Genomic DNA, 57,671 nt, shown 5'->3' on the forward strand with positions numbered 1-57,671 from the left:
TTATTATAAATATATTATTAAGTGATATGAAATCGGAAAACTATTTAAGAGAACAAAATGCTATATTTTTGAAAGCATTAAGAGCAGAAATTAAGGATCATTTTTTGTTCCAAATATTAATTGATAGCGAAATTTTTATTAGTGATATTGATGATAATTTCGTTAATTTTTTTATACCTAATGATGATGCAAAAATTATTATTGAAAATTACTTAAAAGAAAAAATTGAAGAAATTGTAAAAGCTAACTGAAGAGGTAAAAAAGTTGCTTTTATAAACAAGGTTAATGATATTGTCCCTGAAAAAAATATAGAAGAAAAAATTGAAGCAGCCCCTGAAAGTAATTATCCAAAAGAAACAGTCATAAAAGAAGTAGAAGGAAGGGAAAAAACTTTAATTCCTTTTTTTACATTCGATAATTTGTGTGAAGTTGAATATAACAAAGTTGCAATTTCTGCTTGTTGAGAAATTTTAAATAATGAAAAAGTATTTTACTCTCCTTTATTTATCCATGCTCCTTCAGGAATGGGAAAAACACATTTAATCAATGCGGTTGGTCATGAATTTGAAAACAGAAATAAAAAAGTTAGATACATAGACTCTAATTCTTTCACAAAAACTATATCATCAAAACTTATGAACAAGGAAACTAAAGAAATAAATGAACTCGTTGATGATATCGGGGATTATGATGTTTTAATTTTTGATGATATTCAAAATTATGGTAATAAACCCGCAACTTTGACAATACTTTTCAACATTATAAACAATCACATCATAAATAAAAAACAAATCATTATTGCAGCTGATAAAAATGTTGAACAACTTGGTGGATTTGAAGAAAAATTCATCACAAGATTTTCCGGTGGTTTAACAATTGAATTTGGAAAACCTAACTACAATGATTTAATTCAAATTTGAAAGTTTAAATTAACTAAAGAAGGTATAAATACAGAAAATTGAGATGATGAATCCCTAAAATTTATATATAGAAATTACCATGGTTCAATTAGTGCTTTAGAAGGTGCTTTGAGAATGATTAAATTTTATTCAAAAGAACATCCTGATATTAAATATACATATGCAACTGTAAAAAATATTTTTCAACATGAAAGACATAATATTACACCTGAAAAAATTATCAAAATTGTCGCGCAATATTATAAGTTAAAACCAAATGAAATTTTAGGGGTATCTAGAAAAAAAGAAATCCACATTGCTCGCTCTATTGCAATTTGAATTATTAGAAAACAGCTTGAACTAACTTATAAAGAAATTGGAAGTATATTTGGCGGAAAAGATCACACTACTATTATGAATTCCGTTACAAAAATCGACAAACGTCAAAAAGAAGATCAACAAATAAAATATGCTTTAACAAAAATTGAAAAAAATATAGGTAAAGTTGAATAAACTAACAAACAATTTAAAACGTTTATCTAAAAGGTTTATAATAGAATATCCACATAAATAACATTACTTATTATTATTAAAAAGGAAAGATAATGAAATTTAAAATAAAGAAAGAAATGATTGAAAAAGCTCTTGAAAATGTTGGAATCGCTATAGATTATGGAAATCTAAATATTTCTATGCGTGGTATTCTTTTTGAAGTAAATGCAGATAATATTGTTTTAATAGGATCTGATGGTGAATTTTCAATAAAAAAACAAATAATGACGAGCGAAAATTTAATTATAGAAAAAGTGGGAAAAGTTTTGGTTATCACTAGTTTATTGAAAAACATTATCAAAAGAGCCGAAGGTTTTATTTCATTCGAACAAAATAACACCAGCTTGAAAATTAATAATAATTTAGATGAATTCACCATCAATCTTTTAGATGAACAAGACTATCCAACTATAGAATTCAATGATTTTGGAATAAGTTTTGAAATTGATATGAATGCTTTTAGAAATTTAATTAAAAACACATCTTTTGCAGCTTCTACAAATGAAAGCGTCTCTAGAGTTTTACAATATGTTAATTTAATTAATCAACACGGAACTCTTAGAATTAATGCAACTGATTCATTTAGATTCGCTACCGAAAGCTATGATATTAATTGTGAGGAAGAATTTGATATCTCCCTACCTGTAAAAAGTTTAAAAAGGTTAATGTCATCAAATCTAAATGGAATAATTAAATTCATTGTAGAAGAAAAGAAAATTAGTATTCAAAAAAATGATGAGATTTATCAAATCAAAGCTTTTGATGGAATATATAAAGATTTATCTAATGTATTTCCTAAACAAGAAACGATAAAATATGTTTTAGAAATTAATAAAAAAGAATTAAATGATCTTTTGAGTAAAGCAGCTTTTTCTGCGGGCGATAAATATAATCGAATTAAAATGCATTTTTCAAAAGACAGTTTCTTAATTACTTCAGTTTATGAAGAATTAGGAACTTCAAAAGTTTATGCAAAAAATTTTAAGTGAAAAGGTGAAGAATTAGTAGTTAGTTTAAATTATCGTTATTTAAAAGAAGCAATTAATGTTTTTGAAGATGAAATTGCCATTTTTTTAAATGAAAAGGTTGATAGAATTCTTATATTATCAAAATCAAATCCTAAAAATAAACAATTAATTGCGCCACACAAAGGATAGGAGAAAGTATGGATGTAATAATTACGGGCGAATTTATTAAACTAGCTCAATTATTAAAAAAAATGAAAATCATCGATTCAGGCGGACAAGCTAAATTTTTTATTGAAAATAATGAAATTACAGTTAATTCCGAAATTCCTACAGGTAAAGGTATGAAAGTCACTGTTGGCTCAACGGTTTGAATTAATGATGATGTTTACTATATAAAAAATTAAAGGAAAATCCTTTAAGAAGTCGAGCCCATTTATGAATGATAATAAAGATTTTATAACAGTTAAAGGTGCTAAAGAAAATAACTTAAAAAATATTGATGTAAAAATTCCTAAAAATAAATTAGTAGTTCTTACAGGCGTTTCAGGAAGTGGTAAATCTTCTTTAGCTTTCAATACGATTTATGAAGAAGGAAGAAGACGTTATGTCGATTCTTTGAGTTCATATGCGAGACAATTTTTAGGTGGTACCAAAAAACCCTTAGTGGAATCAATTGAAGGATTATCACCAGCAATTTCCATTGAGCAAAAAACAACACATAATAACCCTCGATCAACAGTTGGAACAGTTACAGAAATATATGATTATTTAAGATTGTTTTACTCAAGGGTAGGTAAAGCTTTTTGTCCTAAACACAAAACTGAAATAACAGCACAAAAAACAAAAGATATTCTAAATTCTATTTTCCAACTACCAGAAAATTCTAAATTATTGATTGTTTCACCTATTGTTATAGGTGAAAAAGGTACTCATCAAAATGTTTTAGAAAAACTTAAAAGAGAAGGTTTTTTAAGAGTAAAAATTGGTGAGGATATTTTTAATCTAGATGATGAAATTAATTTAGAAAAAAACAAAAAACACAACATAAGTATTGTTGTGGACAGAATTGTTTTAACAAAAGAAAACAAAAATAGAATTTTTGAAGCTGTTGAAGTTGCTTTAAATTACTCAAAAGGTTTAGTGGATGTTGATGTCGTAGGTGGAAAGACATTAAAATTTTCACAAGCTAATGCTTGTGAAAAAGGTGATTTTGATATGCCTAAAATTGAAACTAAAATGTTTTCGTTTAATTCACCTTACGGAATGTGTGAAGTTTGTAAAGGAATCGGATTATCTTTAAGAGGTAGTTTTGATTTAATGGTTCCTGATAAAAATCTTTCAATCAATGAAGGCGCTTTAAAAATTTTTGGTGATTCTGTAAATGGAAAATCAATTGAGTGGCAAGAATTTGACTTTATGTTAAATTATTATGAAATTGATAAAAACAAATCAATTGAAGAAATGACTAAACGTGAATTAGATATCATTAAATATGGTTCGCATGAAGAATTAACTTTTACTTTAGAATCTCAAAATGGGAATAAATACACACGTACAAGAGTTATTGAAGGAATCATTAATAAAATTGAACGGAAATATTTAGAAACATCAAGTGAAGATGTTCGTAACTGATATACAAGATTTATGTCAACTTTTCCTTGTGATGAGTGTAATGGCGCTCGTTTAAATCAATATGCTTTAGCTGTAAAAATTGGCAAATATAATATTTTTGAAATTTGTAATTTACCTATTGATCAAACCTTAGATTATATTGAAAAAATAGAACTAAATAAGATGGAATTGGAAATTGCCAGTGTAATTTTAAACGAAATAAAGCAAAGACTTTCTTTTTTGGTAAATGTTGGTCTGGATTATATTTCTTTGAATAGAAAAGCAGAAACACTTTCTGGTGGTGAAGCACAAAGGATTCGTTTAGCTACACAAATTGGTTCTAATTTAACAGGTGTACTTTATGTTTTAGATGAGCCTTCAATTGGATTACATCAAAAAGACAATCAAAAATTAATCCAAAGTTTAAAACACATGGTAGAAATCGGTAACACATTACTAGTAGTAGAACACGATGAAGAAACAATTTGAGAAGCAGAACATATTATTGATATTGGTCCAAAAGCAGGAGATGAAGGTGGTCAATTAATTGCACAAGGAACAGTGGAAGATATTATGAAAAATCCACAATCTTTAACAGGGAAATATTTATCCAGAGAAATTAAAATTGAAATTCCCAAATCAAGAAGAAGTGGCAATGGTCAAAATATTATTATTAAAGGTGCAGAAGAAAATAATTTAAAAAATGTTGATGTAAATTTTCCACTAGGAAAATTTATTGCTGTTACAGGCGTTTCAGGAAGTGGTAAATCAACATTAGTAAACGAAATTTTAACTAAAGGAATTTCTAAGAAATTATCAGACGCTTCTATAATTCCTGGAAAGCATAGAGAAATTTCTGGTCTTTATAATATTGATAAATTAATTCAAATTTCTCAATCTCCAATCGGTAGAACTCCCCGTTCCAATCCAGCAACTTATACAACAGTTTTTGATGATATTCGAGATGTTTTTGCAAACACAGAAGAAGCTAGAGCTAGAGGTTATCTAAAAGGTAGATTTTCATTTAATGTCAATGGTGGTCGTTGTGATAAATGTCAAGGTGATGGATTAATTAAAATTGAAATGCATTTTTTACCTGATGTTTATGTAGTTTGCGATCACTGTGAGGGTACAAGATACAAAAAAGAAACTCTTGATATTAAATACCGTGGTAAATCAATTGCAGATATTTTAGATATGCGAGTTTCTGAAGCTTATGATTTTTTTTCACAAAGAGCAAAAATTAAAGATAAGTTAAAAACAATTATTGATGTTGGTTTAGGTTATATAAAATTAGGTCAATCAGCAACAACACTTTCCGGTGGTGAAGCACAGAGAATTAAATTAGCAACATATTTACAAAAAAAACCAACAGGGAAAACAATGTATGTTTTAGATGAACCAACAACAGGTTTACACGCTTATGATGTTCATAATTTATTAAATGTTTTAAAAAGAATAGTTGATAATAAAGATACAATTGTTGTTATTGAACACAATTTGGATGTAATTAAATGCGCAGACTATATAATTGATTTAGGACAAGGGGGCGGAGTTAATGGTGGAAACATCATCGCTACAGGTACACCTGAACAAGTAGCACAAAACCCTAACTCTTTTACAGGTCAATTTTTAAAAGGAATTCTAAATGACAGCAAATAAAAATGGTATTTCAGCAGAAAAAATTATTTCTAAATATAAACTTCATTTATTAAATAGAGATAAGATAACACATTTTAGAAATATTTATAAACCATCAATTTATCGCTTGGGTTTAGAATTAACTCAATCGATTCAAATTACTAATTTTATTCAAAATATCATTGGTTGAGGTACAACTGAAGCAGTGTGATTTAAATCTCTACCTACAGAAAAATTAACAGAAATTTTAATTAGTATTTTTAAATGAAAACCACCTTTAATAATCCTTTCTGTTGGTTTCCAAAAAAAAATGTATGAATTTGTTTCTGATTTAGCTTCTAAATATGATATTCCTGTAGTGAAAAGCAATGATCACTTATCTCATTTAATTTCAATCATTGGTACTTATTTATCTGAAAATTTTTCAGAAACAATTGCAGTTCATGGTTCTGCAATTATCGTTAATGGTGTTGGAGTTTTAATCATCGGAAAATCAGGAGTCGGAAAATCAGAAGCAACCTTAGAACTTGTTCAAAAAAGACATATTTTTGTTTCTGATGATACTGTGAATATCACCAGATTAGGAAATCACTTTATAGGTAGACCTAATTACATTACAAAAGACATCCTTGAATTAAGAGGAATAGGTCTATTAGATATAAAACACATTTATGGTACTGCATTAACAAAAAATAAATTATATATTGAACTAGTAATAGAATTAATTAGCCCTAATTCAGATACAACTTTTGATCGCCTAGGAAATGCTGAATTAGAATACAATATTTTAGATGGTACAATTAAAAAAATCCAAATACCTGTAGAACGTGGTAGAAATACTTCTTCATTAATTGAAGCAGCAGTAAATTGATTTATTTCTAAAAAAGATAATGTTGATGCTATCGATCTAATAACTGAAAGAATGAAAAACAGTTAAAAATTTAAAAAAGTGTATTTTAGAGTAAAATAATTAGTGATATTGCATTTTTTTAAAAAATCAGTATCCAGGAAAGGTGATTAAATGATTCCATATAGAGAAGGGGATATTACTTGAATTATCCCAAATTGATTTAGTTTATATGGTTTCCTAATTTTTTTAGGAATGGTAGCTTCTATTCTAACAATAGTTTATTTTTGAAAGAGGAAAAAATACTCTGTAGATATTTTATTTACATTAATCTTTATAACAATTCCTTCTTCAATTCTTGGTGCAAGACTTTGATTTATTTTTGAACAATTAGGAGTTCCTAATTCGAATATTTCAAGCACTTGATGAAAAATTAATGAAGGTGGATTATCAATCCAAGGTGGAGTAATTTTACCCACCATTTTGGATTTATTATATCTATACAAAAAAAGAAAAGAAGTAGATTATAGAGAAGCCTTTTCTTTTATCTTACCAGCAGTTTTAATCGGGCAAGCTATAGGTAGATGAGGAAATTTTGCAAACCACGAAGTTTTTGGACAGATAGACATTGATGGTTCACATTCAAAGTGACTAGGATGATGAATTTCAGACAATATGTATATCACCAAAAATGGCCAAGATGCTTATAGAATTCCTTTATTCTTCTATGAATTTTTAGCTTCAACTTTTGGGTATATTGTTTTAGTCTGAATTTTCAATTTTTTCGGTTGATTTAAACCAGGAATTACAGGTGCGATGTATTTAATTTATTATGGAATTGTTCGAGCATCAATGGAATTTACAAGAGAAGAAGCATATATGATGTATTTTGTATTCGCAATTTTATATATTGTTGTAGGTTCAGGATTACTAATATATTTCCATTTTTTAAGTGATTTTATTTATGTAATAGAAAAGAACGAAAACAAAACATTATCTTTAAAAATTGATAAAAAACAAAGATACACAAAAGAAAAATACAAATTAGGTAAATTTACAATTACTAATTATCAACGAATAATTTATGAAAATAATTAAGAAAGAAGTATTATGGAAAACAAAGTTTATGATGTATTAATTATTGGTGCGGGTCCCGCTGCCCTTACTGCAGCAATTTATGCTTCAAGAGGGGATTTAACTGTAGCTTTCATTGAAAAAGGAGCACCTGGAGGTAAATTAGTTTATCAATCAAAAATTGAAAATTGACCAGGTGATAAAATGATTGAAGGACACAAATTAGCTTTAAAAATGTTTGAACATTCAAAGCAATTTGGTGCAGAATATTTATACGGTGATGTTGTTGAAATCAAATCACATTCAGAATTTGATAAAGAAGTCATTTTAGCTAATGGTGAATCATTAAAATCAAAAAGCATTGTAATTGCTTCAGGAATGAAAGAAAGAGTTCCAGAAACAATTAAAGGAATTTATGAATTTGAACACAGAGGTGTTTCATACTGTGCAATTTGTGATGGTCCTTTATATGGTAAAAATCCTACAGGTGTTATTGGTGGAGGTAACTCAGCGGTTGAAGAAGCTGCATTTTTAGCTTCTGTTGCTTCAGAAGTTCATGTATTTGTTAAGGATTCAGCATTTATTGCAGAAAAAAGATTAGTTCGTGAATTAGAAGAAAAATCAAATGTAAAAATTTATTTTAATTCAGAAGTGCTTGAACTAAAGGGTGAATCAGGTTTAGAAAGTGCAATTGTTAATGTGAATGGTGAACGAAAAGAAATTAAAATTAAATCTTTATTCCCTTTTATTGGTCAATTGCCTTCAACAAACTTTGCTAAAGATTTAGGAATTTTAGACCCTAGAGGATTTATTAAAGTAGACAATTTCATGGAAACATCAGTTAAAGGAATTTATGCAATTGGTGATGTTATTGTCAAAGATATTCGTCAAATTTCTACAGCTGTTGCAGATGGTTCAATTGTTGGAAAAATTTTAACAAATAGAATTACAAAATAATTGTTATAATTTAAACATATTTATATATAAGAAAAGACAGGGGTGCCACTTCGTGGCTGAGAAATACTCTTATAAACTGATCTAGGTAACACTAGCGTAGTGAGTTCTTTTTATTAAAATTATGAGTGTTAACTAATATATTTTAATAATCTCCTTGTTTTTCAAATAAGGAGATTTTTTATGAAATTGAAAAAGTTTTTATTATTCCCTTTAGCAATAACAGCAATAGGTATGTTTATTGCTTGTGCACCTCAGCAACAAAATGAAGGTCAATGACAAACAAAAGTTACAATGAGTTTAAATCAAGCTTGATGAGATGATAAAGATTCTAATCAAAATAAAATTGATGAATTTATTAAAATTTTTAAAACAGAATTTCAAAAACTAAAAAATCAAAATCCAGAATGGAGTAAATTACCAGATGTTGAATTTAGTATTATCAACAATACAGAAGATAATTTAACATTACAAAATGTTCAGAATAATAAATCCGATTTCGCCATTATCTCTTCTACACACGCATTAAATGCAAACCCCGAAAATAGAACAAGTAAAGCAGTACAATTAAAATTACAAACTTTAACAAAAGCTTTCAATTTTGATGATGGTACTGAAAGTGATCCTTTCAAAATTGCGCAAAATATGCAAGAATTGTTTGATAAAAAACCTTTTGAAGAATGAGAATTAACTACAGAACAATGATCAGGAAGTACTTGAAATTTTTTGTATGATACAAAAAAAACAGTTGATTTCTATAGAGGGCAAATTTCTATTGTTGGTACAGAAGAAATTAGAAAAGAAATTAAAGCAGCATGAAATGCAAAAGATTGAAACAAATTTAGAAACTTCGGAATTCTCCATATTGAAAATTTAAAATTATTTGAAAAAACTTTAAAGGAACATTTTAATAATTCATTTACCTCTTTGGAAGCTGATAAATTGCAAAATCCAGATAAATATTCAAAAGGATACTTAAAAGATATCGGACAAAAATCTGGATTCGCTATTTCTCTTGATAATGAAGCACCTTTTGCATGAGAAAAAAATAAAAATGTTGATGCACAAGAAACAGATAAAAAATTCACTACAAAAACAGGTGAAAAAATCGATTTTTTAACTGTAACAGACAAACATCTTTATGACATTGGAATTTTTAAGAAAAACTTTAATTCTCTACAAGCTGATTTAATTGTTCAAACTTTTATAAATTTAGCAAAAAATCAGCAAGACATTTATGGCCCAAATGTGGGTTATAACGGATACAAAAAATATGTTGATCAATAAATTAGAATATAAAAACATTACGCTAGCTTTTAATAAAAAAGACAGCTGGATATTAAAAAATATTTCATTTAATGCAGACTCTCAAAATCCAATTTGTTTATTAGGAAAATCTGGCGCAGGTAAAACAACAATCTTAAATTCTATTTTTGATTTAAAACTCAAAATAAAAGGTCAGATTTTTTTCAATGATGTAAATATTGAGCAAAAAACTAAAAAAGAATTTAAAGAATATACATCAAAAATAAATATTTTAAATCAAGAAACACAATTAATAGAGCATGAAAATGTTTATACAAACATAAAAAGAAGTATTACAAAACATAAAAACTTAATATATAAATTATTTAATATTTTAAATAATGAACAGAAAGAAAATATTTACAAAACCTTAGAACATTTAAATATTTTGGGCAAAAGTTTTACCATAGTTAGTGAATTATCTGGTGGTCAAAAACAAAGAGTAGAAATTGCTAAAACAATTATCGCAAATTCAGCAATAATTTTAGCTGATGAACCAACAAATTTTTTAGATATTAAAAATGCTGAAGATGTGATTAAAACACTAATAGAAATTTCTCAAAAACAAAATGCAGTTTTAATCATGTCGCTTCATAATGTGGATTTGGCTCAAAAATATTTCAAAAACTTTTTATTATTAAATGACAGAAAAATTGAATTTATTAAAAATAAGCAATTAACAAAAGAACAAATAAAAGAGATTTATCATAATGATTAAAAAAAATATTTTTTTTGAATGATATGAAAGTAAAAATAAAAAAACAGAAAAAAAACTTTTATTAGTTTGAAAAGTACTATTTTTATTGCTGTTTTTATCAATATTTTTGTGGTCACTTGTTACTATCGCACAAAATAGCTTAAACTATTATGGTTTAGAAAATTTTATAGAAAACATAAAAGATTTTTTTAGTTTTTCAAATAACTCAAATTATCCTGGGCAAAATTTATGATTAATAAGTTTGCAACTAATTTGAAAAACTTTTCAATATGTTTTACTAGGTTCTATTTTTGGTTTTTTGCTGGCTTTATTTACAGGATTCTTGGCTTCATCTTTATTAAAAAATAAAATTTATTTTTTATTTAAAATATTAATAATATTTTTAAAAGCCTTACCTATTTGAATTTTTTTATATGCTTTTCAAATTTCTTTAAGTAGAGATCTAGCAGCTACTGCAATTATTTTATGATTTTCTTGATTGTGAAATCACAAATACATAATAGAAATTTTTGATAACAACAAATTTGATAGTTATTATCAAAAAATAAAAAAAGGACAAAATAGATTTGTGGTTTTTATAACAGAAGTTATACCACGAGTGAATAACAAACTTTTAACATTATTTTTTTATTCGTTAGAATCCAACATTTTATGAACAACCATTTTATCTAGCCTTGGTTTACTTGGTATTGGTCAATTAATTGATTCAACTTATGCAAATAATTTAGTAGGAATTAAAGCACTTGCAATTCCTTTATTTTCATTATTTGCATTTCTTTTATTTTTTGAATTATTGATTTTTTATTTTAATAAATATTTATTTAAACAAAAAACAATAAAAAAAATAAAATATCCAGATTGACACTGAAAAAAAATAGTTAAAATATTTTTTTTATTATTAACAATTGCCTTAGTCATTTATTCATTGATAAATTTAGAATGATCTAGTTTTAATGAAGAAGCATTCAGAGCATTTTTTAATAAACTAATACACCCCATTTTTAAAATTACTGATTTTAATTTTGGTAAAGCTATTTTAGAACTTTTTCAAGCTGCAATAGTAATAATTGTATTTTCTGTAATTTTAGGTTTTTTATTTTCCTTACTTTTTAATGAAAATTTAAACAAAAAGAGAGTTTATTGAAATTTTAAGGTTTTGTCAACATTTATGAGGTTATTTCCAACTGTAGCATTAATTTTTATTTTTGCACCTTTATTTAGTTTGCACCATACTTTTTTAATTTGTTTAATCATGATTTTTAATGTTTCGGCAACTTTTGCAAAACAATTTTCTGAAATGATTAACAATATCAATTGAGCAATTTATAGAAATTTAAAAAAGCAAAATTATTCTTACTTTTTTATTGTTAAAAATTTTATTTATCCTTCAATTAAAAAAGAAATGTGGAAAAATATTATTTTTAAATTTGAAAACATTTTAAGAAATTTCATTTTTTTAGGTGCATATGGTGGCTCATTAATAGGTTATAAATTAAATATATTTTTAGAAACAGGACCCACATACAACATACAAGCTTTTGGAGGAATAGTTTTAATTCTTTTTATAATTTTCTTTTTAATAGAATTTTTCAGTACTTGAGAATTTCAAAAATTTATTAAAAATTTATGAAGAGCAATAAAACATAAAAAAATCAACTTAATATATAATTAGTGGCAATATGGGATTTTTTAAAAAATTAAAAGACCGTCTATTTAGCGGTTCAAAAATTACAACAGAAGAAGAATTAGAAAAAAAAGAAAGCCGTGATTTAACTAAAAAGCTTATTAAAGAGAAAAAAATCGATAGTTATGTTGCAGGAATGAAAAAAACAGGTTCTTCATTTTCGCAAAGAATTATTGAATTGCAAAATGCTTATAATGAAATTGATGAAGATTTTTTTGATGAACTAGAAGAAATTTTAATTATGTCAGATGTTTCAGTATCTTTAGTTGATTTAATTATTGATCAAGTAAAAAAAGAAGTAAAAAAAGAAAATATTTCAGATCCAAAATTAATTGGTGAAATATTAACAGATAAAATTTTTGTTATTTATGCAAATAATGACACAGTCGACACAAGACTAAATATCGAAAATGACAGACTGAATATTGTGATGTTAATCGGGGTAAATGGTTCTGGAAAAACAACTTCAATTGCCAAAATTGCACACAAATTAAAGCAAGAAAATAAAAAAATTTTAATTGCTGCAGGTGATACATTTAGAGCTGCAGCAGTTGAACAGTTAAATGTTTGAGCAGAAAGAATTGGTGTTGATATCATTACACCAAACCAAAAAGAAACAGATCCAGCTTCAATTGTCTATCGTTCATTAGATAAAGCACTAGATGAAAATTATGATGTTTTAATCATCGATACTTCAGGAAGATTACAAAATAAAGTAAATTTAATGAAAGAATTAGAAAAAATGAATGCTATTATTGAAAAAAAAGTGCCAGGGGCACCACATGAAGTATTATTAACAATTGATGCAACAACTGGACAAAATGGAGTTATTCAAGCTAAAGGTTTTAAAGAAATAACTAATTTAAGTGGAATTATTTTGACAAAAATGGATGGAACATCTAAAGGTGGAATTGTCCTCTCCATAAAAAACGAAACCGGTGTTAATGTAAAACTAATCGGCTTAGGTGAAAAACTGGATGATTTACATGAATTTGATTTAGATTTATTCATTTATGGATTAACACAAAACTTAATAGAACAAGATAAATAATTTTTTTAAAAATATTATTTAAAAAAAATAATTTTTATATAATATGGAGAATAAAAGCTATTTTATCCAAATGTATTTAAGGAGAACATTTTGAAATTTACCATAAATAGTAATTCAGATATTGGATTAGCAATTATTATTGCTCTTGCAGGAATTGGATTATTCGTTTTTACGATTAAATTGTTAGGTAATTCCCTAAAAGCGCTTGCAGGACCTAAGTTCAGAAAAGTTCTTTTAAAAATTGCAAAGAATCGTTTACTTGCAGTATTTTTTGGGATGGTTTTTACCACCTTGATTCAATCTTCAGACGGAGCAATCGCCATAATTATGGGATTGTTGGCCGCTGGGCTTGTAGATCTTAGAGGTGCCATTGCCTTCTTATTGGGGGCCAATATTGGAACGGCAACAACTTCTTTAATTGTCTTTTTCCAAAGTCAATTAAAATTTACAAATTATTTCTATGTTTTCATCTTTATAGGAGTATTTGGAATTGTTTTTGCTCGTAAAGAAACTTGAAATCAACTATTTTCAGCCATTTTTGCAGCTGGTTTAGTGTTTCTTTCATTAAGTATTTTAGGAATGGGAGTTAGAGCCATTTCTGATCAAGATTGATTTAAAAACATTGTATTAGGAATTTCTTCAAACTACTTCGGAAGTTATTTCTTCTCTATTGCATTTACCGGAATGCTACAGTCCTCATCCGCCACTGTCGCCATTTATCAAAAGGTTTATGAATCACAACCTGACATAGTAGGTCTATGATCAGCTATTGCCTTAGTTTTAGGGGCAAACGTTGGAACAACTTTTACTGGTTTAATTATTTCTTTTGCTTCAAGAGATACAAACTCTAAAAAAATTGCTGTTGTTTGAGGGTTAACAAACTTATCTGTTTCTTTATTAGTAATGGCAGGAATGTGACCTTATGCAAAAATGATTGAAGCAATGAATATATCTGGAGGAACGTTACAATTAAGTGTTGCTCACTTAATGTTCAATGTTTTACTAGTAAGTATATATATTTGACTGGTAGGGCCTCTAGACTCCTTAATGCATTTAATATTTAGAACAAAACCTAAAGATCAAAAAATTAACTTTTTATTATTACCCCCAGAATTAATTCATCAAGAACCACTTTTGGCCTTAGAAGCAGCTAAGAATGCTTTAATGAATTTAATTAATAAAGTTAATGAATCTGTTGCCTATATTACTAATTTCTTAAAAACAAAAGATCAGCAAGAATTATCAAAATACCAAGAAAATTCAGAAATTATTTATATAGCAAAAAGAGAAATTTATGCTTATTTAATGAAATTAAGTCAAAAACAACTTACTAATTTAGCTACAGAAGAACACATGAGTTTACTGTTGTCTACTATAGCAATTGGTAATGTATATGATTTAAGTAAAGAAATTAACAATGAGATTTATAAAGTCTTTTCTAAATCTAAAAAAACATTTTTAATTGAAGAAAAACAACAATCAGAAATTTTAGAATTACTAGAATTAAATACATCAATTTTTGAAAAAATTACTAAACAAATTACTAAATTTAGTAAAAAAAGATCATTGGAAATTAAAAAAATGACAAACCAAACTGATGATTTATCAATTGCTTACTTTAAAAATAATGTTTCAAGAATCAAAGAAAATTCTAATTCAAACATTATAGAACTAGAAAAAGGTTTTGATTATGCAGTTGTGTTAAGAACCTTTGAAAAAATGAGTCACAGACTTTCAAAAATTAAGAGTTACTTTAAACCAAAAAGTACAACAAAATTGAATAAAAAAGAAACTATAAAAGCATCTACTGTTTAATTAAAATAACATCATCGTCAATTAAAATAAAAACAAAACCTTCAGATTTAACTGAAGGTTTTTTTTGTTTGTTATTTTTTACTCGGGATAATATGTATATGAGTATGGAAAACTTCCTGATTAGATTCTTTCCCGTTGTTAACATGCAATTTAAAACCACTAACACCCATTTTTTTAATTTGTTGTAATGCAAGTTCTCTTGCCTTAGAAATTAAGTATATGAAATCTTCTTCTTCAATATCAATTAAGTTTACAGAGTATTTTTTAGGTACTACTAAAAAATGCCCTATGTTAACTGGATTGATATCCAGAAAAGCGATTATCCTATCATCCTCGTAAATTATGTTTGCTGGTATTTCTCTTGAAATAATTTTTTTAAATATTTCTGTCATATTAATTTACTGCCTTATGAAAAAATTTTTGTATTTTTATCTATTACCTTAAATCCTAAGTCCTCAAAGAATTTAAGAGCGGAATTTAAATAAGAATCATTTAAAGTAACTAATGCGAAAGCTAAAAGTGTTTTTTGTTTATCAGTTGATCATGGTGTGTTGTTTAAAGTAAAGTAAGCGTTAATTTTTCTGTTGTCACCTTCACCTGTAATCACCACTTCATCTGCTAAAGGAACAATTTTATTGATATATGACATTTTAATTGCTTTGCCATCACTTGATTGTACAGAAAGTGAAGAAACATAACCATTTACTTTTTGATCTGTTGCAGGTGTATAAACTATTGTTTCATTTCTCCAATCCACATTTATACTGTAAAAGTGTACTCATAGCGTATTTTGTTTAGAAGTCATTTTAATGACAACATTAATAACCTTTTCAACTGAATTTAAATTAAAATCAGGATATAATGCACTAATTTCATAATCAATATCTGCATCCATTGAAGTTGTATTTAAGTTGAAATCTTCTTTTGTAATGTTAAATTTAGTTTTGGTTTTAGATTCTTCTTTTAAAGTAAGACTAACTTCATTTTTACCATTAAAAAAAGTAGCTTTATTTAAATCATTTGTACTATGAATTTTTGAAGTTGTATTATCTAATCATCCCGCTTTGGTTAAATATTGTTTTTTCAATGTATTAATTGAATAATCCATATCCCCTGAACCAGATTTGTCTTTTTGTAAACCTTTATAAGAAAACAGTTTTGAAGTATCGATAGAATCATTTGTATTTAAAGCAATTTTGCTATCTTGTCTTTGATTTACTAAGGATTGTTTTGATTGAGATAAAACATTAAAATCTTCATAGTTACTAATTCTATATCTTGAGTAAGTTGCTATTTCAATCGCATTACTGTCATTATATTCTCAAACATCAGCAATTTGATCTTTTAATAATGAAATGTTTAAAAAGAAATCCTTTTGTTTTGTTAAAACATTGTTATAAATATTGGAAATACTTGTATTAGCTGTTGCATCTTTATATTCTGTAGAGTTTTTAATATCAGCTTCTTTAGCATTAGTCAAATATTCTTTAACAATTAACATTTTTTTAACTTGCTCTTGAATTCCAGTTTTAGTATTAGTTCAAATTAAATCAAATTGTTGTGGTGTTAATTCTTGGCCATAATTTAAAGAAAGTTTTTGGTTTGTTTCTAAATTAGATTCTGCTGTTCCGTCTTGAGACAATGCACCTAAACTAGCTCATTGGCTAATTTTTTGTATAAAGAAAACTGGATCAGATTTTAATGATACTGTTTGATAGTAATCAAATGCTTCCCAAGCATCTTTATAAAATTTACTATTTTTATCTTTAAATGCTTCTGAAACTTTAAAATTTTCATCATCATTTTTGTATTGATATTCTAAAATAGAATCTCATAAAAGGTTGTTTTCTAAACTTTGATAATTATTTAAAATTATTTGTTTTTGTTGCTGAGCTTCTCCACTTAATTCAGGAGCAGAACAAGAAACTAAAGTTATTAAACTGATTACAGGAAGTGAAGCAAAAGTTAAAGATCTTTTTAATAATAATTTATTGGCCATTAACTTTTCCTCTTCCTTTAATTGTATTGTATATTTCAGCTTTTGCAGAAAGTCCTGATGCGCTTCCTTTAATAGCATAATCCATAATTGCTGTATTAAAATTATAATCAGAATTTAATTTATTGTCTATTACAGTATCAATATATGTTTCTACTTTTTTCTGATTTTCAGTAGCTTTATCTACAAAGTAAGAAACTTGAATTTTTGTAGCTGTTTGTAATAATGAATTTAATAATTTTTGTCATTCTGCTTCAGTACTGTTAGGTTTTAATTTTTCACGAACATAATTTTGTACTTCTACATCTTTAATCATAGAAGCAAACACTTGGTTTTCATCATTATAAAAGCTAAAAATTGAAGCTAAATCAGTAGTAGCTTTTTGCTTACTATCAAAAATTTTATTTGCTTCAAGTTGAGCGTCTTTAGCAACCAATTTATTAAATTCATTAACATTTGTAATATTTTGTACTAGCATGTAATGAATTCCCTTTGATGATAAAGCTATCCATTTATCATCAGCAATTTTATATCTTGTTTGTACTCTAAAATCATTTGTGTCAGAAGCAAATAAATTTTTAAATACATCACCTACTAAATTTTTGAAGTTTGTATCATTTAAAGCATTAATTTGCTTTTGTATATTTGTATTTAACTCTTGAATTTCAAAAGGAGTTTTATTTGTTAAAGAACTTGAATTAGGAAGAAATTCATCAGCATTATCTCCGAATAAGGCAGTTCTTAATTTTGTTAATAAATCACCAAAAAAGTTTGTGGTTAAATCTTTAGGTTGGAATAATTCTTTTAAAAATGAGTTAGCATATTGAATATCTTCATCTTTGAAAATATCATAAATATTTCTTAGTGGTTTTCCACCTAAGTAATTTGTGTTATTTGATGAATTAATTGCATTCAATAAATACGTGTCATTTTCGTGTTCTTCTGTAGTAATTCCAAAATTACCTTTAAAATCATTGATTAACTCAATGGTTTGTTTTACTTCAATAGTTTTATTTGTATTGTTAAAGTTTGTAATTTTATATATTAATAAATCAATCACATCTTTTTTGCTAATTTCTCATGCTTCTTTTGTATTTGTTTCATTAGGTTTTGCATTAATAATCAACTCAGAAACATTATAAACAGGACTAATTTTATTTAAATATTCTTCAATTAGTTTTTGAGGATTTCTATATTCATCAATAAATGATTTAGTAATAAAAGTAGTAACTTTAGTTGTATCTAAAACTTCGTGCCCCTCCACTTCTGGTAAAAATCCATTTATTTCCAGTGGATTAGTTGTTGTATTTTTTGTATTTATTATATTTTTAAAAACACGATCACCTTTAGCTAAATATATTTCACCACGTGTTCCATCTTTATTTGTTTTATAAATATCTTCGCTTACAACTCTTTGTTCTACATCATACTTAGTAAAAGCTGTATCCATTACAGGTAATCATCTTGCAAAAGCAGTAGATTTTACAGCACCTAAAGTTAAAAATTCTGCTGCTTGTTCTTCTGTAGCGGATTTTCCATATTTATCAGTCGCTAGTTCTTTTAATCATTCTGCTTCTCAGTTGTTAACACCGAAAGTTGTTTGAAATCTTCTTTTATCATCATTAACGGTTTTTAATTGTTTTTCTTTTACTTCTTCTAATGAGTCAATTTTAAAGCTTCTAGAAGCTTCTCCACTTTTACGTGAGGAATCTCATGCTTTTTGAAAAACTAATGAAGCTTCATATTCTTGTTGGTAAAGATAAAAAATAATTTCTCTTTTTGTATTTGCTAATTCACCATCTGTTTCATTAAAAAAACTTTTTGCAACTTTTTCTACTTCACCTACAGTTAAAGGAACTTTACTCTTATCAGCTTTTTGAACATAAAGCACAGGTTCACCAGCTTCTAAAGAAGGTTGTAATTTAACAAATTTAGGAATTGTTAAACCAATAGCTAAACCAATCGCTAGAGCTGAAACTCCAAAAACTGAAAGTCCTATAATTCAATTTCTCCGTTTTTTATTTTTTTTCTTCTGCTCTGGATCAATATTGTTTTTTTTGCTTTTAGAATTTAGTCTTGCAAAAAATTTAATACTTTTTTTAGTATTGTTTGTTTGGCTCATCATAACTCCCTGATGCATAATTAAAAATAAAAATTATATTTTTTTTAAATCGCTGATCGTATTACAAATTTTTTCATTAAAATTTATAAATTTTAGTATTTTATTTAACAAAACGGTTAGTATATATAAATATTAAAATATAATAAAAAATTTTACCACTTTTAACTTATTTTTAAACCTTTTAAATAAAATAGAATTTTGAAAAAAAGGTTTTTTATTAATATTTTATAAAATATTTTGTAATAATTTAATGCTATGAAGACACAAATAAAAACTGGTCATACAAATATTTCATATCACAAAGATAATTTATTTATTCAAGAAAAAATTAAAAACCCTTTTAATCATAATATTGACTATTCTATTTTAGAAAAATTTGATTTTGTTCCAAAATTAATTTTTAATTCTCCTGCAGAAATTCATTGAGAATGGATTGAAGGAAAACAATTAGAAATTACTAATGACACCATCGTAAAAATGGCGCATTTGATGAAAACGATTCATAATTCTAAATTAGATTTTCCTGCATCCAATCATGCAGCTAGAGTCAAGGCTTATAGAAAAATATTGAATGAAAAAAATATAAATTTAGAAATTTTAAATAAATACTATAAAAAAATTAATTTAATTTTGAAAAACATGGATAAAAATACTCCATTACATAACGATTTATGAGATAGAAATATTTTAGTAGATAAAAATAACAAGATATGAATTGTGGATTGAGAATATGCAACAAAAGGAGATAAACATTTTGATTTAGCTTATTTTATTGAAAGTTGCAGATTAACAGACCAACAGGAAACCTTACTATTAAATGAATATGATGACTATGATTATGAATACATCATCCAGCAAAAAATATTTGTAAATTACTTAATTATTTTATGAATTTGAGCTCAAAAAATAAAACCCTTTGATGATAAAGAATTTCATGAAAAAATCGAATTTTTAGTTTTAGAATTGGAAAGATATAAAAAAAAATGAAATACTAAATAATTTTGAAAGCAGAAGCATTACACAATTGTTTTAGTTTAGATCTATATTAACAATTATTTTTATTTTTTGTTTCCTAAAACTAACTTAATGCTTATAATTTGTTTTGAAGTCGTTTTACATTAGAAATTGAACGCACTAATTATATTTTATTATGATATTTTTATGATGAATTTGTAAGAATTCATTATTTTGTATTTTTATTTTTCTTAGGTTTTTATAAAAATGTTAAAATTAATTTATATTGTTTTTAGGTTAATTTATTATTAACTAGGTGTTGTTACAATATATTGAAAAATATAAAAAAATAAAGAGAAGGAAAATAAAAAATATATGCTAGATAAAATTAAGAATAAAAAATCAAAGTTCCTATTATTTCCAGCCTTGGCTGTAACCTCAGTTGTGGGATTTGTAATTGTAGCTTGTGCGCCAGCCGAACAAGTTAAGGTTACCAATATCAATACATCATCTGAAAAATTTATACTGCCAGAAGATTTAACAGTTGATAAATTGCCAAAAATTGCAGTTATTACTGATAAAGGTCAAATTACAGACAGATCATTTAATCAATCAGTTTATGAAGCGGCTAACGAGATTAAAGCTCAAATTGAAGGATTAAAACCTGAATTTAAAGGCAAAGTAACAGTACAATCTCTTAAACCTGGTGAAGCTGGAGAATACGAAGATTTCCGTAGACAATATGATGTTGCATTAAGAGGAGGATTCAAGTATTGATTCTTACCAGGATTTGCTCATGCTGACTACATTGGTAGATTTTGAGCTGATAACAAACAAAAAATGGAAGAACTTGGTGTAATTATATTCACAATAGATAGTGCACCAGAAACTTCAACAAATGCAGCTACACCTGCTACACCAAAAGGATCAACAGTTTCATTTAACTTTAAAGTTCATGAAGCTGCATTTATTGCAGGATATGCTGCTGCTAAATATGTATCAGAAACATATGAGAAAAAAGAAGACAGAATTCTTGCAACTTTTGGTGGAGCAGATGCTCCTGGTGTAACTAATTTTAATAGAGGATATTTATCAGGTATTGCTGCATGAAATGATACTGTAGATAGTGACAAGAGAGTTAAAATGAATACAGAAAATATTCCTTTAAACTCAGGATTTAGTCCAAATCAAATAACTCCTGTAGCTAAAAACTCAATTATTGGTGGAGTAAAAATGATTCTTCCAGTAGCAGGACCAGGTACAAAAACTACAGCCGATATGATTAGACAAGAAAAACAAGATACACTTGTAATTGGTGTTGATGTCGATCAGTCAAAAGAAACAAAACAAAATACAGGGTTATTCTTTACTTCTATTGAAAAAAATATGGGTCAAGCTCTTTATGATGTATTTAGAGATATTTTTAATGGAAAAATTAAACCAGGAACTGAAAATACAACATTTAATAAAGGGTTAGCCGATAAGTGAGCAGTGCTTTCTGAACCTACTTTATCAGATGCTACTAAACAAGCACGTGCTAAAGCAGCAATTAAAGCTGCAGAAGATTTTTACAATGACGCAAAAAACAAAACAAAAATCGATGAGCTGTTAAAAAATAATGAAGATTTAGGATTCCAATTGCAAACTTATTTAAATAACTTAGCAAAACAAATTAATTCAAAATTTAATTCAACCGCTCCTGCAGAATCTACAACCGCTAAAGCTTAATTAATAAAAAATATGTACTAAACTTAAAATAAATTTTTTTAATCAATAATTTTTAAAAAATAATAAATTAAACAAAAAAATATAAACCCGATAGAAATCAAAATTGACTATTGGGTTTATATTTTTATATTTCTTTAATAAAAATAATTTATAATCTTTATTGTTAAAATTTAATTTATTCAAAGGGGTAATATGACGAATCAAATGGCTGTAGAATTTATTAATGTTACTAAAGAATTTGGAGAAATTAAAGCAAATGAAAAAATTTCTTTCAAAGTAAAAAAAGGCAATATCCATGCAATTATTGGAGAAAATGGAGCAGGCAAATCTACTTTAATGTCCATGCTTTTTGGATTATATGAAAGAGATTATGGTTCGATTTTTATAAATGGCAAAGAGATATATTTTAAAAATCCCTTTGAAGCTAATGAAGCTGGAATTGGAATGGTGCACCAACATTTTAAGCTTGTTGAAGTTTATACCAATTTACAAAATATTGTTTTAGGTTTTGAAACAGAAACTCAATTTAAAACTGTAAATTGAAAATTGGCTGAATTAAAAATTAAAAAACTTCAAGATAAATATAATTTGCATTTTGATTTAAAAGAAAAAACAGGTAATGCAACAGTTGCAACTCAGCAAAAAGTTGAGATCATGAAAATGCTTTACAAAAATGCAGATATTTTAATTTTTGATGAACCCACTGCTGTGTTAAATGATCACGAAATACAAGGTTTATTAAAAACTATGAAATTGTTTAAAAAGAATGGAAAAACAATTTTATTTATTTCTCATAAGTTAAATGAAATCAAACAAGTTTGTGATCAAGCAACAGTAATTAGATTAGGAAAAGTTGTTAAAAACTTCGATGATTTAAAAAATGTAGAAGTCAAAGAATTGGCACGAGCAATGGTTGGTCATGACATTGATATGCCTAAAAACTTTGATGAAGCTAAACGTGATAAATTAGTTTTAGAATTTCAAAATGTATCAGCAAAAGGTAATAAACAAGTAAAAAATATTAGTTTTAAATTACATGCAGGTGAAATTCTGGCAATTGCTGGTGTTGAAGGAAATGGTCAAGAAGAAATTGAATTTCTTGTTAGTGGAATGCTGAAACCTAAATCAGGAAAAATTTTAAGAACTACTTATGAAGATAAAACACCTAAAACTGTAGATATCACAAATTTTTCTGTAAAGCAAAAATGACAAAACAAAATTAATTATGTTCCTGGAGATCGACACAAATACGGATTAGTTTTAGATATGAATGTGATAGATAACTCAATCCTAAGAATGTTGTATCACAAAAAAACTTCTGTTTTTGGATTTATCAAAAATAAATTCAAAAATAATTTAAGTAACCAAATTCTTCAAGATTTTGACGTCAGAGGAGCTAGAGGTGGAATGTCTTTTGCTAGATCTCTTTCAGGAGGTAATCAACAAAAAACTATTGTAGGAAGAGAAATTACTAATGAACATGAAATATTATTAGTTGTGCAACCTACACGTGGCTTAGACGTTGGAGCGATTAACTTAATCCACCAAAAAATCATAGAACAAAGAAACAAAGGAACCGCAATCCTTTTAATTTCTTATGAGTTAGATGAAGTACTTTCACTTGCTGACTCTATTTTAGTAGTTAATAAAGGTGAAATAGTTGATTCAGGAAACAAAAAAGTTATTACTCGTGAATCAATTGGAATGATGATGGCAGGAACATACAAGAAAAAAGAAGTAAAAGGGGAGGAAATGCATGAATAAGCTAAATGTTTATTTTGATAAACTGTCATTTTTTTATAAAACAGACAAAAATGTTTCTTCACGAAGAAAACTTTATAACTCTTTATGAGCCGTGTTATTTTCCCTTATTCTTGCAGGAATTATTTTTCTTTTTGCAGGAGCAAACCCTTTTGCAATTTATGAAAAAATTCTGGAAGGCTCACTAAAATTTAGCTATCATTCATTTTTTATTTATTTTGCCATTTTTATTATTTCAGGTATTGCTGTTGGTATTGGATTTAAAGTAGGATTATTTAATATAGGTGTTTCTGGTCAAATGATGATCGGGGGAATAATCACTATAGCTTACTTACTTAAAAATGGTGCAACAATCACCAATATTATTATTTCTTTAATTTTAAGTGTTTTAGCAGGAAGTGTTTTAGCAATAATTGCAGGATTATTTAAAGCATTTTTAAATGTGCATGAGGTAGTTTCGACCATTTTAATAAACTGAATCATTGTTTATTTAGGTGTATGAGTTTTTAAAGATAAATTTGGAATGCAAAATACCTTAAATAATGGGTCAATTAATTTATCAAATGTTCCTGAATTTTTTACTACTTCTCACTTTTGACCTGTTGCTGTTGCAATTGCAATCACCATAGCACTTGTTTTATGGGTTATTTTATCAAGAACAACCTTAGGTTATAAAATCAAAATGACGGGAATGAATAAAAATGCTTCTAAATATGCAGGTGTTAATGAAAAAACTACAATTATTTGAACAATGGCTTTTTCAGGAGCTTTAGCAGGGCTAGCAGGATGAATTTATTTTGCAATTTTAAATCAATCTTATTTTTCAGGCAATAAAACACCATTAACAGAAGGATTTACAGGAATAGCAATTTCATTACTTGCACACAACTCACCTATTGGAAGTATTTTAAGTGGTTTTCTATTTGCTGTCATTCAGTCAGGTTCATCTTATGCTGTTACTGTATCAAATGGTTTATCAGCTGAAAATTTAACAATCATTTCGGGAATTATTTTATTTTTATCTTCAATTTCAGTTGTATTTTTAAAATGAAATCCTTTAAGTTTTTTGAGAAAATATCTTGTGCTTATTAATAAAAAAGAATTTTGATCAATTATTTCAATATATTTGAATAGCAAAAAGAATCTTTGATTATTTTTCTTTAAAGAAAAGAAAATAACCAAAACAAAACAAAAAGCATATAAAGCAGAATACAAGCGTATTAATAAAGAACTCCAAAATTTAATTGATTTTAAATATTTAAAATCCTTAGATGCAGATCAAAAAATCGAATATTATGAAGAAGCCGAAAGAAGAAAAAAACTCCTTAAAAACGAGTTAGAAGAAAAAGATTTTTATTTAATTAAGCAACTCGCAACCAAAAGAAAAATTGATATAAAAGAAGGACATAATAGATACAGAGAAAAATTAAATCTTATTTATGAAAAAGTTTTTCAAACAAACCAAGATTTTATCTTTGTATTTACACAAATATTTAAAAAGTTGTTTCAAAAAAATAATTCGAAGGAGATAAATTAATATGGAATTTATAACTGGTTTACTAGCTCCACTTGTAACTTTCTCTATTATTTTACTTTTAGCTGCGCTTTCAGGAATGCTAAGTGAAAGAGTTGGAATTATAAATATTGGGATTAATGGAGTAATGATTATAGGAGCTGTTTTTTACGCAGTATTTGCACACATTTTTAGAACTAGTTCTCCTTGAATGAATCTTATTATTTATCCATTATCAGCATTAATGGGAGTATTTTTTTCATGACTGCATGGGTATGCAACAATTAAATTAAAAGCTGATCATACAGTTTCAGGAATTGCAATTAATGTTTTAGCTTTAGCCATTGCTTTATTTTTATTAGGTGTTGTAGATCCACCATCAATTCAAATCGAATATTATCTAACAGAATTAGCTTGAAGCCCTTCAAATTTCAATCCTAGAAATATTATTTCATTAAAATTATTTTTAACAATCGCAATTGTTGCCGTTTTAATTTTTGTTTTAAATAAAACTAAATGAGGTTTAAGATTTAAAGCAATTGGTGAAAATCCACAAGCTGCCGATGTTGCCGGAATTAATGTTAATAAAATGAAATGAATTGGGCTTAGTCTTGCCGGGCTTTTAGCAGGTTTAGCAGGTGCCATTTATTCAGAAAAGATGTCTTCAGGAACATATAAAGGTGAAGTAGAAGGACTAGGTTTTCTTGCGCTTGCCATTATGATCATGGGACAATGAAAGACAGGATATATTATTATTTCAGGTATTGTTTTTGCCATTTTATATACAGTAGCTGTTGAACTAAATGCTTCATTGCTTGCTGCTCTATTACCAATAAAAAATACTGTAGGTGATTTATTACAAACAATACCATATATATTAACATTAATATTTTTATCCGCCTTTTCCAAAAAGAATCAGCCACCAAAAGCCGCGGGTTTGCCTTATGACAAATCATTACGATAATGTTTTTCTTAAAAACTCTTGTTCTATTCAAGAGTTTTTTTATTGTGAAATATATTTAATTAATTTAGTTCAAATTGTTTAATTTAGTTTTTTGGCTTTATTTGTTAAAATTATTTCTTGGAAAAGCAACATTATACAAAAGAGGTAATTATGATCGATCGAAAATTTAGCGAGCAAGAACTGGTAAGAAGAGATAAACTTGCTAAATATAAAGAAATGAATATCAATCCTTTTGCAGAAACTGAAAAAATTTCTGATAACTCAAAAACCATTTTAGAAAAATTCGATATTTTTTCTAAAGAAGAATTAATTCAAAAAAAAGCAGAAATTTCAGTAGCTGGAAGAATTATTACTTCTAGAGGTCCATTTATTATTATTCAAGATTTATATGGAAAATTACAACTATATTTTAATAAAAAAGAATATCCCAAATTGAATGAATTAGTAGAAACTTTTGATTTAGGTGATATTATTTTTGCTCGTGGTTTTGTAATGAAAACTAACACAGGACAAGTTAGTTTACATGTTGATGACATTAAACTTTTAACTAAATCTTTAAAACCCTTACCTGAAAAATATCACGGACTTGTAGATGTTGAAGAAAGATATCGCCGCCGCTATTTAGATTTACTTACTTCAGAAGAAAGTAAAAATATATTTATTAGTAGAACAAAAATAATTTCTTTTATAAGAAAATATTTTGATTCACAAGATTACCTAGAAGTAGATACTCCAGTTTTACAACCCATTTTAGGAGGAGCATCAGCTAAACCTTTTACAACACATCATAATGCATTAGATATGCCTTTTTACTTAAGAATAGCAACAGAACTACCATTGAAAAAATTACTTGTAGGTGGATTAGAAAAAGTTTATGAAATTGGTAGAATTTTTAGAAACGAAGGAGTAGATACAACTCACAACCCGGAATTTACATCTATTGAATTTTATGAAGCATATTCAAATCTTGAAAGTATGGTGCAACAAACAGAAAATTTAATTAAAAGTTTGGCACATTACTTAAACAAAACAGAAATCGAATATGACAACAAAACAATTTATTTGAATAAACCTTTTGCAAGAATTAATATGGTGGAAGCAACCTCAAAAGCTGTAGGTGTAGATTTAAAAGAGATAAGTTTAGTAGATGCTAAAAAAATTGCTCAAAAACATAATATTAAAGTAGAAAAATATTTCACAGTTGGCCACATTATTAATGAATTATTTGAAGAATTAATTGAAAAAACATTAATTCAACCAACATTTGTTTATGGGCATCCTATTGAAATTTCTCCTTTAGCTAAAAATAATTCTTTAGATGCTAGATTTACAGATAGAGCAGAATTGTTTATTAATACTAAAGAATATGCCAACATGTTTACAGAACTAAATGATCCCATTGATCAATTAAAGAGATTTGAAGATCAATTAAAAGAACGTGAATCAGGAAATGATGAAGCTAGTGAAATCGATTTAGATTTTATTGAAGCATTAGAATATGGAATGCCACCTGCAGGTGGATGTGGAATCGGAATTGACCGTCTTGTAATGTTATTTACACAGAAAATGTCAATTCGGGAAGTATTGCTATTTCCTCATTTAAAAAACAAAAAATAAAGGATTTTAATTAATGGCTAAATTATTTACTTTTGACTTAGATGGAACGCTTTTAAACAGTAAAAGTCAAATTCCACAAGCAACTATTAATGCGATATTAGAATTAAAAAAAGAAGGCAATTACTTTGCATTAGCAACAGGTAGAGGTCTAATTTCAATTAAACCTATTTTAGAACAATTTTCTGATTTTGATTTTGCTATTTGCAATAATGGGGTTATTGTTAAAAATTTAAAAACTAATGAAGTAAGTGTTAATTCTCATTTAGACAATGAACTTTTAGACATAATTTGAGAAGAATCACAAAAAACTCAATCATTTTTAACAATTAGTACAGATCAAAATGTTTATACAATTAAACCAGAGTCTGAAATGACTTGATTAATGTCGCAAGAAGAAATGGATTTAAAAATTGGTAGAGAATCTAACATTGAAAAAGTTAAAGAACAATTAAATAAAAAAGAAAAAATAACTCAATTAGCTTTGCGTAATTCTGAAGAAGTTATTACAGAAATTTTTCAAAGAAATAAAAGTACTTTAGGTAAAAAGTATGCAACTTTTCAAACAAACAGAATTTTTTATGACATTAACCCTTTAGGGAGTGATAAAGTAAATGGATTAAAAAAAGTTGCACAAATTTTAAATATCAAACCTGAAAATCTTGTAACTTTTGGTGATTCAGGTAATGATATAGAGATGTTATCATATTCAAAATATGGTATAGCAATGGGAAATTCTACAGAAGAAATTAAAAAAATTGCTTATGAAGTAATTGGTGATCATAATACAAATACACTAGCAGAAACACTTCTTAGATTTAAAAATAGTAAATAGAATGCATGAAAGTGCATTTTATTTTTATTTTTTTAAAAATATAAAAGTTGATGTTTTACAGGGTTTTACTTGCTTTTTTTGGTAATGTGTTATAATTTCATTATTATTTTTGTTCTTAAAACAAAAATTTTGTAGAAAGTAAAACAAATATTGATAAAAAATACAAATATTAATTCATTTAAAAAAAGATTCAAAAAAGTAACACTAAGTTTTATCACTGTTTTATCTTTGCCATTAGTATTTATTTCTTGTTCAACCCCCACACAAGATAAAAAAACTGTAGATGGCAATGATGGTTCTTACATCCCCCCTGAAGATACTAAACCCACTACACAACTTTCAGAAAATCGAATATATGCTTCTGTAGGTCTTGAAGGTATAAATTTATTATTAATGAATTTATTCCACCGTGTTGATCGACAATTTACAGGTGAAAAAAACAAGGACCATTTACAAAATGAAAATTATTTTTTAAATACATTGTTAAAATCAGACTTTAGCGTTAACTTATATAATGAAACTAAAACTGTTGGTGAAACAAATTTAGAGACAGAAAAAGCTATTAAGCAGTTAATAGAAAAGTGAAGTTCCAAAACTACAGAATGGTTTAATATTCTACATAAAGCCGGACAAAAAGTTTGGGGAGAAACATATAGTTTAATTAATAATTACAATCTAATTCACGGATTAATTCATGAACTAGAAAGACATAGTCTAGGAAGTAATGGTTATAAGCAAACTGTAGATTTTTTTAATAGTAGTTTTCAAGACTTATTAAAACTAACTAATGAATTAGATACTATTTTAAAAGAAAATAATTTTTTAACAGATTTTCAAAATTTTATAAAAGAAGTTGAAGATACATATAAAAAAATAGCAAATAAAACATCTAAAACAAATTTAGAACAAAAATTTACAGATTTTTACAATTCATTTGAAAACATTATTTATTCTAGAAATACAGCATCAGCTAAAGGAATAAGTGAAAACATATTTTCAAGATTTTTAGAATATCATAAAGAAATAAAAATGCAAATCACAGAAACAGACGCTATTTTTAAAATAACTAGCAATCACTCAAAATGACATAGCGGATATAGAGAAGACATAGGAGAGAAATAAAGTGAAAAAATCATTATTTAAAAATATATTAAAAGCATCAGCTGTAGTAGGAGTTCCACTAGCAACAGTTGTAGCTTGTGCGCCAGCAACAACAACTCAGCAGCAATCACCTGTAAATTACAAATTGACAAATAATTTAGTAGATTTATATGACAATATTGCAGAAGCTGGGAGATATTTAAATCCAAATTATAATGGAGCAGTTCTTGAAATACAAAAATCAAAAATGGATGAAAATGTCACAGCATCAAATTTTTTAGGAAAATATTTAACTGAACAGACAAAATTACTAAATGAGAGAAAAGCTCTTAATATTGCAGGCGATTCAACAAATACAAACTTTAAAGCTTTCGAAGAAATCATCGGACTTTTAAATGGAATAAAAACACCATTTTTAGAAACATTATCTAAAATCACACCGCTTGTTCTTTCAAAAGATAATAGTGGTATTGAAAATTTCTATAGAAATGTTTTAGAAGATGGATTTCACTCTTTCATGAGAGTAACTTTTGCATTAAGAAATAAACCAGAAGATGCTGATCTGAAAAAACAATTAGAAGATGTTAGAAAAGATTTAAATGGAAAATATAATGAAGCTAAAGCAAAATTAGAACAAATTGCCGCAGCAATAACAAATGATTTTTCAACTGAACTTTCAAACATTAAAACAAAACTTGATGGAATTACAATTCCTGAACATTTAGCAGATGAAGAATTTTATTTATCTTCACTAAGATTTATAAAAGAAGAATTTAATAATGCAATTTTCTTCAATAAAGTTGGACCAAATGCAGGTAAATCTTCTTTAAAAAATATTAAAGCAAGTGCAACTAGTTTAATTGAATTTTTCAAAGATTCAGATCCAGCACAAAAACTTATGAATGAAAATAAACATTCACACAGCTCAAATCCAGAACATGAATCACATGCTTCAATGGACAGAGAATTTTTAAGAATTATTAGAGATATGAGACTTTTAAATCTTGAAAAATCTATTCCTAATTATGAAATTATGATTAATTTACCAACATTTGAGAGAAGCCAAACATTACAAGGTTTATTTAGTCAATTTCAAGATCTAAAAAAAATAGCACAAGAAGAAAAACAAAAAAATACTGACAATGCAGCACACAAAGCTATTGAAGAATTTTTAACTAAAAATGAAAGTTCATTTGAAAAAATAGTAAATGTTTTAGCTGAATTATATTCTATAATTTTTAGTAATCATCCTCCAAGAGGATATAACGTTCCTTGAAATACATTTTTATATAATGCACAATTTATCCACTTCTCTGCAAAATTTGAACTTTCATTAAATAATAAAAAAGATGCTAATGAAAAATACAAAGATATATTTGAAAAAATTGCAAAAGTTAAAAATGGTGCAACTAAGAATTTAACAGAATCATTTGCTGAATTAAAAGTAGAATTACCAAAAGCAATGGCAGTTGTAAATGCACAATTTGAAACAGAATATGAAACATTCAAAAATACATTAAATAAAGTAAATGTAAGTGAAGTTTCAAATGATAAATTATCAATCGCATTTAATAATTTTAAAAAAGATCTATTAACAGATAATTTATTTAAATCTGCTATAAGTGCAAAAGAAGGAATGCAAAAAATGCTAAATTATGTAAATAATGTTACAGTAAATCAAGCATTTGAACAACTTGCAAGTGATCGAAGAGTTCATAGAGATATTGAAAAACTTTGAACAGAGAATGTAAAACTTTTAGATTCAATCATAGACTTCTTTGAAGCTCAAGAACACGACCATCACCACGACCATCACCACGATCATCACCACGATCATCACCACGATCATCACCACGATCACAGTCACGATCACAGTCACGATCACAGTCACGATCACAGTCACGATCACAGTCATGATCACAGTCATGATCACAAAGAAACAACCAAACCCGCTACAGAAAATGGAAACCACGACCATGACCACGACCACAGCCATACAGAAGCTCCTAAAACAGAAACACACGCTCACTAATAATACAAATAAATATTCAAAAATGGTAAAAGCCATTTTTTTTATTATTTTTTATGTAAAAAGTAACTTTTTTTTTATTTTTTTATAGATTATTTTGAACTATTTTAGTATAATTTTTAATTATTTTTACTTTAGAAAATATAAAGTAAAAATTTTGTAGAAAGTATAAGGTATATTAGAAAAAACAAAGGGTCTTACAAAAATAACCTTTTTTATACAACTTTATCTTTAAAATTAATAATTTCCCCCTCAATAATTAATTTTTTTAAAATAGTCTAATAGTTTAATTAAGTTAGGCTTTTATTCAAGTAAATTAAAAACAAACAACACCAAAATTAAAAATATTATATTTCCTTCAAAAGCTTGAATATTTTTTATAAAAATTTTTAAAAAAACAACTTTATAAATTAAATTCCTTTTTTAATTAGTTATATAAAGATAATTTTGTATATTTAACATTACATTGAACTTTAGTACAACAAAGAAAAATTTTATCTTTTAAAAATTATTTCAAAAGATAAAATTTTTGTATTCATAAAAACTTTTTAATTATAAATAACAATATAGAAAAGGAGATTTAAAAATTGAAAAAAAAGATTATTAAAAATATATTAATATCTTCATTTATGATGGGCGCACCATTAGCAATGTTTGTAGCTTGTGCACCATCAACAACCACATCAGAAACAGCAAACGCTTCGCAAAAATCTTCAGAAGTAAGTGCTTTAAGTTATAAATATCCAGAAAATATTTATGATTTTAACGATAACTTAACAGACGCAGCTAGATATTTAAACTACCACGATTATAATGGAATAGCTAAAAGAGTTGCAGCCAAAAAAATAGATGCTAAAACTATAGTTACGTACTTTTTAGGTGAGTATTTAGATGAACAAACAAAATTATCAAGCGAAAGAAAAGAACTAAAAATTGCTGAAGATGCTAAAAATCATCAATTAAATACTTTCCACTCAATTGTAGAAAAATTAAATAATATTAAAAAACCTTTTTTAGAATCACTATCTAAAGTTAATAAACTTATTTTTTCTAATGATGATAGTGGGATTGAAAACTTTTACAAAAAAACTTTAGATAGTCAATTTCACCTTTTAATGAGTCAAAATGCTTTTGCTCAAAACAAAAAGGATGATGCAGCTATTCAAGATCTATTTAAACAAGCTAAAAAAGAAATGAACGATAAGTACAAAATCGCAAAAGATAAAGTACAAGCTTTAAAAGACGCTATAACAAATGATTTTAATAATGAATTAAAAGAAGTAAAAAACCTTGTAAATAGTTTAACCATCCCAAATGAAGCTGAAAGTGAAGAATTTTATATTACAGCTTTAAGATTTATTAGAGATGAATTTAAAACACCAATTTTCTTTGTCAAAGCTGGTGCCAATGCAGGTGAATCAACTTTAAAAAATATCAAAGATAGAGCAGAAGAATTAATTAAATTTTTTCAATCTGAAGATCCAGCACAAAAACTTTTAGATGAGAGAAAACATTCACATAATCCTGACCCAGAACATGAATCACATGCTTCAATGGACAGAGAATTTTTAAGAATTATTAGAGATGCTGAGCAATTGAATTTAGATAAAACTATTGAATATTTTGATATTTTATCAAATTTACCTTCATATAATGAAGAAGAAACTTTAACAGAACTAAGGCCTTTATATAAAGTTATCGAATTTGTTTTTGAAACTGCAAAAGAAAAAGAACTTGCTGGTTATAATAGTGATATTTATAAACAAATTTTAGATTTCTTAGAAAAAAATAAAGAAGATTTAACAGAGTTCTTCAATACTTTAGTTAAGTTAAATGATTTAATTTTTGCTGAAGAATATACATCAACCGGTTATAAAACACACTGATATAAATTCATAAATAATGTTGAATATATTCAATGACTGGATAAGTTTGAAAACAGATTGAATAAATCACCTCAAGCTCAAAACAAACAAACAGTTTTATTAAATTACATTAAGCAAGGTAAAGAACAAGCTAACATTAATTTAAATCAGGAAATGATTCAAATTAAAAATTTATTGCCTGAAGCCATAGATTTAGTTAATGATAATTTCAAAGCTAAATATCAAAAAATAAAAAGTGAATTAGACAAAATTAAAGTAACAGCTGCTTCACCCGATTCATTATTACTAGTATTTAATAAATTTAAAACTAATTTATTAAAAGGTAATTTATATAATTCTGCCTTAGAAGCCAAAGCAGAAATGGAAAAATTACTAGATTATATAAATAAAACTTCAATTAATAGCGTATTCTTTAATGCTGTAATCGATCCTAAAAACCAGAGAATTTTAAATGATTTATTCTATATCAACGAAGCAACTTTATACTTTGTATTAGATAATTTAAAAATTGATATTCCTTATGATGAAAACGCAAAGCATGATCCATTTTATAATCATGATTGAGATACAAACAAAATTGTTCCAAGTAACCAAACTGATAAGAAATCAGAAGAACGTCCTTTTGAAACTGGATCACATCCTCATCATTAAAAAAATAATTAAAAATTTGACCTTATTTCTAGGTCAAATTTTTAATTTTCCATTCGTTCAATTAATTGTTTTGCTTTTGCTAGTTCTACACTAAAAAAAGAAGTAACTCCCCTTTTTTGCATTGTAGCTCCAAATAGATGATCGACACGGGCCATAGTACCATGACGATGAGTAATAACCACAAATTGAGTAGAATTTTTTAATCTTTGTAAAAATTCTGCATAACGCACAACATTAGCTTCATCAAGTGCAGCTTCCACTTCATCTAAAATACATAGAGGAATAGGTTTAGCTTTAATGATAGAAAATAATAAAGAAATAGCGATTAAAGCTTTTTCTCCACCGGAGAAAAGTCTTAAATTTTTAATTGATTTTCCTGGTGGTTGAGCCACAATATCAATACCACTGTCTAAAATATTGGAAGGATCTGTATATTTAATTTGGCCTAAACCACCACCAAACATTTTTTGGAAAACATTTGAAAACTCTTTATTAACTAAAGTGAATGTTTCACTAATTTTTTTAACAATGATTTTATCAATTTCAGCAATAGCACCTAGAATAATATTTTTAGCTTTTTCTAATTCTTCCTGTGAAGCTTTTGTAATATTATATCTTTGTTCAATTTCTTTGAAACTTTCAATTGAATCTAAATTTACATGACCTAAAGCATCAATTTCTGTAATTAATTGTTGGACAATTTCACGAGATTTTTCCAAATCTAAATCTTGGTTTGTATAGTTTTCTTTAGCATATTCTAAAGTCATTTTATAGTGAACTGATAGTCTTTTTTGACTATTATTCAATAAAAACTCTGCTTTAGATTTTTCAGCTAATTTAACACTAAAGGAATTATTTAATTCTCTTTGTGTTTTTTGTAAGTCATTTTTTTCACCTAAAAGTTTTTGGAGTTCTTCATTAATGATTCTAATTTTTTCACGTTTTGAACGAATTTCTGCAGTTAAGAAGTTTTTTTCTAATTCAAGATCTTTTTCATGCATTAAATCATTTTTTAAATTAGTAATATCTAAAATTTCTTTTGTTGCTGCTTCATATCTAGTTTTTAAAGAATAAAAACTATTATTAGCGGTATTTATTTTTTCTCTAGTAATAATTAAGTTAGATTTAAGTTCATTATTTAAAACAATTAAATCATTTTTAGTATTTTCTAGATCTCAAATATTTTCAGCTAATGTTTTTTTCTCAGCTTCCAGTTGTGGAATAGAATTATGAAGCTGTTCAATTTGCTTATCAATGTTATTAAAATTGTCATCTTCTTGTTTTTGACCACCTGATATAATTCCGCCTACACGAATTATATCGCCGTCTAAACTTACTGTCATATAACGAGAGTTCATAAGTTTAAAAATTTCATTAGCATTTTCAACAGAATCACAAACTAAAATATTTCCTAATAAAAATCTTTTTAGAACTAAAAATTCTGGTTTTACATTGATTAAATCACTAGCAACACCTAAAAAACCTTTTTGGTTTTTTAAAATAAAATCATGTTCTTCTCTTATAAATTTAGGTTTAATGCTACTTAGAGGTACAAATGTTGCCTTACCTGCATTATTTCTTTTTAAAAAATTGATTGCATCAATAGCTGTTTCGGGCGTATCTACAACAATATTTTGTACTGTATTACCTAAAATATTATCCATCACTCTTGAATACTTAGTTTCAGGCTGAATAATATCTCAAACTAAACCTTTGTAACCTTTAAATAAATGAGAATTATCAACAATGGCTTTAGAACCTTTGAATAAGTGTGTTTTCTTTTCTTTATTTTCTTTTAAAAAAGAAATACGTGCTTTAATGTTATTAATTTTGTAAACTAAATTATTTTCTTGTAACTTATATGCAGAAATTTCTTTATTATTAAAATTAATTTTTTGGTGATTATTTTCTATTTTTTCTTCAGTTTCTTTTTCTAAATTTTGATACTGATAAATCACTTTACCTAATTCATCAATTTGTTGTTTAATAGCTTTAGTTTTTTCTTCAGAAGACGCTACAATTTCACCACTAATAATCATTTGAAGTCTTTGATTTTCTTTAACCTTAGTAATTTCTACTAATTTAATTTTTTCAGAAATATTTTCTAGTTTTACAGAAAGATCGTTCAATTCTTTTTCAACTTCATTTTTATTTTTAGAACTTTGATTTAATGATAAATCAATTTCATCAATTCTGCTTTCCAAACCGGTGTTAGCTTGTTCTACACCACTTAATTCCAATCTTAGTGATTCTAATTGTTCAGAATATTTAGTAATATCATGGACTAGTAAGTTGACTTCAATATTTTTTAATTTTTCTGTTTTTTCCAGAAATAATAAAGCTTTTTCCGCTTGTTTTTTTAATGGTTGTAATTGTTTGTTTAATTCATTAACAACCAAAGTAATTTTTTCTAAAGATTCATCGGTTTTTTCTAATTTTTTTAAAGTTTCATTTTTTTTCAATTTATATTTAGATGTTCCAGCAGCGTCTTCTAAAATTGCACGGCAATATTCAGAAGAAGCTTCGGCTATAGAAGAAATAGTTCCTTGTGAAATAATAGCTAAAGAGGATTTTGAAATACCAGATTCCACTGCTATTTGTTTAATATCTTTTTGTTTTGCTAATTCACCATTAATATAATATTCGTTGTTTCCTTTATTTCTATAAAGAACTCTGGAAATAGTAAATATTTTGTGAGGTGTTGAAACTAGGTTTTCTGAATTATCAAAAGTTAAAATAACCTCTGCTTTATCTAAAGGTGCAACAGTTTTAGAACCTGCAAAAATAACATCAGACATTGAATCACCACGAAGTGCTTTAGATGATTGTTCTCCTAAAACTCAACGAATAGCATCATTAATATTAGATTTTCCAGAACCATTTGGACCCACAATCCCGACAACTCCACCATCAAAATTCAATGTAACTTTATCTGCAAAAGATTTAAAACCGTGAGCTTCAATTTTTATTAATTTCATGTCATCCTTTTGAATTTAAAATTATTTTTAAATTATATTTTAAAAAAGAAAAAATCCTTATTTTATAAAATGAGATTTTATATCAAATAAATTATTCTTCTTTTTCAAAGATCTTAGAAAGCAAATAAATTGCTGCAGTTTCTGCTCTTAGAATTCTTTTACCTAAAGAAACAACTTGAAATCCTTTTTTTTCTGACTTTGAAATTTCTTCATCAGAAAAACCACCCTCAGGCCCAACTAAAAAAATAGAATCGGTAGGATAATCAATTTTTTGTTGATTTGTAGATATTTTTTCATGAGCAATAAATTTATTTGTAATATTTAAATTTATTACATCATCAAATTTTGTTGGATGATGAATTTGCATTGTTTTATTTCTAAAAGATTGTTCTGCAGCGCCCAAAGCGATTGTTTGTCATCTTTCAAGTTTATTTTCTATTTTACTAATATTTTTTAGTTCACAGTATTGACTAATTACAGGGATAAAATCTGTAACACCCAATTCAGTAGCTTTTTGAATTAATCATTCATATCTTTTAATATTAATAATCGCAGCAGCTAAATAAATTTTATTTTTAAATTCATGATTTGAATCCAATTTATATTTAATTTTAGCTAAATTATTTTCTAAACTACATACATAAAATTCTTGAGAAAAAACACAAATAAAATCTTTATTTTGGATTCTTGCGACTTTGATGTGTTGTAAGATTTTTTGATCTAATAAAAAATAATCTTTTTCTTTTTTATTAACAAAAAAACGCATCATAATTACCTCATTTCTGAATTAGAAAAAATTATATTATATTTATTATTCAATTTATTTTTAATTACATAATTAAGAAACAACAAAAAACAGAATAACAAACATAGTATAGATTTGTGAATAATCGAGCAAAAAATGTTTAAAAAAATAATTTTTAGTACTGAAAAATGCTTTTTTTTTTTTTTTTGATTTTGTGGTTAAAATTTATAAAAATGAATTTTTTTAATTAAGAAAGATACTATGAAAAAATTTAAATTTTCTTTAAAATGACTAGCAGTTTCATCAGTGATTTCTTCATTGGTTTTTATTGCATGTTCACCTATTAGAAATCAAATATATGATCAGCCTGTGATAAATCCTAATAATGATAGTTCAAAAGAAATTTCACCAAATAATAACCAAAATATATCTCAATCAACTAATCCTGCAACTCTGCCTAATTCAAACTCCGAAACAATGGACCATGGAGTAACTTCTCAATCTAACTCAGAATCTAAAAAACCAGAAACTTCTCAAGCATCTCCAGCTCAACCACCAGTTCAACCACCAGTTCAACCACCAGCTCAACCTGAAACTGAAAAATCAGTTTTTGATTCTGGTCAAATATCAAATAGTAATAAATCAGAAGTATCTTCACAACCAAATACAAGCGATGAAACCCCGTCATCAACCCCGTCATCAACCCCGTCATCAACCCCGTCATCAACCCCGTCATCAACCCCGTCATCAACCCCGTCATCTCCACCTAAAAATGAACCACAACCACAACCAGAACCTAGTTTAACAAAAAGCGAATTTGAAAACCCTAAGTATAATGAAGTTGCTAGTTATCATTATGATAATAATGAAGTACTAAGGAAATACACTGATGTTAAACCAAGCATTAGTTATAAAAACAGAACAGAAGCCCAAGTTTTTAATTCTAATTTTGCTTTAGCTAATAAATATCATGGTTTTTGAAACCAAAACTTTACTGTACGTAAAGATGATGATACTGATGGTAAATATTTAAAACAATATAGACTACATTTTTTATTAAGAGATCGAAATTGACAGTTTGATGCTAAAAATCAAACTTTTAGTTTTTTATTAAAAAATGAAGTTATTAACAACATTAAAAATTCTGACAACACCGCTAGTGATATTAAATTATGACTATATTTAGATGTCAGAAGCAAAGAATTAGATAATTTTAGATATAACTCAGTTATTAATTTTGAAGATTTTAGCAAATTCCAAGAAAAATGATTTAGATGAACAGAACATAAAAATCAATATTTAAAAATGATTTATTATGGTGTAGGTTTTGAAATTCCGCTAGCCAAAATTAATAATACACTAACAATCCAAAACGATCGTTATTTTAATTTGGTTATTAATAAAACTAGTCAAGGTTATGAATTTAAAATTGTGAAAAAACCTAATTTTAATAAAACACTGACTAATAATTATGCTGATGCTATAAAAAATGATGCAGTTTTTATTAATACTTTAAACAATTTTTTCAACATTTCTTTTTTATCAGATAACGAGCAAAATCAAACTTTTGGTCAATACATTCTACCAACTAAGTTAAAAGAAAGAAAAACAGATATTGAAAAATTATTTGCTAATTATAGAAGAGATCAAAATGCTAGTAATTATGTAACTGCTTATGATCCTGATAATCCTTATGCAATTAGTACTAATGCTTTTGATACTTCCAATAATGAATATGCTAAAACTAAAGATAATTATCAAAGTCGTACAAAAAGCAATAATTATATTCCCGATTTGGAAATAGTTTATAAATATAACGATTTTGATCTAGCAAATGAAATGCGCATTAGAGCTTTAACAATTTCACCTGGGACTTGAAATATGATTGCTAAAGTTAATCCAGATGATGAAAAAGATCAACTATATTATGTTGTTACTAATAAACACGTTTCAAATACTACCATTAAAGGATCGCAAGATATTTTTAGAAAACTAGGTTCACAACATTATCTAGATTCTTATAAATTAATTTCTTCAAATATACAAAGACCAAGTGGATGAAATAAATATTATGATAATGGTCAAGATTCTATGAGTGCCTCAAAAGGTGAACTACTTGGTATTAAAGAATATTATCGCGGTACTAACAATAATGGAATTAGTTACGATATGAAAAATGATTATTTCTTTCCTGCCAAAAGAATTAGATATTACGATGGAAGCTTGAAAATAATTAATAATAGACACCCTGATATTGTTTTTGCTATATTAGATTTAAGTGTTCTAAAAAAACGAGTTAATGAAGTAATAAGCGAACAAAAGAAAAATATAAGGATGACAGGTAGAAACAAATTAAGTGATAGTGAAAAACAAGAAGCAGAATTAATTGTGGCCAACCATGAATCTGTATTAAAAGATCTTGAACAGTGGCCAAAACTAAAACCTTTGAAAATTTCACATGCTTATAAAAATTTATTTGCATTTGACAATACATATTTAACTGATTTTATTTCAGCCACTTATGCTGGTAATTCTTTTAGTACATTAAAAATTAATAAAATAAAAGTAACTAGTCATTCATCAGATTCAGGTAATTTTAACATAAGTTTTAAAAAATCTGATTTAGAGCCAAAAGAGTTAGTTAGACAATTTGCCGCTAGCGGTTCTAGTGGTTCACTAGTTGTTGATAGTGATCGTAATTTAATAGGGTTAATTCACGAAGGTAATAGTAGTGAAACTAACATAGTACCATTTATTACCAGTCATTATGATTTGCTGGGTAATACTAGTTTTACTTTTGATAATGGTACCAAAAACGACACATCACTTTTACACTATGCAAATATGATGAAAGAAAAAGAACCAAACAAATGATCTCTTAATATTTTTAATTTTGACACCAAAATTAAATAATTATTGACAACTAATAAGTTAACTCATAATTACTAAAAAAATAAATATAATTTTATTTAAAACTTCTACAATGACAGAACATGTTGTAGAAGTTTTTTATGTCTTTTTCAACACAAGAAACAAAGAACTGAATGCTCTAGAATTTAATAAAGTTCAGTGTATTTAGTCTTGTCTGAAAATGTTTTAGGTTGCCTAAAAGATAAAATTTATGAAAAAGAAAAATTTTTGATAATGAAAAAAATATGATTCTATTTTTTGCACAGGAATTTAGAGGTTAACAACCTTATAAACCTAAAACATTTTTTTATTTGAATTTATTAAAAAATATAATAAAATTATTCAAAATGAACTTATTAAATTATGCCGGTTTACAGAAATGAAAAAACTCCTTTAGCTTAATTATATTGAGTTCATTTTTTTATTTTTAAAGATTATATTTTAATTAATGTAGTTTTCATCAGGGGGAAATATGAAAAACAAATTAAATTTAAAGAAATTGATCGGAGTTGCAGGAGCCACTACGCTTGCTTCAGCTTTTATTTTAGCGTCTTGTGCACCTACAGTAAGTAAATTTGATCAATCAGATGATAAGAAAATGAAATTTGCACTAACTATTACTGCACCAGCAGCAAGAAGTGCTTTAAATGATATCATCCAAGCATATAATGAACAATCAAAATCAGATTACAAATGAGAACAAATGGAAATCCAAGGTGGTTACCAAGGTTTAGATAATGTATTAAAAAATAAATTACCTGCAAAAGATAAAGATGGATTATTTAATGTAGCTTTAAATTATCCATCTGCTTTAGCTATTGCCCGTAGATATGACATGGGTCTTGCTTTTGACAAAAGCATTTTAAACTTAGATGAACTTTTCGATGAATCATTTTTACAAGTTAACAAAAACATGGTAAATGTTAAAGAAAACGAACAATGAACAATTCCAATGAATAAATCAGTTGAAATGTTAACAATCAACATGCCAATGTTTAAATATGTTTTAGAAAAAGCCAATGATTCTTCAATTGCTGAAGATTCAAAAGAATTTTTTGACAAAATTAAAGCAGTTGGAGAAACAGATCAAGAATTCATTGGGAAAGTTATGGGAACTTATACTCCAACAGAAGAAGGACTAAAAGGATATGTATTCAAAAAAGAAGTTTTTGAATCTTATTCAGCTCTAATAGATTTAGCTAATAGAATTACTGTAGCTTTTCCTAATGCACAAAAAGCAAAAAGCAATGGAACAGCTAGAGAAATTCTAAAAAATGTATTTGGAATTGATTCTCCAGCGAATGCTATTTATAGTTCAGCATTTTCAAAAGCTGGTGGAGATTATGAAAAATTCCTGTTCCACTTAAACAAGGAAAAAACAGGAGTAGATTTTTCAAGTGTAATTAAGAATCCTGATTCAGAAGAATACAAATTACTAAAATTAGTTTTTGAAGAATTTAAAAAAGGATTTGATAAAAATGCATTATTTATTAAAAGCGTTTCAACATATTCATCAAACTATTTAAAACAACACCAATTAATTTTTGCAATTGGTTCAACAGCAGGATATAGACATAATTTTGCTCCTAATACAGACGAAAAATTAGCAATTATTAAAAAACCAGCTGCTGCTGGAACAACAGCTGCAGAAGAGTCAATCACTTTAGATGGATCTTTAGGAGAAATTTTAGTACCTACAGAAGCAGAAAAAACTAACAACCCAGGACTTATAGCAACTGTTAAAGGTGGAAACTATACAAACAAAATTTATGCTTCAGACACAAGAATAGAGCCTAGAAAGAGATATACACACGATATTTTCTTAACTTCTGCAAAAGAAGATGAAGAAATTAAAAATCTTTTAAAAGATAAAAATCCAGGTGAAGCAGTTGCATTATTAGGTAGAGGTGAACCATATAGTATGTTCCAGCTGATAGGTGCAGTAAATAAACCAACAGCTGGTGAAGATACAAGAACAAAAACTTATTTAATTTCACAAAGTAGCTATTCAATCATTACTCAAGGAGCTAACGAAAAATTAAATGAAAAAGAAATATTAAATTTACCAGCTCCTAAATTATTCCAAACCGGAGATACAGAACAAACATTAGTTCAAGGTCCTTCATTAATTGCTTTACATTCAAATGAAAACGAAAATGCTGAAACACAAAAATTTGTTAAATGAATGTTAACAGAAAGCAGAAAGTGAACTTGAACAACAGGTTCAGGAGAAAGAGTTAGAACTAATGAATTTACAGGAACTGGTGCAGAATACTTTGCATTTAGAGCAGGATATATTATTCCTACAAAAGAAAATCTAAAACAATTAGAAAACAAAACTGATACATTAAATCCTGCAAATAAAATTACTTTCCAGTCATTAAAATCTGCAACAGTTCAACCAGGAGAAACTAAAGCAAAAACAGCATTATTAGAAGATCCTGTTTCTGCAAACTCTTCAACATTTAGAGAAGCAATTCAAAAAGCTATGGAAACAATGAATAGTCGTGCTTCAAATGGGCAATTTAGTGAAATTTCATTTGACAAATTCTTAGAAAGTGTAAAAATTCAATTACCAAACAGTTTACGTTAAATTTATGAAAAAGAATTTTAAAAAATTACTTTTCTTTAGTGTTGCTTCATTAACTTCATTAGCGTTTGTTATTTCTTGTTCTCCTTCAAGTGCACAATCATTTAATTATGAAAAATTTAATAATTTTGCTAATTCTCCACTTTGAGAAAAATTACCTGTAACTGCAGAAGGAACTTTAGTAAGTTGAACCGACGGAGATACAGCCATTATTAACTATCAACTGAAAAATTCGGATGAATTAGTGACAAACAAAAGAATCAGAATTATGTATCTAGATACTCCTGAAACCAAAAAACAACAAAATGGTGAATGAGTATCAACTACAGGTACAGAATTTAAATTTGCAAATGAAGCAAAACTTTATGCAGAAAAAATTATTCCTGCAGGTTCAAAAATTAAATTAATTTTTAAAGGAACAAACGGAATACCTGAAGCTGATACTTATGGAAGATTAATCGGAACTATTTTTTATGGTGAAAATTTTGCTAAAAATTTCTCTGTAGAAATGGTGGGTCAAGGATTTTCGATTCCTTTTACAGAAAATAGATCGTCTTTATTAGAGGATTATTTACCTGATCATTATTTAGTAAGAGCATTAGCGGAAGCATTTAATGAAGCTTATTATTCTAAAAAAGGAATTCACAGCTTAAGAACTGATACAAAAAGTTTCAACTATTTTGATGATATTTTCAAAACCAGAGGAATTGGAAGTAATATTTCACAAGCAAAATATTTCATTGATGCCAATCACCCTGAAACAGACACAGATTCAAGTGTATGAGATAATTTAAAATTAATTGAAAGCAAATAATTAAAATTTACGAAAAGAGTTACTATGTTTAAAAAACTTTTATTTGATTTATTATTGTTAAATAAAAAGAAAAAAGAAGAATACAGTAAAAAACTTGATGTGGTTAAAAGTTTTAGTGATAAAAGATACCAGTTACAGTCAGTAAATCCCGAAATTGAACTACGTAATTTAGTTGTGGATTTTGGAGATACACTTGCAATTGATAACAGCAATATTAAAATTCAAAAAGGTGACTTAGTCACTTTTTTAGGGCCTTCAGGTTGTGGAAAAACCACAACACTTAATGCAATTGCTGGCCTTTTAACACCGACAAGTGGTCAAATTTTATTTCGTGGTGAAGATGTAACTAAAAAAGATCCTAAAAATAGAAATCTAGGATTGGTATTTCAAAACTATGCACTTTATCCCCATTTATCTGTTTATGAAAACATCGCTTTTCCATTAAGAAATGATGTTCAATGAAGAATAGATGTCAAAAATAAAAGTTTAGAATTTAAAAACAAGGTAAACTCATTAATTTTTGAAGCAAACGGTGCATCAGGAGAGGAATTAGAAAAATATAAAAGATATTTTTTTATATTTTTAGATACCGCCAAAGAGATGAAAAGTTATTATAATAACTTAAAATCAGAACTAACTCAAAAAATTAGTGCACTGGAAACAAATAAAAAATTATCTAAAGTACATAAGCAAAGTTATCTTGCAAAAATCAGCAAAGATTTATTAGATTTCAAAAAGAAAAATTTAAATTTAGATAAACTAAAAGATAATTATTTAGAAATTGTTAAAACTTTAAACACTGAAAAATTAGAAGAATTTATGCAAGCTTTTAGTAATGGACAAGAAGCAATCACTTGATATAAAAAAATAGCAAAATTTATTCATGAACATTATAAAAAATTACTAAATAATTTGTCTCAAGAATTAAAATCAGAAAAAGCAAGAGTTAAAAGCACAGAAGATTACAAAAAAATGAAGCAAATTAAAAACGAAATTGTTATTTTGCATCATTTATCCTGAAAACAATATAAATTGTATGAAAAAGAATTGATTAATAAATATTCTTTAAGTAGAAATAATTTATCAGCACAAAATTTAGAAAAAGTAGAACATTTTTCAGAAAACATTTTAAGTATTAATGAGTGAATTCACAAAGAAGTAATGGAAGTTTCTGAAAAAGTAGAAATTACTAAAAATTTACATAAAAAACCTACTAAACTTTCTGGTGGACAGCAACAAAGGGTGGCTATAGCTCGGGGAATTGTTCGTAAACCAAAAATTCTATTAATGGATGAACCACTATCAAACTTGGACGCAAAATTGAGAACACAAACAAGAAAATGAATTCGTAAAATTCAAAGTGAATTAGGAATTACAACGATTTTTGTTACTCACGATCAAGAAGAAGCTATGTCTATTTCTGACACAATTGTTTGTATGTCAGAAGGAAAAATTCAACAAATTGGTTCACCTATGGAATTATATGAAAAACCTACAAATGAATTTGTAGCTCGTTTTTTAGGAACTCCAGAAATGACAATTATTGAAGCACAAAACAAAGCGGGAAAAGTTTATATTAAAGATGCTTTTCTATTTGAAAATAAAGATTTAAAACATAAAACCTTAAAAGTAGGACTAAGAAGTGAACACTTAATAGAAGATACTAAAGGAACTATTAGTGCAGTTATTGAAACAGTAGAATATTTAGGTAAAGATGTTTTAGCAAGTGTAAATTTTCAAGATGTTAAAATCAATGTTTTTTTAAAGAATAAAAAAACATATGAAGTAGGTGAAGAAGTTAAAATGTCAGTTCCAGAAAAGCTGATTTACTTATTCGATAAAAACGGAGAAAGAATCAATGCTAAATAACTTTTTATTAAAAAGAAAGTTAAAAACTAAAAATTTAGAGCTTTCTTATCTTCACAAAAGAATTGCATTTTGAAAACCTTTGCTTTTTCTTTTACCTTCTTTAGCAATTATCATTTTATTTTCAATCATCCCTTTCATTATGGCTTTTCAAAAATCTTTTTTATTTGAAACTGACAGTGAAATAGCGCAAAGTGAAACATTTGGTTTTGAAGCATTTAGATATGTTTTAGAAGATAATACCTTTTTAATAGGTTTAAGAAATTCATTATTATATGGGTTACTAAGTTTACCTATTACTCTTGTAATTTCAATCTTAATTTCGTCAGCAATAGCCCATCTTTATAATAAACTAGCAAGAGGTTTTTGACAAACTGTTTTTTTCTTACCTTATGTAACTAATGGCGTTGCGATTGCTGCATCCTTTGTGTATTTTTTCGATTCACAAATGGGAATTGTTAATGAATTAACAGGAGTAAAAAACCTGTGACTAGATAGTTCAGATCCTTGAAGTATGAATCCCTTTATTGTTATTTTAACAAATGGTGTTTGAAGTAGCTTAGCTTTTCAAGTAGTTTTATTAACAACAGCAATGTTATCTGTAGATAAAACACTTTATAAAGCTGCATCAATTGATGGTGCTTCTAGATTAAAACAATTTTTCCGAATTACTTTGCCAACAATTAAAGGAACTTTAAATTTAATTATTACTTTAGGAATTATTGGTGGAATTAGAGTTTTTCCGATCGCTATTTTTCAAAGTGATGTCGCTAAAGCAATTCAAAATGGTGGAGCTACTTTAATGATTTATATTTATGATCAAATTGGTAATTCACAATATGCAATTGCAGGAGCTGCCACAATCTTCTTATTCTTAATCGGAGTTAGCTTTAGTTTCATGATGAAGAGTGGAATTAAATTAATTATTAATTTATCAACAAGAATGGGGGAAAAACGTGTTCACAATAAAGTTAAAAATTCAAAAATTTATAAGTAATATTGTAATTTCTCGTAATGCAGATAAAATTTCTGCACAAGTTAGAGAAAATAGTTTTTTCCAAATTTTCAAAGCATTTTTGTGAAAAGCAATTATTTTAGGTTTCTTTGCCTTATTAATAGTTTTACCATTCTATATCATGATTATTTTATCTATATCTTCTAATGAATACATTCGTGAAGCAGGTCAAGACAGGTCAATTTTTTGGCCTGATGGAATGCATTTTTCCAATTTTGTAGATGCTTGAGAAAAAGGTTACTTTGAAGCTATCATGGGTTCATTAATTGTAACAGTACTATCAATTGTCTTTAAAATTTTCTTTGCTATGTTTTTTGGGTATGCCTTTTCATTAAGAAATTGAAGATTCAAAAAAGCAATGTGAGCAGTTTTTCTATCGATTTTATTATTACCAGATTCTGCATTACTTTTAGGACAATACAGAGTTGTCACTATTTTAGGATGAACTAAGGGATATTACTTAATTGGAGCACTTTTTTTACCTTATGTTGCTTCAGTTGTTAGTGGATTTATGTATAGAAATTCTTTTGAACAAATTCCTGATCGTGTAAAAGAAGCAGCTATGGTAGATGGTTGTTCAGGAATAAAATATCTAGTTAAAGTTGCAATGCCAATGGTTTCACCGACAACTTGAACAGTAATGATTTTAACCGCTTTTTCAGCATGAAATGCATTATTATGACCATTATTATTGTTAAATGGAAATGATTTTATGAATGTTATTAATATTTGAGCAATGGATATTGGTAGACCAGTTGTTGGAGCAGATGAAGTTTTACAAATAGATCAAGGTACAAAAATGGCTGGAAGTATTTTAGCTATCTTACCTATGTTTATTTTCTTCTTCTTATTCAGAAAAAGAATTATGGGTGCAATTGGAAAACAAGGTTCAGCAATTAAAGGATAGCTTATGAAAAAAATAAAAAAAGATCAAATTATTCGAAAAATTAAATATTGACAAACTTTTGCATTTCCATTTTTTATTGTCATTGTTGGTATTCTTGCTACAGTTTTTGCATTCTATGCACTAGGTCATTTATTAGTGGATGTAATTAGTAAAAACTCATTTTGAAATTAAATTATCTTCACTTAAAACTAGTTTCATAACTAGTTTTTTTTGTTTCTTGAACATTTCTTAATTAACAAAAATTAAGATTGTTATAATTGTAATTAGTATGAAAATTAAAACAACATCTATAGATCAATTAGAATTTGTAGTTTCTAGCATTTTATCTTTAATAAAAAAAAATAAATATATTTTATTAAATGGTGAAATGGGGAGTGGTAAGACCACTTTAGTAAAACTAATATCTCAAAAACTTGGTGAAAAATCAATAGTAAATTCACCAACTTTTAATATTATGAAAGTGTATAATGAATTTGTGCATATTGATGCTTATAAAATTACTGGTAATTTAGAAGAATATGAAGACTTCTTTGAAGATAAAATAGTATTCATTGAATGAGCTAAAAATTTAGTTTTAGATTACAATCAATTTTTAACAATTGATATTGAATTAATTGATGAAAATACAAGAATTTATACTATAGAGGAGCACAATAATTAATGCATATTTTTTTAGATAGTAGCAATGAAGATTTATTTATTGCCTTGTATGATGATCAACAAAAATGCATTAGTTTTTTTCATGAAATTAATCTCCTGAAAAAAGTAGAAAAAATTCCGGTATTTTTTGAAAAATTATTATCAAAAAATAATTTAAAAATAACAAATATTAAAGCAATTTATTTAAATTTAGGTCCAGGAACATTTACCGGTTCAAGAATTAGTTTAGTTTATGCTAGAACACTTGTGCAGTTAACAAATATTAAATTATTCACTACTAATACTTTCAGTTTAATTGATAAAACCAATTATGAAAATCAAAATATTTATATAGATGCTAAAGGGAAAAAAGTGTATCATGCTCAAATGAAAAACAATCAAATTGTGAGTGAAATAAATATTTTAGAAGTCAACCAAAATATGATTATTTCAAAATTAAACTTTGAAGATCTTAAATTAAGTTTTAAAAATTATTTAGATATTTTTAAAGAAGAAAAAGATATTTTAGCTATCTCACCACTGTACATAAAAAAACCTCAAATAGGAAGTTATTAGATGACAATTTTAGGTATAGAAACTTCACATGATGACACTTCTGTAGCACTTTTAAAAAATGGTGAAGTTTTAAAAATGTTCATTTTTAGTCAAATTGATATTCATGCCAAATATGGTGGAACAATTCCGGAAATAGCATCAAGAGAGCATGTCAATAATGTAGCTTTAGTTTTAGAAGAATTTAAAAAAGAATTTAATTTAAATGAAATAGATTTTATTGCTTATACAGCAGAACCGGGACTTCTAGGAGCATTGCATATTGGCTACCTTTTTGCTTCAGCAATTTCATTGGCTTTAGATAAACCCTTAAAGCCGATTAATCATTTAGTGGGGCATATTTTTTCAACAGCTATTGAAAAAGAAATCACTTATCCAGCTTTAGCCTTAATTGTTTCTGGAGGTCACACACAAATCAATTATTTAAGTTCACCTATCCAAATTTCATTGATTGGTGAAACCTTAGATGATGCAGTGGGTGAAGTATATGATAAAGTAGCTAGAAAATTAGATTTAGGTTTTCCGGGTGGTCCAGCAATTGATCAATTAGTTCAAAATTCAAAGAGTGAATGTAAAAAGCTTTATTCAATTCCTAAAACAGAAAATAAATTTAGCTTTTCTCTAAGTGGGATTAAAACACAAGTAATTAATGAAGTAAATAAATTTATTCAAAAAAATGAAATAATACCTGCTGAACAAATTGCTGTTTGCTTTCAAAAAACCATTGTTGAATATTTAAAACAGAAAATTGAATCAGCATTAAAAGATTTTCCAGTAAAATCTTTACTATTAGCTGGAGGAGTTTCAGCAAACAGTGATATTAGAACAATGATTTTATCATTACACAAGAATGCCATTATACCTAATCTTAAATATGCAACGGACAATGGTGCAATGATTGCCAAAGCTGCGGAAATATTGGAAGATTTCAAAAATTAATTTTTTAATTTTATTAGTGCAAAACAAGTTATCTAAATAAAATTAAGATAAGTGAAAATATATGTCAAAAAAAGAATTTATTTATTTAGCATTAAATAAACCCAAAGGATATGTAAGTGCATTAAAAGATAATTTAAATCCTACAATTTTAGAACTGGTTCAAGAACCAACACAAAATTTACATATTGTAGGAAGGTTAGATAAAGATACAACAGGCTTAATTCTTTTAACAAATGATGGTTCATTTACTCACAGAATTACCCATCCCAAAAAACATGTTGCAAAGAACTATGAAGTTACTTTATTAAAACCCTTTAGTGAAAAAGATAAAGAATTTTTGGAAAAACCTTTTGCAATAGACTATGGTAAAACACCTATTAAAGGTGGAAAAGTTAATATTTTAAATGAGTATAAAATTCATTTAGCAATTCAAGAAGGTAAATATCATCAAGTTAAAAAAATGATTTTTAATATTGATAATGAAGTTGTAGCTTTACATAGAATTGCAATAGGAAAATTAAAATTATCGGATTTAAAACTAGAAATAGGACAATATAAAAAAATTAAGAAAGAAGATGTAATATAGGACAAACTATGAAAAAAGGAAGTTATTTATTAATTAAAAAAGCCATTGAAAAATATGATAATATTTTTATTTTTCATCACATCAGACCAGATGGAGACTGTTTAGGTTCACAATTCGGTTTAAAAGAAATGATAGAAGCAACTTATCCTGACAAAAAGGTTTTTGCAGTAGGGGACAGTGGCGGAATTCTAAATTTTTTAGATTTTACACATAACAACAATTTTACAGAAAAAGATTTTGAAAATTCTTTAGGAATTGTTGTAGATGCCTCTAGCTCAAATAGAATTGAAATGAACCAATTAATTTTAGAAAAAAAATTGACAGCTATGGCCAGAATTGATCATCACCCTAATGGTGCTGATATTAATTATCAATATAATTGAATTGACTCATCATTTGTAGCGGCAGCTGAACAAATAGGTTATTTAGCTTGAAAAGGAAAATATAAATTAACTCAAAAAGCTGTTGAATATATTTACTTAGGAATTCACACCGATTCTGGTAGATTTTTTTACAGCAATACATCAGCAAGAACTTTTCAAGTTGTAGCTCATTTATCTAAAAATGGTTTAAATGTTTTTGATATAAATCAAAAACTAGCATTAAGAAAATTAAAAGATATTGCTTTTAGCGGAAAAGTTTTATCAGGTTTCAAAACTGATGGACCAATTATTTATTTTCATGTTACAGAAAAAATTATCAAAGAACTTGATTTAACATATGAAGAAGGATCTTTTGTTAATATTTTGGCCAATATTCAAGGTTATCCTATTTGAATTTTCTTTATCGATCAACCAGATAAAACTATTAGAGTAAGATTAAGATCAAACGGTCCAAAAGTAAATATTGTTGGACGTATGTTTAATGGCGGCGGTCATGATATGGCTTCAGGAGCTACTTTAAGTAGTAAGAAAGAAATTAAAAAAGTTTTAGAAGAATGTAAAAAACTTCTTGAAGAAGGAAATAATTAATGAATAACACAGAAACAAAAAAAATTATCAAAGATATTATTTCACTTATTGAAGAACATGACAAGATTGTAATTTTTCATCACATCAGACCAGACGGAGACTGTTTAGGCTCACAATTCGGTTTAAAAAGAGCAATTGAATTAAACTATCCAGAAAAAGAAGTAAAAGCTGTAGGTAATGCAAAAGGATCTTTTACATTTCTTGGTTTAGATCAACATGATAATGAACCTAGTGAAGAATTTTTAAAAGAAGCACTTGCAATTGTTGTAGATGCTAATTTTAAAGAAAGAATTCAATCACGTCATTTATTGGATAATAATTTGTTTAAAAAAGTTTTAAGAATTGACCATCATCCCAATGATGATGATTTAGTTGAAAACGCTTACAGGTGAGTTGATTCTTCTTACATTGCAGCAGCTGAACAAATTGCAGATATTGTTTATCATGCAGAATGAAAATTAAATAAACAAACAGCTGAGACAATTTATCTAGGAATTTATACCGATTCGGGAAGATTTTTATATAGTAATACATCAGCAAGAACATTCAGATTAGTTGAATTTTTGATGAACAATGGATTAGATTTAAATTTTGTCCATCAAAATTTAAATAAACAATCAATGAAATCACTAAAATATCAAGGTTATGTTTTAGATAGATTTAAAACTTCTGGAAAAGTTGCTTACTTTTTAATTAATAGAGAAGAACAAATAAAACTGGATTTATCTCCAGCTCAAGCCAATAGACCTAATTTATTTGCAAATATGGAAGGTTACCCTATTTGAGTATTTTTTACTCAGGAAGAAGATTCAAATTACCGAGTTGAATATCGTTCAAGTGGCCCATCTGTGAGAAATATTGCAGTAAAATGAGGTGGTGGAGGTCATGAAAAAGCATCAGGATCAATTATGAAATCAATTAATGATCTTGAAAAAATTATTGCTGATTGTAATACAGAAATAATTAAATGAGAAAAAGAAAATAATTAATTTAATATTAAAAAAATTTATAAAAATAAAAAAAAGTTATTAAAACTGAATTTTATTTTTTACTCTTTATAATTTTTATAAAGGGGTGAAATGAATATTTTTTTTACAAAAGAAAACATTTTCTTAAATCAAGAAATTCACAGCAAGCAAGAAGCTATCAAAAAAGTAATGGAAATTTTTTTAGAAAAAAATGCTGTATTTGCTGAATATGAATCATCAATTATAAAGCGAGATCAAGATGCCTCTGTAGCTTTAGGAAATTTTTTAGCTTTACCACATGGACAATTAGATTCTGAGCATTTAATTAAAAGCAATTGTGTTATTTTAATTCATACAAAAGAATTATTCTATTGAGATAATGAACCAATAAGATTTATTTTTGCTTTAGCATTAAAAAACCAAAATCAAATGGAATTTATTCAAAAAGCAGGAGTTACCTTTAGCGATATTGATGAGGTAAATAAATATTTAAATAAAAAAGATCTAACTGTGGATGATTTATTTAACTGAATTGAAAATCAATAAATATTAAAAATGGTGATAAAACCATTTTTTTTATTAAAAAATCCACTCATTATTTTAAAATGCTTAAAGTGTTAATAATGTTATAATAAACTGATATGTATAATCACAAGCAAATTGAACAAAAATGACAAAGTATTTGAGATAAAACAGATGCTTTTGATACGACTGATAAATATAATAAAAAATATTATTCATTAGCAATGTTTCCTTATCCATCTGGTCAAGGAATTCATGTAGGACATCCACAAAGTTATACTGCTACAGACATCATGGCAAGATTTAAAAGATTAAATCAATTTGATGTATTGCACCCTATGGGTTGAGATGCTTTTGGTCTTCCAGCAGAACAATATGCACTTAATACTGGAAATCATCCCAGTGTTTTTACTCAACAAAATATTAATAATTTCAGAAGACAATTAAAATCTTTAGGATTTTCTTTTGATTACAAAAAAGAAGTAGATACAACAGATCCAAAATATTACAAGTGAACACAATGAATATTTAAAAAGTTTTATGAAAAAGGTCTAGCTGAAATACAAGAAATTGATGTTAATTGATGTCCTGAATTGGGAACAGTTTTAGCTAACGAAGAAGTTTTAACAGACGAAAAAGGTAATAAAGTTAGTGAACGTGGTTCTTTTCCTGTAATTAAAAAACCAATGAAACAATGAGTTTTAAAAATTACGGCTTATGCAGATAAATTATTAGAAGGTTTAAAAGAAGTTGATTTTCCTGAATCATTGAAGATGCTTCAGTCAAAATGAATTGGGAAAAGCGAAGGTGTAGAATTAAACTTTTTGATTGAAAAAACAACAAAAAGTTTAAAAGTTTTCACAACTAGAGTAGATACAATTTATGGAGTTTCCTATATTGCTATTTCTCCAGATAATACTGTAGCTAAAAAACTAATTACAGAAGATCAGCAAGCAGCAGCAGATAAATTTTTTGAACAATTTAACAATTTATCTGATCGTGAAAAATTAATTAATAAAGAAAAAGAAGGATTTTTTACAGGAACATATGCAATCTGTCCTTTTAGTAAAAAAAGAATTCCTATTTGAGTATGCAATTATGTTTTAAATAATTTTGGTACAGGAATATTGATGGGCGTACCAGCGCATGATGAAAGAGATTTTGAGTTTGCTAAAAAATATGATTTACCAATCATACCTATTATTGAAACAAATGAACCATTGCCTTTCACAGGAAATGGCGTTCATATTAATTCTTACTTAATAAATGGTTTGGAAAACCAAGCTGCTATTGCAAAATTAATTGAAATAGGTGAAGCTACAGGAATTGCTAAAAAAGTTGTTACTTATAAGCTAAGAGATTGAGTTTTTTCAAGACAGAGATATTGAGGTGAACCCTTCCCTGTACTATTTGATGAAGAAGATAAAATTTATTTAGTTAATGAATTAGTTGAATTACCTCAAATGAATGAAATTCAACCTTCAGGAAATGGTGAATCACCGCTTGCAAATAATAAAGAATGAATAAATGTAGAAATTGATGGCAAAAAATATAGAAGAGAAACTAATACAATGCCCCAATGAGCAGGAAGCTCATGATACTATTTAGCTTACATCATGAAAAATGCTGACGGATCATATGTTGATATGGATTCAGATGAAGCTCACAGAAGATTTAAAAAATGATTACCTGTAGATATTTATATTGGTGGACAAGAACATGCTGTTTTGCACTTACTTTATGCCCGTTTTTGACATAAAGTATTATATGATTTAAATATTGTTCCTACAGCAGAACCTTTTTACAAAATTGTCAATCAAGGAATGATTTTGGGTAATGATGGACAAAAAATGTCCAAATCTCGTGGTAATGTAATTAACCCTGATGATATTGTTGCAGAATCTGGTGCTGATACACTAAGAGTGTATGAAATGTTTATGGGTCCTTTAGTTGATACAAAAGCTTGAAACACCTCTTCGATTAAAGGAATTAGAAAGTGATTGGATCGTGTTTATAACATGATTGATAATTTCAAAACAGGCAAATTTAAAATCGATCCTTCATTTCAAAATTCAGAATTTGATTTTATTTGACATTCTACTAAAAAAGAAGTAACTCAAAACATTGAAGACATTAAATTTAATATCGCTATTAGTAAATTAATGGTTTTTGTTAATGCTATTTATAAAAATGAAAAAGTGGTATCATTAGAACCTTTAATAGATTTTGCCATCATGCTTTCACTTTTTGCTCCTCATATTTCTGAGGAAATCTTAGAAATGTTAGGTCAAAAACAAATTCAATATCAAATCTGACCTTCATATGATGAAAGAAAAATTCAAGTTCAAACAGTAACTGTTGCAATTCAAGTTAATGGAAAATTAAGAGGTACACTTGAAAAAGATGTTAACACTTCTCAAGATGAAACCATCGCTGCAGCTTTAGAAGTTGAAAATGTCAAAAAATATATTGCTGATGCTAAAATCAAAAAACAAATTTACATTGTTAATAAAATAATCAATTTCATTATTTAAAAGCTATTAGTTAATAATATATAATTTTTAATAGTAAAAAACAAATTTTAAAAGGAGATAATATGAAAGAAACTCTTCTTACTTTCGCTGATGAAACAGTAGCAAATTCAGCTGGTGGAGTTGGTTTAGGTGGTTGAATCGCCATTGTTATTGTGGTGGGAATAGTTTTAGCTATTGCCGGAGGAATTGGTGGGCTTTTAGTTGCCAAAAAAATGTTTCAAAAACAAATTAAAGAAAACCCTCCTATTAATGAAAAAATGATCCGTGCAATGTTTCTGCAAATGGGAAGAAAACCGTCTGAAGCACAAATTAGAGCAGTTATGCGTTCAATGAAAAATGCTAAATAATAGGTAAAATTAAGCCAAATATTTTAAAAGCTTTTGAGGCTTTTTTTATTTTTATTTTAATAATTTAAAGATTCTTATTTTTTGAAATTATTCTTTTTAAAAATGTATAATTAAAATTCAAAATTAAATTTAAGCACATTTTTAGTTTGCTTAAATTTATTTAAAAATATATTTTTTTGAAAGGTAAACATGGCAAAAATTAAAAATAGTTACTATAACAAATCAGTTTCTCCTATTGAATATGCATTAAATAATTTTCAAGGAGCAATGCGTTCTGTAAACTGAAATGTTATAAGTGATCCCAAAGACTTAGAAGTTTGAACAAGAGTAACTCAAAACTTTTGATTACCTGAAAAAATTCCTGTATCAAATGATCTTGTTTCATGAAAAACATTATCACCAGAATGACAAGAACTAATCACTAGAACTTTTACCGGTTTAACTTTATTAGATACAATTCAGGCAACAGTAGGTGATATAGCTCAAATTCCTGCTTCAGTAACAGATCATGAACAAGTTGTGTATGCAAACTTTGCTTTTATGGTTGCAGTCCACGCTAGATCATATGGAACTATTTTTTCAACTCTTTGTTCATCAGAACAAATTGAAGAAGCTCATGAGTGAGTAATTAATAATAAAGCTCTCCAAGATAGAGCGCGTGCTTTAATTCCATATTACACTCAAGATGATCCTTTAAAATCTAAAGTTGCTGCCGCATTAATGCCAGGATTCTTATTATATGGTGGATTTTATTTACCATTTTATTTATCAGCTAGAGGAAAATTACCCAATACTTCAGATATTATTAGATTAATTTTAAGAGATAAAGTTATCCACAATTACTACAGTGGTTATAAATATCAAAGAAAATTAGAAAAACTTTCTCCAGAAAAACAAGCTGAAATGAAAGAATTTACTTTTAAACTTTTATATGAATTAATTGATTTAGAAAAAGCTTACTTGCATGAATTATATGATGGATTCGGGCTTGCTGAAGATGCAATTCGTTTTAGCATTTATAATGCTGGAAAATTCTTACAAAATTTAGGTTATGAATCACCATTTACAGATGAAGAAACTAGAATTGAACCAGAAATATTTACACAATTATCTGCTAGAGCAGATGAAAATCATGATTTCTTCTCAGGAAATGGTTCATCTTATGTTATGGGTGTTACTGAAGAAACAGAAGATGAGGATTGAGAGTTTTAATTATGCATGATGATATAATCAAAGTTCAAAAAGATACCATTAAAAAACCTACAGGAAGTATTTTTGTAGTTTACTTTTCATCTATTTCAAATAATACACATCGTTTCATTCAAAAATTAGGATTTGATAATGCACGAATTCCTTATGAATTAGATCAACAATTAACCATTGATCAAGATTATGTGTTAATTGTTCCAACTTATAGCGGTGGGGGAGATCAAAAAGATGGAGCTGTTCCTAAACAAGTTATTCAATTTTTAAACAATGAAAAAAATCGTAGTT

Annotated in this window: 45 protein-coding genes and 1 riboswitch (1 of these 46 running past the window's edge); of the genes, 40 read left to right on the forward strand and 5 right to left on the reverse strand. The window is 26.8% G+C overall.

Annotated features, from left to right (window positions below; all coding sequences use genetic code 4):
• Positions 1-26 precede the first annotated feature (26 nt).
• From NV226_RS00005 to NV226_RS00060, 12 genes are all read left to right on the forward strand, one after another.
• Positions 27-1,412, forward strand: a complete 1,386-nt coding sequence (locus tag NV226_RS00005) for a DnaA ATPase domain-containing protein (protein ID WP_258210866.1) — start codon at positions 27-29, stop codon at positions 1,410-1,412.
• A 92-nt stretch (positions 1,413-1,504) separates the two neighbouring features.
• Positions 1,505-2,608, forward strand: coding sequence for a DNA polymerase III subunit beta (gene dnaN, locus NV226_RS00010; protein WP_258210867.1), 1,104 nt, complete (start codon positions 1,505-1,507; stop codon positions 2,606-2,608).
• Positions 2,609-2,616: 8 nt separating this feature from the next.
• Positions 2,617-2,823, forward strand: a complete 207-nt coding sequence (locus NV226_RS00015) for an RNA-binding S4 domain-containing protein (protein ID WP_258210868.1) — start codon at positions 2,617-2,619, stop codon at positions 2,821-2,823.
• A gap of 31 nt (positions 2,824-2,854) precedes the next feature.
• The gene (gene uvrA, locus NV226_RS00020) at positions 2,855-5,692 is read left to right on the forward strand and encodes an excinuclease ABC subunit UvrA (protein WP_258210869.1); all 2,838 of its coding nucleotides are present in this window, start codon (positions 2,855-2,857) and stop codon (positions 5,690-5,692) included.
• A complete protein-coding gene (gene hprK / locus NV226_RS00025) occupies positions 5,679-6,608 on the forward strand; it encodes an HPr(Ser) kinase/phosphatase (protein WP_258210870.1) in 930 nt (309 codons plus the stop codon). Before uvrA ends, hprK begins: the two co-directional genes overlap by 14 nt.
• An 84-nt stretch (positions 6,609-6,692) precedes the next feature.
• A complete protein-coding gene (gene lgt / locus NV226_RS00030; RefSeq protein WP_258210871.1) occupies positions 6,693-7,616 on the forward strand; it encodes a prolipoprotein diacylglyceryl transferase in 924 nt (307 codons plus the stop codon).
• Positions 7,617-7,628: 12 nt separating this feature from the next.
• A complete protein-coding gene (locus tag NV226_RS00035) occupies positions 7,629-8,549 on the forward strand; it encodes an NAD(P)/FAD-dependent oxidoreductase (protein WP_258210872.1) in 921 nt (306 codons plus the stop codon).
• A gap of 28 nt (positions 8,550-8,577) precedes the next feature.
• A riboswitch (TPP riboswitch) is annotated at positions 8,578-8,669 on the forward strand.
• A gap of 60 nt (positions 8,670-8,729) precedes the next feature.
• Positions 8,730-9,833, forward strand: a complete 1,104-nt coding sequence (gene cypl / locus NV226_RS00040; protein WP_258210873.1) for an ABC transporter thiamine pyrophosphate-binding lipoprotein p37/Cypl — start codon at positions 8,730-8,732, stop codon at positions 9,831-9,833.
• Complete coding sequence (locus NV226_RS00045; protein ID WP_258210874.1) at positions 9,820-10,569, forward strand: ATP-binding cassette domain-containing protein; 750 nt, start codon at positions 9,820-9,822, stop codon at positions 10,567-10,569. The genes cypl and NV226_RS00045 overlap by 14 nt, the downstream gene beginning before the upstream one ends.
• A complete protein-coding gene (locus NV226_RS00050) occupies positions 10,562-12,241 on the forward strand; it encodes a hypothetical protein (RefSeq protein ID WP_258210875.1) in 1,680 nt (559 codons plus the stop codon). Before NV226_RS00045 ends, NV226_RS00050 begins: the two co-directional genes overlap by 8 nt.
• 148 nt (positions 12,242-12,389) lie before the next feature.
• Positions 12,390-13,304 carry a signal recognition particle-docking protein FtsY gene (gene ftsY / locus NV226_RS00055; RefSeq protein ID WP_373423275.1) on the forward strand — a complete coding sequence of 305 codons (915 nt, stop codon included), beginning with the start codon at positions 12,390-12,392 and terminating at the stop codon, positions 13,302-13,304.
• 90 nt (positions 13,305-13,394) lie between these two features.
• Positions 13,395-15,119 carry a Na/Pi cotransporter family protein gene (locus tag NV226_RS00060; protein ID WP_258210877.1) on the forward strand — a complete coding sequence of 575 codons (1,725 nt, stop codon included), beginning with the start codon at positions 13,395-13,397 and terminating at the stop codon, positions 15,117-15,119.
• A 71-nt stretch (positions 15,120-15,190) separates the two neighbouring features.
• On the opposite strand, the gene hinT is transcribed toward NV226_RS00060, so the two are convergent.
• From hinT to NV226_RS00075, 3 genes are read right to left on the reverse strand one after another with little or no spacing between them, the layout of a single operon-like run.
• A complete protein-coding gene (gene hinT / locus NV226_RS00065) occupies positions 15,191-15,511 on the reverse strand; it encodes a histidine triad protein HinT (protein WP_258210878.1) in 321 nt (106 codons plus the stop codon).
• A gap of 14 nt (positions 15,512-15,525) precedes the next feature.
• The gene (locus NV226_RS00070) at positions 15,526-17,118 is read right to left on the reverse strand and encodes a HinT-interacting membrane complex lipoprotein P60 (protein ID WP_258210879.1); all 1,593 of its coding nucleotides are present in this window, start codon (positions 17,116-17,118) and stop codon (positions 15,526-15,528) included.
• Complete coding sequence (locus tag NV226_RS00075) at positions 17,108-19,237, reverse strand: HinT-interacting membrane complex protein P80 (protein ID WP_258210880.1); 2,130 nt, start codon at positions 19,235-19,237, stop codon at positions 17,108-17,110. The genes NV226_RS00070 and NV226_RS00075 overlap by 11 nt, the downstream gene beginning before the upstream one ends.
• A 255-nt stretch (positions 19,238-19,492) precedes the next feature.
• Between NV226_RS00075 and NV226_RS00080 the strand changes: the two genes are divergently transcribed.
• The 10 genes from NV226_RS00080 (at position 19,493) to NV226_RS00125 (ending at position 34,273) form a co-directional block, all read left to right on the forward strand.
• Positions 19,493-20,236 carry a phosphotransferase gene (locus NV226_RS00080; protein ID WP_258210881.1) on the forward strand — a complete coding sequence of 248 codons (744 nt, stop codon included), beginning with the start codon at positions 19,493-19,495 and terminating at the stop codon, positions 20,234-20,236.
• Between the two features lie 330 nt (positions 20,237-20,566).
• Positions 20,567-21,919, forward strand: a complete 1,353-nt coding sequence (locus tag NV226_RS00085; RefSeq protein WP_258210882.1) for a BMP family ABC transporter substrate-binding protein — start codon at positions 20,567-20,569, stop codon at positions 21,917-21,919.
• Positions 21,920-22,111: 192 nt separating this feature from the next.
• Complete coding sequence (locus NV226_RS00090) at positions 22,112-23,683, forward strand: ABC transporter ATP-binding protein (protein ID WP_258210883.1); 1,572 nt, start codon at positions 22,112-22,114, stop codon at positions 23,681-23,683.
• A complete protein-coding gene (locus NV226_RS00095; protein ID WP_258210884.1) occupies positions 23,676-25,217 on the forward strand; it encodes an ABC transporter permease in 1,542 nt (513 codons plus the stop codon). Before NV226_RS00090 ends, NV226_RS00095 begins: the two co-directional genes overlap by 8 nt.
• Position 25,218: 1 nt before the next feature.
• Positions 25,219-26,157 (forward strand): ABC transporter permease, encoded by a 939-nt coding sequence (locus NV226_RS00100; RefSeq protein WP_258210885.1) that lies wholly within the window; start codon positions 25,219-25,221, stop codon positions 26,155-26,157.
• 150 nt (positions 26,158-26,307) lie between these two features.
• Positions 26,308-27,774, forward strand: a complete 1,467-nt coding sequence (gene lysS / locus NV226_RS00105; RefSeq protein WP_258210886.1) for a lysine--tRNA ligase — start codon at positions 26,308-26,310, stop codon at positions 27,772-27,774.
• 13 nt (positions 27,775-27,787) lie between these two features.
• Entirely contained in the window at positions 27,788-28,606 is an 819-nt protein-coding gene (locus NV226_RS00110; protein ID WP_258210887.1) for an HAD family hydrolase, read from the forward strand.
• Between the two features lie 150 nt (positions 28,607-28,756).
• Positions 28,757-29,728 (forward strand): hypothetical protein, encoded by a 972-nt coding sequence (locus NV226_RS00115; protein ID WP_258210888.1) that lies wholly within the window; start codon positions 28,757-28,759, stop codon positions 29,726-29,728.
• Between the two features lies 1 nt (position 29,729).
• On the forward strand, positions 29,730-31,739 hold the full coding sequence (locus NV226_RS00120; RefSeq protein WP_258210889.1) for a hypothetical protein: 2,010 nt from the start codon (positions 29,730-29,732) through the stop codon (positions 31,737-31,739).
• A 584-nt stretch (positions 31,740-32,323) separates the two neighbouring features.
• A complete protein-coding gene (locus NV226_RS00125) occupies positions 32,324-34,273 on the forward strand; it encodes a hypothetical protein (protein WP_258210890.1) in 1,950 nt (649 codons plus the stop codon).
• A 41-nt stretch (positions 34,274-34,314) separates the two neighbouring features.
• Here the strand turns inward: NV226_RS00125 and NV226_RS00130 are convergent, their stop codons facing one another.
• Positions 34,315-37,251, reverse strand: a complete 2,937-nt coding sequence (locus NV226_RS00130; RefSeq protein WP_258210891.1) for an SMC hinge domain-related protein — start codon at positions 37,249-37,251, stop codon at positions 34,315-34,317.
• Positions 37,252-37,342: 91 nt separating this feature from the next.
• Positions 37,343-38,020: a 16S rRNA (uracil(1498)-N(3))-methyltransferase gene (locus NV226_RS00135; RefSeq protein WP_258210892.1), complete on the reverse strand. Its 678-nt coding sequence runs from the start codon at positions 38,018-38,020 to the stop codon at positions 37,343-37,345.
• 237 nt (positions 38,021-38,257) lie between these two features.
• On the opposite strand from NV226_RS00135, the gene NV226_RS00140 reads away from it, so the two are divergent.
• The 18 genes from NV226_RS00140 to nrdI form a co-directional block, all read left to right on the forward strand.
• Complete coding sequence (locus NV226_RS00140; RefSeq protein WP_258210893.1) at positions 38,258-40,909, forward strand: hypothetical protein; 2,652 nt, start codon at positions 38,258-38,260, stop codon at positions 40,907-40,909.
• Between the two features lie 469 nt (positions 40,910-41,378).
• The gene (locus NV226_RS00145) at positions 41,379-43,499 is read left to right on the forward strand and encodes a P68 family surface lipoprotein (RefSeq protein WP_258210894.1); all 2,121 of its coding nucleotides are present in this window, start codon (positions 41,379-41,381) and stop codon (positions 43,497-43,499) included.
• Positions 43,500-43,503: 4 nt separating this feature from the next.
• Positions 43,504-44,310 (forward strand): thermonuclease family protein, encoded by an 807-nt coding sequence (locus NV226_RS00150; RefSeq protein ID WP_258210895.1) that lies wholly within the window; start codon positions 43,504-43,506, stop codon positions 44,308-44,310.
• A 24-nt stretch (positions 44,311-44,334) separates the two neighbouring features.
• Positions 44,335-46,179 (forward strand): ATP-binding cassette domain-containing protein, encoded by a 1,845-nt coding sequence (locus NV226_RS00155; RefSeq protein WP_258210896.1) that lies wholly within the window; start codon positions 44,335-44,337, stop codon positions 46,177-46,179.
• Positions 46,169-47,173: a carbohydrate ABC transporter permease gene (locus NV226_RS00160; RefSeq protein ID WP_258210897.1), complete on the forward strand. Its 1,005-nt coding sequence runs from the start codon at positions 46,169-46,171 to the stop codon at positions 47,171-47,173. Before NV226_RS00155 ends, NV226_RS00160 begins: the two co-directional genes overlap by 11 nt.
• Positions 47,133-48,098, forward strand: coding sequence for a carbohydrate ABC transporter permease (locus tag NV226_RS00165; RefSeq protein ID WP_258210898.1), 966 nt, complete (start codon positions 47,133-47,135; stop codon positions 48,096-48,098). Before NV226_RS00160 ends, NV226_RS00165 begins: the two co-directional genes overlap by 41 nt.
• A 3-nt stretch (positions 48,099-48,101) precedes the next feature.
• On the forward strand, positions 48,102-48,269 hold the full coding sequence (locus NV226_RS00170; protein ID WP_258210899.1) for a hypothetical protein: 168 nt from the start codon (positions 48,102-48,104) through the stop codon (positions 48,267-48,269).
• A 97-nt stretch (positions 48,270-48,366) separates the two neighbouring features.
• Positions 48,367-48,759, forward strand: a complete 393-nt coding sequence (gene tsaE / locus NV226_RS00175) for a tRNA (adenosine(37)-N6)-threonylcarbamoyltransferase complex ATPase subunit type 1 TsaE (protein ID WP_258210900.1) — start codon at positions 48,367-48,369, stop codon at positions 48,757-48,759.
• Positions 48,759-49,313, forward strand: a complete 555-nt coding sequence (gene tsaB / locus NV226_RS00180) for a tRNA (adenosine(37)-N6)-threonylcarbamoyltransferase complex dimerization subunit type 1 TsaB (protein WP_258210901.1) — start codon at positions 48,759-48,761, stop codon at positions 49,311-49,313. Before tsaE ends, tsaB begins: the two co-directional genes overlap by 1 nt.
• Entirely contained in the window at positions 49,314-50,249 is a 936-nt protein-coding gene (tsaD, locus tag NV226_RS00185; RefSeq protein WP_258210902.1) for a tRNA (adenosine(37)-N6)-threonylcarbamoyltransferase complex transferase subunit TsaD, read from the forward strand.
• Between the two features lie 61 nt (positions 50,250-50,310).
• Complete coding sequence (locus tag NV226_RS00190) at positions 50,311-50,835, forward strand: pseudouridine synthase (protein ID WP_258210903.1); 525 nt, start codon at positions 50,311-50,313, stop codon at positions 50,833-50,835.
• 8 nt (positions 50,836-50,843) lie between these two features.
• The gene (gene nrnA / locus NV226_RS00195) at positions 50,844-51,806 is read left to right on the forward strand and encodes a bifunctional oligoribonuclease/PAP phosphatase NrnA (protein ID WP_258210904.1); all 963 of its coding nucleotides are present in this window, start codon (positions 50,844-50,846) and stop codon (positions 51,804-51,806) included.
• A complete protein-coding gene (nrnA, locus tag NV226_RS00200; RefSeq protein WP_258210905.1) occupies positions 51,806-52,795 on the forward strand; it encodes a bifunctional oligoribonuclease/PAP phosphatase NrnA in 990 nt (329 codons plus the stop codon). Before nrnA (NV226_RS00195) ends, nrnA (NV226_RS00200) begins: the two co-directional genes overlap by 1 nt.
• A gap of 90 nt (positions 52,796-52,885) precedes the next feature.
• Positions 52,886-53,320, forward strand: coding sequence for a PTS mannitol transporter subunit IIA (locus tag NV226_RS00205; protein WP_258210906.1), 435 nt, complete (start codon positions 52,886-52,888; stop codon positions 53,318-53,320).
• Positions 53,321-53,415: 95 nt separating this feature from the next.
• Positions 53,416-55,830 carry a leucine--tRNA ligase gene (gene leuS, locus NV226_RS00210; RefSeq protein ID WP_258210907.1) on the forward strand — a complete coding sequence of 805 codons (2,415 nt, stop codon included), beginning with the start codon at positions 53,416-53,418 and terminating at the stop codon, positions 55,828-55,830.
• 62 nt (positions 55,831-55,892) lie between these two features.
• Positions 55,893-56,177, forward strand: coding sequence for a YneF family protein (locus NV226_RS00215; RefSeq protein ID WP_258210908.1), 285 nt, complete (start codon positions 55,893-55,895; stop codon positions 56,175-56,177).
• A 189-nt stretch (positions 56,178-56,366) separates the two neighbouring features.
• Positions 56,367-57,389, forward strand: coding sequence for a class 1b ribonucleoside-diphosphate reductase subunit beta (gene nrdF / locus NV226_RS00220; RefSeq protein WP_258210909.1), 1,023 nt, complete (start codon positions 56,367-56,369; stop codon positions 57,387-57,389).
• Positions 57,390-57,391: 2 nt separating this feature from the next.
• A protein-coding gene (gene nrdI, locus NV226_RS00225; RefSeq protein ID WP_258210910.1) for a class Ib ribonucleoside-diphosphate reductase assembly flavoprotein NrdI crosses the window boundary here: on the forward strand, positions 57,392-57,671 show its 5' portion. 176 nt of this gene lie beyond the right edge of the window; only the first 280 of its 456 coding nucleotides appear in the window; it begins with the start codon at positions 57,392-57,394; the stop codon falls past the right edge of the window.

It is taken from the genome of Mycoplasma iguanae, from assembly GCF_024722375.1.
GTDB classification, from domain to species: domain Bacteria; phylum Bacillota_I; class Bacilli_A; order Mycoplasmatales; family Metamycoplasmataceae; genus Mycoplasma_M; species Mycoplasma_M iguanae.